This is a genomic window from Actinokineospora iranica, from assembly GCF_900101685.1.
Lineage (GTDB): Bacteria > Actinomycetota > Actinomycetes > Mycobacteriales > Pseudonocardiaceae > Actinokineospora > Actinokineospora iranica.
On record NZ_FMZZ01000014.1, the window covers coordinates 57,672 to 115,342 of the forward strand.

A 57,671-nucleotide genomic window follows, 5' to 3' on the forward strand; every position below is an offset into this window, starting at 1 on the left:
CTACGGCATCCGCTACGCCTACCTCGCTGGGGCCATGTTCCGCGGGATCGCCTCGACCGATTTGGTGATCCGGATGGGCCGCGCCGGGCTGATGGGGTTCTTCGGCGCGGGCGGGCTGAGCCTCGCCGCGGTCGAGGACGCCATCACGACGATCAAGGCCGCCCTTGGCCCAGACGGCCGGTATGGGATGAACCTGCTGCACTCGCTGGACGATCCCGGGTTCGAGGAATCCGTGGTCGAGCTGTATCTGCGGCACGGCGTCCGGTTCACCGAGGCGGCGGGGTTCACCCAGATCACGCCCGCGATCGTGCGCTTCCGCTACCACGGCTCGCGAATCGACGCCGCGGGCGCGTGCCACGCGCCGCACCGGGTGCTGGCGAAGGTGTCCCGGCCCGAGGTGGCGGCGGCGTTCATGGCTCCCGCGCCCGCCGCGATCGTGGAGCGGCTGCGGCAGCAGGGAAAGCTGACCGATGAGGAGGCCACGGTCGCCCGGACGCTGCCGGTCAGCGAGGATGTCTGCGTCGAGGCCGACTCCGGCGGGCACACCGATGGTGGCGCCGCCCTCACGCTCCTGCCGTCGATGCTCCGGCTGCGGGACCGGGTGATGGCCGAGCACCGGTATCCGCGGCGCATCCGGGTCGGGGCCGCGGGCGGGATCGGGTCGCCGGAGTCGGTGGCGGCGGTGCTGGTGCTGGGGGCGGACTTCGTGATGACGGGGTCGATCAACCAGTGCTCGCCCGAAAGCGGGACTTCCGCCGCCGTGAAGGACGTCCTGTCTACTTTGGACGTCCAAGACACCGCCTACGCGCCAGCCGGGGACATGTTCGAGATCGGCGCCCAGGTGCAGGTGGTGCGGAAGGGCACACTGTTCGCGGCTCGCGGAAACAAGCTCTACCAGCTTTACCGGCGGTATGACTCGTGGGAAGAGATCGACGAGCGCACCCGGGCGAGTATCGAGGAAACATACTTCAAGCGGCCGTTCGCCGAGGTGTGGGCCGAAACCAGGGCCTACCACCTTGGCCGGGGACGGCAGAAGGAAGTCGCGAAGGCCGAGCGGAACGGCAAACAGCGGCTGGCGTTGGCGTTCCAGTGGTACTTCGCGCGGTCGGTGCGCTGGGCCATGGAAGGCGTGCCGGAGCAGCGGGTCAACTACCAGATCCAGTGCGGTCCCGCGATCGGCGCGTTCAACCGGTTCGCGGAGGGAACGGACCTGGAGGACTGGCGGGCGCGGCACGTGGACCGGATCGCGGAACGGTTGATGCAGGGGGCGGCTGACGTGCTCGCCGGTTTCTGCCAGAACAGGAGCGTGTGATGACGGCGGCTAGGCAGACTTCCGTTGCGGCGGAAACCCTTTTGCACTCCGCGAACTGCGGCGTGGTGGTGGAGCGGACAGCCCAGTTGCGCAATCAGCACCGGAAAACGGGGCGACGGGCAGCACTGGATCTGGCCGAGCGGATCAATGTCAAGTACCAGGGAGCCGCCACGGTCCTGGTGTACGAAGAGGTGTTCGGCAGGCGGGATCGGCTGCACTGGCTGCTGCACCTGCGGTCGTTGGGGAACTATTCGGCGGTCGAGTCGGCGTTCGACGACGCGGGAACCGACCCGATGTATGTCGACGGTTCGGTTTCCGAGACCCTGCTGATCCCGCAGCACTGGGGCATGTACGGCACAGACGAGGCCCTACCGGACGACGCCGGTATCGACGCAGCCAAACCGGACCTGGTGGTGCCGCCCGCGGCCGGGCAGACCACTGTGCCCGCGGACCAGTTGACGCACTCGGCCAACGCGGGCGTGATCATCCACCGGTCGGCGGTGACGAAGTACGCGTTTCGGGCTGAGGCCCGGATGTTCGCCCGGCAGATCACCGAGGACATCAACACGCGCCTGCCCGGGGTGGTTTCGTCGTTCTTGTACGAGGAAGCGTTCGGTGGGGCGGATCACATGCACTGGTTGATTCACATGGAGTCGCTGTCCGCGTACTACGACCTGATCGACATGCACCAGCGAATGGACGACGCCACCCGCGGCATCTACCTGAACGAGATCATCTCCCCGGAGAAGGGCGGCGGAACCTGGAACCGAATCTTCGTCGAAGGCAGCATGGTGGACGTGGCGTTCTCACCTTTGTCGCTGGGCTGAGTGACAGTAAAATGAAGTCGTCACCGTGATCGCCAGTCTGGTGTAGACCAGCCGTTGTTTCTACAATGCACCCGTGACCCGTGTTCCTCCGGTTTCGGTGGGCGTAATTCGGGTTTCACGATAGTCCTGGGATTGTTTACCCCGTGTCTCTCCCCAGTCAATCTGAGAGTTTGGGTTGGCAGTGTTGGTGACCCCGTTGATGATGCCGTTGGCCATGCGCGGCCCCGTGTACTTGATTCCCTCCTTCAGAGCTTCCATGCCTGCTCGTTGTAACAGTTCGGGCCGTGTGAGCAGGTCCTTCACAGCTGGCGCGACACGCCTCCGGACAGCGATGTCAACCGCGTGGATACCGCGGTTGAGATGCTTGGTAGCCTTCGTCAACAACTCGCCGAGCTTGCCAAGGTGTTTACCCAACTTGCCGAACGCGTCCACCAAGCGTCGGACCAGCTTGGTGATCTTCATGGTGTTTTCGATAATCAGCGGCAGGCCTTCGGCGGCCATTGCCACTGGGTATGCGGGAGGCACGTAGCGACACAGCATCGAGACGACCTTGGCTAGGACGTCCGCGATCAAACCCCGGACGAATCCACGCACGGCGTTGAGGATCGTCTTGCTGATGTCGACAGCGGCCGATACCCCAGTCGCGATGTTGGACAACGCGGCGTAGGTGTCGATCTGGTCCTGCGCCCACTCTCGGTACCGCTCGGCGGCCGGACCCTCCCAGGTCGCGCAGTGCCCCTGGATGCTGTCGGTCAGGTCCTTGGCGGTCTGCTGAACTTGCTTGCCGATTTGGTCCCATGTCTTGACCGTCAGTTCCAGATTGTTCTGGTTGCCGGTGAGCCAGTCCAGTACCTGCTTAGCGGGGCCGAAATATTCCAGCAGCCATCCGAAACCCATGCTCAGTACCGAGCCGAATGGGTCCCGGATCACCCCAGCGACGTCGAACGCACCTGCCGCGAGGTCGGCAAGGCCCCCCGCCCAGTCACCGCTGATGATCGTTTCGACTCCACCGACGGCATCCTGGAGCAGACCCGCGCCTTCGAGTGCGGCCTTGACCGGTGTCTTCGCCGCGGTGGTCTCAGTTCGCGCATCAGCGACGATGCTGTTTTCGGTCACGACGTCCCCTTGAACAAGGCGGTAATCGACTCCTCGGTTACCCGATGGTCGTTGGCCCATTCGGCGACTGCCTCGGAATGCCGCCCTCCCGCCGCCTGAGCCTCGGCCAGCGACTCGGTGGCATTTTCCATGATCAGGTTGCACGCCAGACCCAACGGCGCGCCGAACAAGCCGAAGTCCTCGTACCCTAGCCGACCCTTGGCCGCGTCAACTGCGGTGCCGAGCAGATCGGCGGTGTTTTGGACCTTCTTGGCGTGCGCTTCAATCTCAGCGGGACTGACATCAAAGCCGCCGGAGTCGGGCATGGTTCCCCCTAGCAGGTCAGCGGAAGAAGTCGCCGCTCTCGTAGTAGTCGTCATCGTCAGGCGATGCGCTCGGCCGTCTCGGCTGGCGGGGTGCGACAGGTGATGGTGGGGCAGGCATGGTCTCCTTCGGGAGGAAAAGGTCCTCGAAACGCTCGGCCGTATCGTTCCGAACGAAATCGTCCGGCGGCGGCGAAGGAAACATCCGCGTCATCTCGTCCTGGATAGCGGCCATCGTCTCAGGCGTCGCCTGTGCGGAAGGGACGCCCGCGCGCATCGCGTCGCCGAGTTTGCTCTGGGCGGCCCACAGGGTGCGCATAATATCCTGGGCGAGGGACGGGTCGGAGCGGATAGCCTGCCCGATCTCCAGTGCGGTCAGATTGCCCATATGGTTGACGGTGACCGTGATCTGACCACCGCGGCCGTGCTCGGTGACTGAGACGGCTGCCATCTCGTCTCGCACGGCATTGGCCTGCTGCTGCATAGCGGCGACGCGTGCCTCGATGCCGTCGAGCAGTTCGTAAGGGTCTACCATGTGCCCCCCTTCGATTCCCTAGGCTGGCCAGTGTCCCATACGGTGTGGTTTGACAGGGGTGATTGGGGGGAACGTGCTTCTGCTGTTGGCATCGCATCTCGCGGTCTTGGCGAGTGGGCTGGCGATCTTCTGGATGTGGGTGTTCGGGCCGAGCGAGGCCTATGACAGCGCCGCCCAGTTGGCCATCGCGGCCGGGGCGATGACCGTCCTCGGTTTCGTTGGGCTGGGCCTGCGACTGGTCGCGCCGGACAACTCGCCGGTGATCGCTGGGACGAAGCCACGTTTGGCCTTCACCGTCGTCGGTCTCCTGTTCGGCGGGTACCACATCACCCCTGGTAGGACCGAATCCGGGCAGCCGATGCTGGAGACCGACCAGGCGGCGGTCTACCTGGAGGCGGTGTGCGCCCTGATCTTCGCCGGATGGGGTGTGGTCAACCTGCTGCGGACCTGGATGGCGAGCCGGAGGGCCGAACGGGCGCCTCTGTCGACCACGGTCGAGGACCGCCTCCGCCGGGGCCGTCCGGTGCTGCTGTTGCTGCGTTGGGGAATCGGCGCGACCGCGCTGCTCACGCTCGGGGCCGCCGTGCCTGCCTTCCCTGGACGCGACCTGCCCGCCGGGCTGCTGGTGGTGCCCGCGGTCTTGGCGGTGGTCTGCGCGATCTACTTCGGCAACCGCCGCGACCAACCCACAAGCTGGCCGTACGCTGCTGCGATGGCCGGGGCCGTGCTCGCCTTGCAGGTGGGCCCCATGATCGCGCTGCTGATTCCATTTCGGCCCTGGGTCCTCGCGCTGATGGTCGCGGTGATGGGAGTGGTCATCGGATCGCTGCACGCGCTGGGCGAATACGGGCGGGACAAGGTGCTCGTGCCCTACGGCCCTGACCTGATCGATTCGCCGATCGAGTTGCCTTTTCGGGCCAGAAAGGACCGCGGGCACCTTCTGCTCGTCGCCGCGGGCGAGATCAACACACACCGAAGCTCACCGTTCACGCTCAAACGCCGCACACTGCCCCGACCGATGACCGAGATCGCTTCCGTGCGTGTGGTCACCGAGAACGAAGGGGAGAGCGTGCGCATCGCGTTTGTCGACGGGGAACAGTGGGTCTTTCCCACGGACGCCGCCCAGCGGATCGCTGAATTGATCGTTTTCCGACGTGCCCGGTTGGCGGGTTCGGCCTGAACCAAGCGACGAGCGTCGCGGACCCCACCTCGGGCACCTTTTGGAAGACCACGCGGTCGACGGCGCGATGGGCGTGATCGTGGTCAGGTGCGACCGGGGACCTGCTCAAAGCTGAGCAGGCAGGGCGGGAGGCGGTCAGTAGCGTCGAGGTGCGGCAGGTGGCTTGGGAAAAGCTTGTGTGGTCAAAGCACCCGGGTGTGCCGCGTGGGCGACGGACCTTCTCTTGGGGAGTGTGCAATGGCGCCAGGCGACGGCACTGCGGGCGGTCGGGCTGTGGGTAGCCGGGCGGTGGCTCGGGACGGTGGGGTTCGGGAGCGGGTTCGGGCGGCTGTGGTGCGGGTGCTGGCCGAGCTGCTTCCGGCTGGTGTCGCGCCTGACCTGGGGGCCTCGTTGCGGGCCTATGGGTTGGACTCGATGGCGGCGGCGCGGTTGTGGCTGGCGTTGCAGACCGAGTTCTCCGTTGACATTCCCATTGACTGGGTGGGGCGGAGCGCGGACTTCGCCGAACTGGTGGAGCGGGTGGCGGGCCATCTGGGGTCCGGGGCTGTTGGCGGGGTTTCGCGGGCCACCGGGGTTGTTGTTCGGGCCGATGATGCCAGTGCTGGTGAGCCGTTCGGGTTGACGCCTATTCAGCAGGCTTATGTGTTGGGGAAGCAGGCCGAGTTGACCCCGGACGCGGTGGGGTGTCATCTCTACCGGGAGTTCGAGGTCGACGACCTGGACGTCGACCGGCTGCGGGACGCCTGGGCGCGGTTGGTGGCGCACCATGACATGTTGCGGGTGGTGCTCACCGCGGATGGGCGGCAGCGGGTCGCGGAAGGCAGTCCTGAGTGGACATTGGAAGTGCACGATCTGGCTTCTACTGGGGCGGTCGAGCAGGAGCGGCATGTCGCGGAGGTGCGGAAGCGGCTGTCGCACAAGGCTTACCCGGTAGGAGCGTGGCCGCTGTTCGATGTCGAGGTGACCGTTCGAGGGGATGGGGGCGGGCGGGTCCACCTCAGCCTGGACGCGGTGATCACCGATGGGCACGGGCTGGCGTTGCTGCTCACGCAGTGGGCGGCGCTGTATCGGGACCCGGATTATGTGCTGCCCACGTCCTCGGTCAGCGTGCGGGACTGCTTGGGGGCGTTGACGGCCCAGGAGGAGACGCCGGGGTACGCGGCCGATCTGGACTACTGGGTCGAGCTGCTGCGTGACCTGCCGGACGGCCCGGCGCTCGGTGACGCGCCGGGGCGAGACGACGTGGCGCGGCGGCCGATTCGGGACTCGCTCAGCGCTCGGGAGTGGGCGGCCATTCGGGAACTGGCGGGAGCATGGGATGTCTCGCCCACGTCGCTGGTGTTGACGCTGTTCGCGGAAGTGTTGGCGCGGCATGGTGGGCAGGCGCCGTTTTCGCTGGTGGTGACTACCAACAACCGGGTTCGGCTGCCGGGTGAGGTGGCAAACCTGGTGGGGCCGTTCACGGCCAGCGCGTTGTTCCTCGCCGACGCCACCGCCGGGGTGCGGTTGGACGAGGCGGCGGCGCGGACGCACAAGCAGCTGTGGCAGGCGGTGCAGCACTCCTCGGTCTGCGGGGTGGCGGTGCAGCGCGAGTTGCGGGCACGGCGGGCCGTGCGGCGGCAGGTGTCGTTGCCGGTGGTGTTCACCAGCATGGTCGACGCCATCCCGGACGGGGCGGACGGCGGGTTCGCCGCACAGGTCGACTACGCGGTCAGCCAGACCTCGGGAGTGGCGCTCGACCACCAGATGTGGCAGCAGAACGGGGAACTGCACCTGCAATGGGATGTCGCCGACGCGATGGTGGGTCCCGGGGTGGCCGACGCGGCGTTCGCGGACCTGGTGAACGACCTGCGCGAGTTGGCGACCACGCCGCGGTTCGAGGTCCGGCGGCTCAACGAGTTGCAGCAGGCCTACTTCGTCGCCCGCGCGGGCGAGGCCACGGCGTGGGACGGGTGCCAGGTGCATACCAGCTTCCACCTCGACGGCGACCTCGACATCGCCCGGCTGGAAGCCGCGGCGCTGCGCGTGATCGGCGCCTACGACGTGCTGCGCGGCGCGGTGTCCGGGGACGGGCGCATCCGGGTCCGGCGGGACACGGCTTCGCGGTGGCGGGTGCCGGTGACCGAGGTGTCCGATGTGGACCAGCACGGCGCGATTGACGCCGCCACCCGAGACGCGATGGTGGGGGCGGCGTTCCCGCTGGCCCGGTGGCACCATTTCGACCTGCGGGTCACCCGGTCGCGGGCGGGGGCAACGGTGCACTTCGCGGTCGACCTGCTGCTGGCCGACGCGGTGAGCATCCACCTCATCGCCCGCGAGCTGCTACGAGTCTACCTCGATCCCTCGGCCGAGCCGAGGCCGCAGGCGCCGTACGCGGAGCAGCGGGCGGCGCGTGAGCACGCGCGGCTCGCGTCGGACTTCCTGGACTGGCAGCGGCATTGGCGGGAGCGGTTGGCCGACTTGCCGCCGGGGCCGGAGATCACGACCCAGCCGCGCGCATCGGCCGGGCGGCGGCGCACTCGGCTCACCGGCGAGATCCGGGATTGGGCCGGATTCGCGCAGCGGTGCGAACGGCACGGCGTCACCGCCGACGCGGTGCTGCTCGCCGTGCTGGGCAAAGCGCTGTCGGTTCGGTTCACCGACGAGTTCAGCGTGTCGGTGGTGCGGTTCCCCGAGGCGCAGCAGCGGTTCCGGCCCGCGGAGCTGACCAGCCTGAGCTGGGTCCGCCGGGGGCCCGCCGACCGCTCCGTGGTCGCTGCGGCGCAGGCGTATCAGGCCGAGCTGGACGCCGACGCCCGCGCGGACGCGGTCAGTGGGCTGGCGGAGCTGCGCAAGATCGTCAACCGGGAGCGGCGCACCGGCACGTACGCGTTCCCGGTCGTGTACACGAGCATGTTCCGGCACGAACCGCTTCCCACGGGCGCTCGGGCGGGCGAGTGGATGACTTACACGCCGGACGTGTCGCTGGACTGCATCGGCGAACTGGACGCCGACGGGTTCCGCTTCTGTTGGGACGTGGTGGAAGCCGACTTTCCCGATGGCGCGGTGGCGGCGATGTTCGCCGAGTTCACCCGCCTGGTGCGGGCGTTGGAGGACGACGACGCGGCCTGGACCGGGGGCGGCGACGAGCGGCACAAGATCCTCGTGGAGTGGAACGCCACGGCCCGCGACTTTCCCTGCGCCGGGCCGATCCACTTGGCGTTCGAGCGGCACGCCACGCTGACCCCGGAAGCGGTCGCCCTGCGATGGCCAGGCGGCACGATGACCTACGGCGAGCTGAACCGGCAGGCGAACGCGATCGCCTGGCGGCTCAAGCGGCGTGGGGTCGGACCGGAGACCGTGGTGGGTATCGGAATGCGCCGCGGACCGGAGATGATCGCCGCCGTCCTGGGCATCCTCAAGGCGGACGGGCTGTATCTTCCCGTCGAGCCCGGCCTGCCCGCCGAGCGCGCGGCGGTGATGCTGGCCGAGGCGCGCTGCTCGATCGTCCTGACGACGACCGACACCGCGCGCTGGCCGGTCGCCGCGTCGATCGAGGTGATCGAGGTCGACGCGGACACCGCGGAGGACGCGGGATCGGCTGACACGAACCCGGTTCCCACCGCGAGCGTGGACAACCGCGCGTACATCATCTTCACCTCGGGCAGCACCGGGAAGCCCAAGGGCGTCGCGGTCACCCACCGGCCTGTGCACAACCTGCTGAACTGGTGCTACCGGACGTTCCACTTCGGACCGTCTGACGTCGGCCTGTGTGTGACCTCGCTCGGCTTCGACCTGTCGGTGTTCGACATCTTCGGCATGTTGGGCTGCGGCGCCTGCCTCTACATCGCCGACGCCGCGCAGCAGCGCGACCCCGAACTGCTGCTGGACCTGCTGCTCACCGAGCCGATCACATTCTGGAACTCCGCGCCGACCACGCTCAACCAGCTCGCGCCGCTGCTCGCGGCCAAGCAGGGGCACCCGGGCACGCGTGATCTGCGGCTGGTGTTCCTTTCCGGTGACTACACGCCGCTTTCCCTGCCGGACGAGCTGCGCCCGGTGTTCCCGAACGCCGAGATGATCAGCCTGGGCGGCGCGACCGAGGCCACGGTGTGGTCGAACTGGTTCCGTATCGGTGAAATCGAGCCGGCCTGGCGCAGCATTCCGTACGGCAAGCCGATCGACAACGCCCGCTACCACGTGCTGGACGAGAACCTGGAGCCGGTGCCGGTCGGTGTCGAGGGCGATCTCTACATCGGCGGGGTGGTCCTGTCGCTGGGGTACGTGAACCGGCCTGACCTCACCGCGGAGCGGTTCATCGACGACCCGTTCCACCCGGGCGAGAAGCTGTACATGACCGGGGACCGGGCGAGCTACTTCCCGGACGGGAACCTGTGCTTCCTCGGCCGGGCCGACAACCAGGTCAAGATTCGCGGCTTCCGCGTGGAACTGGGCGAGATCGAGCACCGGCTGCGCCAGCACGAGTCGGTGACCGAGGTCGTCGTCCTGGCCCGCGACGACGGTTCAGGGGACCGCAAGCTGGTGGCGTATGTCATCCCGGCCGGGGACACGCCGCCGTCGGTGCGGGAGCTGCGCGTGTACGCCGGGCAGACGCTGCCCGAGTACATGGTGCCCAACTTCGTCGGCTTCGTGGACACCTTCCCCGCGACGGCGAACGGAAAGCTGGACCGGGACGCGCTGCCGTGGCCGGTGACCGACAGGCCCAAGCCAGAAAAGCAGCGGACCGGGCCGTCGCACGAGCAGTTGATCAGCGAGATCGCGGCGATCTTCGCCGAACGGCTCGGACTGCCCACAGTGGACCCGACCACCGACCTGTGGGACCAGGGGGCGACCTCGTTCACCATGGTCCAGGTCTCCAACGCCCTGCACGACCGCTACGGCACCCGCGTCCCGGTCTCGGCCCTGCTCAACGATCCCACGGTCGCCTCCATCGCTCGCCAGCTCGGCCCGGTGGAGGCCGTCGCGGCCGAGCCGGAGCCCGAACCGGTCGACCTGTTCTCGCCGGAGCAGCAAAAGGCGTTCAAGAGCGCCAAGCGCAACCGTCGGCCCGTGGCTCCTGGCGAGCGCGTGGTCCGGCTCGATGACCTCGCGCCGCCGCGCGAGCACTTCGCGTGGCGGGCGAGCCGCCGCGAGTTCGACGCCGGACCGCTGCCGTACGCGGCGTTCAGCCGGTTCTTGGGCCTGCTCAGGGAAACCTCGATCGACGGCCGCACCCGCCTGCTTTACCCGTCGGCGGGCGACACGTACTCCGTGCAGGTTTATCTGCACATCCGGCCGAATGCCGTCGAAGGAGTCGGGGAAGGCGTCTACTACTACGACCCCGCCGGACACGAACTGCGGCTGATCACCGCGAAGCCGAAACTCGACCGGTCGCACCACTTCTTCTACAACCGGCCCGTCTACGACGCGTCCGGGTTCGGCGTCTACCTGATCGGCCAGACGCACGGGATCGAGCCGCTGTACCAGGAGGAAAGTCTGCGGTACCTGACCCTGGAGGCCGGGTATCTCGGGCAGGTCCTGCTCATGGGGCAGGCGGCGGCCGGGGTCGGGCTGTGCCCGATCGGCGCGGTGTCGCTGACCGAGGACTTCGCGCTGGACGACGGACACGTGTTCCTGCACGGCTTCCTCGGCGGCCCGGCCGAGCACGAGCCGAGCGGCAACGGGGTCCGGCCGCCGTTCGAGTCGCACTCGGCGAACCCGGGCGGCGAGCCGGACGAGAGCGCCGGGCGCGGCGACCGGCGCGACAGCGGGGATGTCGCCGTCATCGGCATGGCGGGCAGGTTCCCGGGCGCAGACGGCTTGGCCGAGTTCTGGCAGAACCTGCGCTCCGGCAGGCGTTCCACCGGCCCGGTGCCCGCCGGTCGCCGCGCAGCGCTCAGTCCCGGTGGCGAGACCGGCCTCACCGGCGGGTTCCTCGACGCGATCGACTCCTTCGACGCGCTGCTGTTCCACACCTCCCCGGACGAGGCGAGAACGCTTGACCCGCAGGCGCGCCTGCTGCTGCAAACCGTGTGGGAAGCGCTGGAGAACGCCGGGCACACCGCGGACTCGCTGAGCCGCCAGTCCGGCCGGGTCGGCGTGTTCATCGGCTCCATGTGGCAGGACTACCGGCAGGTCGGCGCGGAGGCGTGGCAGCGTGGGGCGGCGGCGACGGTCTCGGCGACCGCGTCGGACATCGCGAACCGCATCTCGTACTTCTTCGACTTCCGCGGCCCGAGCATCGCGGTCGACACCTCGTGCTCGTCGTCGTTGGCGGCGCTGCACCTGGCCGTGGAAAGCCTGCGGCGCGGCGAGTGCGACGCGGCCGTGGTCGGCGCGGCGAACCTGTTGGCGCACCCGTACCACCTGCGACTGCTCGACGACCTGGGGCTGGTCACCACGTCCGGCGGCCAGTCCGCCTTCGACAACACGGCCTCCGGGTGGGCGCCCGGCGAGGGCTGCGGGGTCATCGTGCTGCGGCCCGCCGCCGCCGCGGTCGCCGAGCACGACGTGGTGCGCGGGATCATCGAGGGCACCTGGATCGGGCACTCCGGCCGGTCGAGCCGGTTCGGCGCGCCGAACGCGGACGCGCTGGCCGAGTCGATGGCGCGGGCGCTGGCCGAGGCAGGCCGCGAGCCGTCCGAAGTGGACTATGTGGAGTGCGCCGCCGCGGGCGCGAGCGTCGCCGACGCGGCCGAGCTGGAAGCGCTGGGCGCGGTGTTCGCCGACGCGCCGCGACCGGTTCCGGTCGGCACGGTGAAGCCCAACATCGGGCACCTGGAGGCCGCGTCCGGGCTGTCGCAGCTCATCAAGGTGTTGCTGCAACTGGAACACGGGCAGATCGCGCCGACCCTGGCCGCCGACGAGCGCAGCGCCCTCATCGCCTGGCACGACTTGCCGGTCACCCTGGTCGACGCGCCGCAGCCGCTGCGCGCGTCCGCCGCCGACGGCAGGGTCCGCGCGATGGTCAACGCCGTCGGCGCCACCGGCACCTATGGGCACGTCCTCGTGCGCGGCCCGGAGCCGCGCGTGCCACAGCCGGGACCCGCGGGCCGGAAGTACCCGGTGCTGCTGTCCGCGGCGACCGCGCCCGCGCTGAAAGCGGCCGCCCGCAACCTCTACGAGCACCTGGCCGACCGGCACGCCTCTGGTGCGGCCCCCGCGGTCGCCGAGATCGCGTACACCTTGCAGACCGGCCGCGCGCACCTGCCGCACCGGCTCGCGCTCACGGCGGCGGACATCCCTGAGCTGCTGGCGTGCCTGCGCGGATACCTCGCCGGGCGACCGGTTGAGGGGATGTTCACCGCCGAGGTCGACGCCGCGCTGGCCGCCGCCCGGGTGGAGCCCGCCGACAAGTACGACGCGGTGGCGAGCTGGATCGAGGGTTACCACGTGGAGTGGCACCGCTACTGGCTGCCGCCTTCGTCGCGGGTTTCCCTGCCCACGTACCCGTTCGCGGCCGAGCGGCACTGGCTGGACGCTGGCTTGCCTGAGCCTGAGCCGCCCCAGGTAGAACCGCCCGTCATCGAGCCCGTGCTGCCCGAGGATGAGCTGCCCGCGGTGGCGCCGCTTCCCCGCGAGGTCAGCGAAGACACCGTGGCGTTCGTCAAGCGCGCTTATTCCGAGGCGTCCGGCATTCCCGTCGCCCGGCTGCACCCCCGGGTGCCGTTGGAGCACTACGGCCTGAACTCGCAGCTCATCGCCAAGGTGAACGCGTTGCTCCAGGCCGAGTTCTCGGACGTGCCGCGCACCCTGTTCTTCGAGCACGCCGACCTCGCCGGGGTCGCGGGCGCGCTGGAGTCGCTGATCGAGGACGGCCCGGAAGAGGACGACGACCACAAGGGCGGCTCCGAGGGCGACTGGCCGTGGCAGGACGCCCCCGGCGACATCGCGGTGATCGGGATCGCGGGCCGCTACCCGCAGGCCGACGACCTGGACACGTTCTGGCGCAATCTGCTCGACGGCCGCGACTGCGTGACCCCGCTGCCCGCCGACCGCGCCCGGCCCGGATGGCCGACCGACCTGATGTGGGGTGGGTTCCTGTCCGATGTGGACACATTCGACCCGCTGCTGTTCTCCATCACCCCGCGTGACGCCGAGCTGATGGACCCGCAGGAGCGGCTGTTCCTCCAGATCGCCTGGGAAACCCTGGAAGACGCGGGCTACACCCGCGCCCGGCTCGCCGAGCGGCACGACTCGAAGGTCGGCGTCTTCGCAGGCGTGATGTACAACGAGTACCCGTTCTTCGGTGTCGAGCGCACCCAGGCCGGGACGCCTGCCGACGCGGGCTCGGCCGTCGCGGGCATCGCCAACCGGGTGTCGTACTTCCTCGACCTCACCGGCCCCAGCCTCGCCGTCGACACGATGTGCTCGTCGTCGCTGACCGCGCTGCACCTGGCGGTGGAAAGCCTGCGGCGCGGCGAATGCGCGGTCGCGCTGGCGGGCGGGGTGAACCTGTCGCTGCACCCCAACAAGTTCATCCAGCAGGACCGGCTCAAGATGAGCTCGACCGACCACCGCTGCCGCGCGTTCGGCAAGGGCGGCGACGGGTTCGTGCCCGCGGAAGGCGTCGGCGCGGTGCTGCTCAAGCCGCTGGCCCATGCGGTCGCCGACGGCGACCGGGTGCACGCGGTGATCAAGGGCACCGCGATCAACCACGGCGGCAAGACCAACGGCTACATGGTCCCCAACCCGGTCGCCCAGGGCGCGCTGGTGCTCGACGCGCTGCGCCGCGCTGGCGTCGACCCGGCCACCATCGGCTACCTGGAGGCGCACGGCACCGGCACCGAACTCGGCGACCCGGTGGAGGTCAACGGGTTGACCCGGGCGTTCGCCGGGACCACGCTGGCGCCGGGGGCCTGCGCGATCGGGTCGGTGAAGTCCAACATCGGCCACCCCGAGGCCGCGGCGGGCATCGCGGCGCTCACCAAGGTGATCTTGCAGTTGCGCCACCGCACCCTGGTCCCGTCCCTGCACGCCGACGAGCCGAACCCCAACATCGACTGGGCTTCCTCGCCGTTCCGCGTGCAGACCCGGGCGGAGGCTTGGCAGGCGGCGCGTGGCGCGGACGGCACACCGTTGCCCAGGAGGGCGGGCGTGAGCTCGTTCGGCGCGGGCGGCGCGAACGCCCATGTCGTGGTCGAGGAGTTCGTCGCCGCGCCGAGACAGTCCACTGTGGGCGGTCCGCAGTTGATCGTGCTCTCGGCCAGGGACGCGGAGGCACTGCGGGCCGTGGCAGGACGGCTGGCCGGGTTCCTGCGTGACTCGGATGCCCCGGCCGCGCCGGTCGACTACGACGCGCTGCTGGGGCAGTTGCGGCGTATCGCCAACGGCGAAGTCCCGGCGGCATTGCCGGGCAACGGTTCCACCTCGCCGCAGGACATCGGCGCGTACCTGATCGCCACGTACGCGGGTGAGCGGACCGCGTCCGGCCTGCCCGCGCTGGCGGATATCGCGCACACGCTCCAGATCGGCCGGGAACCGCTGCGGGAGCGGCTGGCGGTGGTGGCCCGCGACCACGGCCACCTGCTCGCCGAACTCGACCGCCACCTGGCCGGGCAGCCGTCGGCCGTGGTGACCGGCCGCACTCCCGGCGCCACCGCGCCTCCCGGCGCACTCGCGGCCGCGGGGACCACTCCGCCGGATGAGCACGAGCTGCGCGGGCTCGCCGACCATTGGGTCGGCGGCGGACGCGTCGACTGGGCGACCCTGCACGCGAGCCCGGCGCGGATCACCGGCCTGCCCTCGTACCCGTTCGACCGCAAGCGCTACTGGCTGCCCGAACCCACGAGCCTGACCGTGCCGCTGCACGTTCCGGTGTGGACACCAGCTGACTTCGGCGCACGCACGTTCACCGGCCAGGCTGTCGTCCTGCACACCGCCGCGACCGCCGCGCTGGCTCGCCAAGTCGGCGACCTGCTCGGCGCGCGGCCCGTCGCGGAAGGGCAGCCGATTCCGGAAGCCGATGGCGTCCTCGACCTGACCGACCTGGATGGGGCGGAGCGCCCGTGGGAGCCGCGCCTGGCCGCACTGCGGTCGCTGGTGAGCCGCGCCCGGGGTCGGGACTTGCGGATTCTCCAGGTAACTCGGGGGCTTCTCGGGCCTGCGGGACCCGCGCCGAGTCTGGCGGGCGGTGTGGTGGCCGGGTTCGTGCGGATGCTCGGCGCGGAGTACCCCCGGGTCGCGGCGGCGGTGCTGGACGTGGACGAGCTGACCGCCGGGACGATCGCCGCCGAGTTCTCCGCTGAGAGCAAGGGCGACGTCGCGGTGCGGGGCGCGGTTCGGTTGGTTCCACGCCTCGCGCCGCTGACTCCGGCGCAGGCATCGGTGTCCATCGACCCGGCGCGGACATACCTGGTCACCGGTGGCACGCGGGGCATCGGAGCGTTGGTGGCCCGGCACCTGGTCTCGCGCGGGGCACGCAAGATCGCCCTGGCCGGACTGCGGCCCGTCGCTCCCGACATCGCGGACCTGGAGCAGGCGGGCGCCGAGGTGATTGTCCACACTGGACCGCTGACCGACCGGGCAGCGCTCGCGCGGTTCCTTGATCGCGCGCGTGCGCTGGGCCCGATCGGCGGTGTCGTGCATTGCGCCGGTCGCGGCCCGGCGGGCAGGCCGTCTTTCGTGCACAAGGAGAACGACGACCTCGCGGCGGTCTTGGCCCCCAAGGTCGACGGCCTGCGCACCTTGGCCGAATTGTGCGCAGGGGACTGGCCTGACTTCTTTGTGCTGTTCTCGTCGCTGTCGGCGGTGGTTCCCGGCTTGGCGTCTGGTGTGCTCGACTACTCGGCCGCCAACGCCTACCTTGACCTGTTCGCCGACCACCAGGTTCGCACCGGCCGCCCGTACTTCCGCTCGGTGAACTGGCCGACCTGGCGCGCCGCGGGCATGGGCGCCGCGCAACCGGACGGCTGCGCCTCGGTGGGCGTCGACTCTCTCACCGACGCGGAAGGCCTGGCACTGCTGGACGTGGCGTCGGCGTCGCCGCACTCCCGGCTGGTGCCAGCCCGTCCGCTGAACGCGGGTGTCGACATCGCGGCGCTCCCCGCCCACGCCGCGCGCACCACCCAGGCCGAGCCGGTTCCCGAGCGGGTTCCCGAACCGGTGACCGGGCCGCCAAGCTGGCTCTACGCTCTGTTCTCGGAGCTGTTGGGCATCCCCGTCGCCGAGCTTGACCCGTCGGCGCTGTTCGAGGAACTGGGCGTCGAGTCGGTCATGCTGGCCGAACTCATGCAGCGCATCGAGGCGCGCCTCGGCCGCAGGCTGGAGCCCGGCACACTGCTGAGCCACCCCACCCTGAACGCCCTGTCCGCGGCCCTCGGCGCGGACAGGGCCCCGACCAGGCAGGCCCCGGTCACCCCCCAGCCGGGGCCTGCCATCCCCACCGGGCGGGAGATCGCGGTCGTGGGCATGGCCTGCCGGTTCCCCGACGCCCCGGACACCAACGCCTTCTGGGCGAACCTCACGGCCAAACGCTGCTCGGTGTCCGAGGTTCCCGCTTCCCGCTGGGACAAGTCCGCGCTGTACCCGCACGCCTCGATCAGCAAGTGGGGCGGGTTTGTCGAGGGCATCGAGGACTTCGACGCCGACTACTTCGGCATGACCGAGGAAGAGGCGACCTGCCTCGACCCGGCGATCCGGCTGTTCCTGGAGACCACCGCGGCGGCCATGGCGGACGCGGGTTACCCGGAAAAGGAGCTGTGGGGTCGGGACGTGGGCGTGTTCGTCGGCGCCCGGATGTCGAACTACCGGGAGCGCACCGGAGCCCGTGGCGGCGCGGCGGGCATGGGCACCGACCAGAACTTCGTCGCGGCCAGGGTGGCGCACCAGTTCGACTTCCGCGGCCCGAACATGGTGGTGGACAGCGCCTGCTCGTCGTCGCTGGTCGGCATCCAGCTCGCGTGCCGCAGCCTGCTCGACGGCGAATCCGAAGTCGCCGTCGCGGGCGGGGTGGACGTGCTTCTCGACGAGCAGCCCTATCTGGAGTTCAGCGCGGCCGGGGCGCTGTCCCCGGATGGCCGCTGTTTCACCTTCGACGAGCGTGCCAACGGTTTCGTCCCCGGTGAGGGCTGCGGCGTGGTGCTGCTCAAGACCCTCGATCGTGCTCTCGCCGACGGCGACCGGGTGCACGCGGTGATCCGCGCGGTCGCGGTCAACAACGACGGCCACACCATGGGTCTGACCACGCCGAACCCGTCCGCCCAGGCCAAGGTCGTGCGACGGGCGTTGGCGCGGAGCGGCTTGTCCGCCCGGGAGATCGGCTTGGTCGAGGCGCACGGCACCGGGACCATGATCGGCGACCCGATCGAGGTGCGCGCGCTCACCGATGTCTACCGCGAGACCACAGAGGACAGTGGGTTCTGCGCGATCGGCAGCGTCAAGTCCAATGTCGGGCACCTGCTGTCTGCGGCGGGCATGGCGGGCCTGCTCAAGGTGGTGCTCGCGCTCAAGCACCGGCAGCTGCCGCCGACGCTGTTCTGCGAGACCCCCAACCCGCGCTTCGACTTCGCCGCGTCGCCGTTCACCCCGAACACGACCCTGCGACCGTGGGACACCGATGGGGTCCGCGCGGCAGGCGTGAGCGCGTTCGGACTGGGCGGCACCAATGCCCATCTGATCGTCGCCGAGCACACCGGCGCGCCGGGCCGGGAGCCGTTGCCCGCGCCCGTGTTCCACCGCAAGCGGCACTGGATCGACCGGACCGCCGGAACCGAAACCGCGGCCACGGTGGCGAAGCCGCCCGCGGCCGTGCCGTCGCCCGCCACGGTGGTTCCGCCGCCCGCTGCCCCGGTGTTCGGCGCGTCGATTCTCGATCTGAAGTTCACCCCCGCCCACTCGCGATCCGAGGGATAGCCATGTCGACAGGTCTCGCTCCGGTCGAGTGCCACCTGGTGCTCGCGCACTCCGACTTCGTGATGCAGAACCACCGGGTGCACGGGGTCTCGGTGATGCCGGGGGTCACGTTCCTCGACATCGTGTTCCGCATCCTCGCGGCGCAGGGCGTCGACACCACCCGCGCTGTCGTTCGAGACGTGCTGTTCCACGAGGCCATGGTCACCACCGACGGCCACGACCGCGACGTGCGGGTGCGGATCGACGCGGCCGGGACGGTCACCGCGGCCAGCCGGTGGCTGCGGGACGGGGAGCCGGTGTCGGAGTACCGGGACAACTTCCAGGCCGTGCTCGCCTTCTCCGACGAGCCAGAGCCTGCCCCGGTCGACCTCGCCGCCCTGCGCGCGGGAGCGCGGGTGCTGGACATGGACGAGCTGTACGCCCGCGCCCGCGCCGAGGAAATCCGGCACGGCGACGCCATGCGGTGCTTCGGCGAACTCCACATCGGACCGGATTACCTGGTGGCCGAGTTGAGCCTCGACGCCGCCACCGCGGCCACCGACGCGGCCTTCCACCTGCACCCGGCGAAGCTGGACTCCTCCACCCTGGCCGCGTTCGGGCAGGCGCCGCCGCAAGACGACGACCCGTTCATCCCGGTCTATGTCGGGGAGTTCCGCGCTCCCCGGCCCATCACCGGACGCGTTTTCGCAGTGGTGCCCCAGGTTGAGACCATCGCCGAGTCCGGCGACGTCATGCACAACGACTACACCATCGTCGACGAGCACGGCCGGTTCCTGGCCCGGTTCGGGAAGCTGACGTGCAAGCGCATCCGCTTCCCAGGGCTCATCACCCGGCTCTTGGACGATGTGACCGCCGCCGGGCCCGCGGGACTGGACGACGTCATCGCCCATCTGCGTGGAATGGTCGCCCGTGCTCTCGGCGTGGAGCCCGCCGCGGTGGACACCAAGGCCGGGTTCTACAACCTCGGCTTGGACTCGACCGCCATGCTCGGTATGAGCCGCGACCTGGAGTCCTACGTCGGCGCCTCGCTGTATCCGACGCTGCTGTTCGAGTTCTCCGATATCGCCGCGTTGGCCAGGCATCTGCACGAGACTTATCAGCCGACCGGGATACCGACGCGCGTCGAAGCCCGGGTCGAGCGGCCCGCCGACCTCGCCGCGCAGGTCGTGACCCCGGTGTGGGCGCCCCAAGCGATCTCCCGGGGCGACGCGCCGACCGAAGTCGTGCTCGTCGGCGGCACTCCGGCCCTCGCCGCGGAACTGGGCAAGCACGTCACCGTGCTCCCCGAAGGCTCTCATGCCCGCCATTACGTCTTGGTCGCTCCCGAGCCCACATCCGGCGACATCCCGGCCGCCTACTCCGCGTTCACCCGGTTAGCGAAGTCCATAATGGACTTACGACCGGAAAAACCGGTACGGCTGGTCTTCGCGCACCCGGGCGGCGCGGAAAACGCTGCCGTGGCCGCGTTGGCCCGCACAGTCACCGCGGAGACGCCGATTCTGCGGGCCCGCGCCGTCGAAACCACCTCTGCCGACGCCATCCTGGCCGAACTCGCCGACCCCGAGGACGAATCCGAGGTCCGCTACCGCGCCACCCGTGAGGTGATCCGCTTCGCCCCGGCGCGCACCGTCCCCGGGAAGCCCAAGCACCATGGGGTTTACGTCATCACCGGCGGCGCGGGCGGGCTCGGCGCGCTGGTCGCCGACCGGCTCGCCCGAGAGGTCCAAGCCCGGCTGCTGCTGATCGGCCGTAGCTCCCTCAGCGCGGAACTGGCCGCGCGGATCGCGGACTGGGAAGCCCTGGGGGCCCGAGTCCAGTACGTCCGCGCGGACGTGGCGAACGCCGCCGAGGTCACGGGCGCGGTGGCGACGGCCCGTGCCATGTTCGGCCGCGTCGACGGCGTTTTCCACTGCGCGGGCGTGGTTCGCGACGGCCTGTACTTCCGCAAAGGCGACGCCGGTGTGGCCGCTGTGCTGGCGGCCAAGGTCGCGGGCACCCGGAACCTGGTGGCGGCGACCGAGGACGCCGACTTGTTCGTCGTCTTCTCGTCGGTGTCGGCGACGCTGGCCAACATCGGCCAGAGCGACTACGCCTACGGCAACGCCTACGCCGAACACCTCGTCGGCGACCGGGGCCTTGTGGTCGGCTGGCCGTTCTGGGCCGAGGGCGGAATGCGCGTGGGCGACGAGGTCATCGCCCGCGCGGGCCGCGACACCGGGACCTGGCCCCTGCCCACGGACACGGGCCTCGACCTGCTGTGGGGCGCTCTCGGTGGCACCGGCAGGATCGTTGTGTCTTACGGCGAACCCGCCCGTGTCGCAGCCCTGTTCCCGGCCGCGCCCGAACCTGTCGAAACCACGCCGATCGGCGATATCGCGATCATCGGCATCGCGGGCCAGTACCCGCAGGCTCCTGACCTGACCACGTTCTGGCACAACCTCGCCGACGGTGTCGACAGCGTCGCCGAGATCCCCGGGGACCGCTGGGCGCACGCCGAGTTCTTCCACCCTGAGAAGGGAACCGAAGGCCGCACATACAGCCGCTGGGGCGGGTTCCTCGACGGTGTTGACCTGTTCGACCCCGCGTTCTTCGGCATCTCCCGGCGCGAGGCCGAGCGGATGGACCCGCAGGAGCGCCTGTTTCTCAAGACCGCCTGGCGGGCGGTCGAAAACGCGGGCTACCGGCCGGACGGGATCGACGGCGAGACAGTCGGTGTGTTCGTCGGCGTCATGTGGAACCACTACCAGCTGCTCGCCGACCGGGCGGACGGCGTGCACCCGACCGCGATGCACTGCACTGTGGCGAACCGCGTGTCGTACTGCCTCGACCTCGGCGGCCCGTCGATGGCGGTGGACACGGCGTGCTCGTCGTCGCTGACCGCCATCCACTTGGCGGTGGAGAGCCTGCGGCGCGGACAGTCCACTATGGCCATCGCGGGCGGGGTGAACGTGTCGGTACACCCGCAGAAGTACTTGCAGCTGGCGGCTGGGCAGTTCCTCTCCACCGACGGGCGGTGTCGCAGCTTCGGTGCGGGCGGCAGCGGCTATGTGCCCGGGGAGGGCGTGGGTGCGGTCGTGCTGAAGCCGCTGGCGAAAGCACTTGCCGACGGCGACTTCGTGTTCGGCGTCATCAAGGGCACCGAGCTCAACCACACCGGCAAGGGCAGCGGGTACACCGTGCCCAACCCGGCCGCGCAGGCCGCGGTGATCCGCGCGGCGGTGGAGCGTTCGGGTGTTCCCCCGCGCACAATCGGCTACCTGGAGGCGCACGGCACCGGCACCTCGCTGGGCGACCCGATCGAGATCGAGGGCATTCGCCAGGCGTTCGGCGACCTGCCGCCGGGCGGCCGAGCCATCGGGTCGGTGAAGTCCAACATCGGCCATCTGGAGAGCGCGGCCGGGATCGCGGGCCTCACCAAGGTCGTCATGCAGATGCTGCACCGCGAACTCGTGCCGTCGCTGCACGCGGACACCCTCAACCCGCACATCGACTTCGCGTCGTCGCCGTTCGCGGTGCAGCGGACGCGGGCGCCGTGGCATCCGGTCGCGGGCGAGTCGGCGCTGCGCGCGGGCGTCAGCGCGTTCGGCGCGGGCGGCGCGAACGCCCATGTGGTGCTGGAAAGCGCGCCGCCGCCCGCGCCGCCCCAGCACACGCCGGGTCCGCACCTGTTCGTCCTCTCCGCGCGGGACAGCGTCGTGCTGCGCGCCTACACTGAGTCCTTTGTGGACCTGTTCGCCGCGATCGAGAAGCGCGATGCCGTGGGCGACCCGGCGCTGGTCGCCGCGCTGGTCACGCTGGTCGCCGACGTGCTCGGCGTGCCGGAGGACGCGGTCGCGGTCGCCGAGACCCTGGCCGACCTCGGTGTGGACGCGGTCGGCTTGGACCGGGTGCGTGCCCTGCTCGCCGAGCGCGCGCCCGACACCGCCGCCGAACTGGCTCCCAGCAGCACTATCGCCGAGCTGACCGCGCACGCGGGCGCGGCCACTCCCTCGGTGAGCCTCGTGGACATCGTCTACACCGTGCAGACCGGCCGCCCGATGCTCGCCGAGCGGGTCGCCGTGCTGGCCCGCGACAGCCGCGAGTTGCGGATCAAGCTGGAGACCTACCTGGCGGGCGAGCGGGCGCCTGGTCTGTGGACCGGCCGAGCGGCGGGCGACGGGCCGTCACGGGAGCGGCTGGCCGAGCTGTTCCGGGCGGGCGAGCTGGCCGAGTTGGCTGACCTGTGGGTAGCCGGAGCCGATGTGCCGTGGACTGCCTGCTACCAGGGCGTTTCCCGGCGCAGGCTGCCGCTGCCGACGTACCCGTTCCGCGAGGAGCGCTACTGGATCGGCGAGTGGAAGCAGGCCGCCGCGACGCCGACCGTCGGGACGGATCGCGCCGGGATCACCGACGCCATTGAGGAAGCCGTCTGCGCGCGCCTCTACCTGCGCCGCGACGAACTGGACCGCAGGCAGAGCTTCAACGAGATGGGCCTGGAGTCGGTCGGCGCGGTCGAGATCGCGCGCGGGCTCGGCGAGCGGTTCGGCGTCGAGATCGACTCGGTCGCCGTGTACGACCACCCGACGATAGATGCGTTGGCCACCCATATCCTCGCCCTTGGCCCCACGGCCCAGGCCGTGGCCAGGACCGAAGTGCGGGAGACGGCCGCGCGGGACGCGCCGATCGCGGTGATCGGCATGTCCGGGCGCTTTCCCGACGCGGAAAACCTGGACCAGTTCTGGGCGAACCTCGCCGCGGGCCGACACAGTTTCCGGGACGTCCCCAAGGACCGGTGGGACGTCGAGGCCGTGTTCGACCCCAACCGGCTTGCCGAAGGCCGCACCTACAGCAGGACCGCCGCGATGCTGTCCGATGTGGACAAGTTCGACGCCGCGTTCTTCAACCTGTCGCCGCTGGAGGCCGAGGCGATGGACCCGCAGCAGCGGCTGTTCCTGCAGCAGGCCTGGGCGGGCCTGGAAGACGCGGGATACGCCGTCGGCCGCGCGGAGAAGACCAGCTGCGGGGTGTTCGTCGGCTGCGCGCCCGGCGACTACAGCCTGCTTCTCGCCGAAGCGGGCCGCGCGGACAGCGGGCACGCCTTCCTGGGCACCACGAGTTCGATTCTGCCCGCCCGGATCGGCTATCTCCTCAACCTCGACGGCCCGACCATGGCCATCGACACCGCGTGCTCGTCGTCGCTGGTCGCGGTGCACTTGGCAGCCGACGCGATCCGGCGCGGCGAGTGCGCGATGGCCGTGGCGGGCGGGGTCGCGCTGATGGTCACGCCGCAGCTGCACGTGCGCGGCAGCAAGGTCGGGATGCTCTCACCGAACGGCCGGTGCGTGCCGTTCGACGCCTCGGCCGACGGCACTGTCCTCGGCGAAGGCGTCGGTGTCGTTGTCCTCAAACGCCTTGACGCCGCGCTCGCCGACGGCGACCGGGTGCACGGCGTGCTGCTGGCCAGCGGGGTCAACGGCGATGGCAAGACCAACGGCATCACGGCCCCGAGCGCCGCGTCGCAGGCCGCGCTGGTCGCCGACGTCTACCGCCGCGCGGGTGTGAACCCGCGCGAGATCAGCTATGTCGAGGCGCACGGCACCGGAACAGCCCTGGGCGATCCGATCGAGGTCAAGGCGCTCACCGAGGTCCACCGCCGCCACACCGACGACGTGGGCTACTGCGCCATCGGCTCGGTGAAGGCCAACATCGGCCACACCACCATGGCCGCCGGGATCGCGGGCCTGCTCAAGGTGTTGCTCGCCCTGCGGCACGGCGAACTGCCGCCCGCGCCCGCGTTCGACGCGCCCAACCCCAAGACCGACCTGGACACCAGCCCGTTCGCCGTGGTGCGTGTGCGTCGCGAGTGGACACCCGGGCCATCTGGCACCCGGCTGGCGACAGTTTCCAGCTTCGGATTCAGCGGCACGAACGCGCACCTGCTGGTCGCCGAGCCACCCCGGCCGCACCGGTCGCCGGAGCAGGGCGAATACCTGATCCCGGTGTCCGCCCGCACCGAGTCCGCCCTGGCCGAGCTGCTGGCGCGGCTTCGGGACACGCTGACCGACGACCTGTCCATCGCCGATGTGGCCTTCACTCTCGGCGCGGGCCGCACCCATTTCCGGGTTCGCACGGCGTTCGTCGCGACGAGTGTGGCCGATCTGCGTGAACAATTGGCGGGCAGTACACGAGAACTGCCCACGTGGGCGAAGTCCTATGTGGATGGCGAAGACCCGGTGTGGCCGGAGCAGGGGCACCGGGTTCCGCTGCCCACCTATCCGTTCGCCCGGGACCGCCACTGGGTGGAGCAGCCGCGACGGGACCACCCGTTCCTGGGTGAGCCGGTCGACGGCGTCTTCACCGCCACCCTCAGTCCGGCTGACTGGATCGTCGGCGAGCACCGCATCGGCGGCCACAACGTGCTTCCCGGCGCGGCCGGCCTCGACCTGGCGACGGAAGCCGCGCTGCGCGGTGGAATCGACCGCGTGCGGCTTTCGGATGTGCGCTGGCTGCGCCTGTTCGAGGCCGACACAGCCCGCACCCTGCGGCTGCGCCTCGACGGCCAGTCCTTCACCCTCTACGGCGACGACCCCGCCGCCCCCAGCGCGCAGGGCACGATCAGCCGACTCGACGCCGACGAAGAGACCGTTGACGTCGCCGCGATCCGGACCCGGTGCGCGGGAAGCATCCCGGCGCACCGGCACTACGAGGACTTCGCCGCGTCCGGCATCGACTACGGCCCGGCTTTCCGGGTGCTCACCGAGATCGCGTTCGGCCCTGATGAGGCGCTGGGGACGCTGACCCTGCCGCCCGGCACCGACCTCGGCTTCGCGCTGCACCCGAACCTGCTCGACGGCGCGCAGCAGACGGTCGCCGCGTTGGAGGCGCAAAGCGACGCGCCGCTGATCCCGTTCTCGATCGATTCCGTGGATGTGTTGCACCCGCGTGTGATCCCCGCGTACTCGCACGTGGTTCGGGCGGATGGGGACCACACGTACATGGTGCGGCTGATTTCCGCTGACGGTCAGGTGTGTGTTCGGTACCACGGGTTCTCGCTGCGGGAGCAGCGGAACCCCATGGAGGACGCCATCTACGTGCCAGTCTTCCGCGACGCGGACCCGGTCGTCGCCGCCACGCCCGCGGGCCGGGTCGCCGTGGTGCACACCGCCGAGGCGGGCGCGTTCGCGGCCCAACTGGGCGGCGCGGTCACCGTGGTCGTCCCGGACACCGGCGACCCCGACTTCACCCCGCTCGACGGGCCACTGGACACGGTCTACTTCGTCGCCCGCGTCGGGGACCCGGGCGTCGCCCCCGAGCGTGACCGCAGCACGCTCGCGCTGTTCCGGCTGGTCAAGCGGTTCCTGGACAACGGCCGGGCCAAGGACAGGCTCACCATCAAGATCGTCCTCGGCGGCGCGCTCTGCGCCACCCCGGACGAGCCGATCCGCCCGCACGCCGCCGGACTGCTTGGCCTGGCCCGCGCCATCGCCGCCGAATGCCCCAAGTGGACAGTCGGCTGCGTGGACGTGGGCTTGGTCCCGGTCGCGGCGAGCCGGGTGCTGGCCGAGCCGGGGACGCCGGACGTCGTGCTGCTGCGCGGCGACCGCAGGCTGACCCGGGTGTTCGAGCCCACCCGGCTCGCGCCGCCGGTGGGCGCCATGCCGTTTGTCGACGACGGGGTGTACCTGCTGATCGGCGGCGCGGGCGGCATCGGGTTCGCGCTGAGCAGGCTGCTCGCCCGGATCGCCCGCGCGAAGCTGGTGTGGGTCGGCAGAAGCCCGCTCGGCCCTGACCACCAGCGCAAGATCGACGAGATCGCGGCGCTCGGTGGCGAGGCGATGTACGTCTCCGCCGACGTCGCAGACGAATCGGCCCTGCGCGGCGCGGTCGCCCTGGCCCGCGCGCGGTTCGGCTCGATCAAGGGCGCGGTGCACGCGGCGCTCGACTTGCGCGACCGCACGATCGCGAACATGGACGTCGAGACGTTCGAGGCCGGGCTGGCGCCCAAGGTCGCGGGCTGCACGACCTTGGCGTCGGTGCTGGAGGCCGAGCCGCTGGACTTCCTGCTGATCTTCTCGTCCGCTGTGTCCTTTGTGGAGGCCGGTGGGCAGGCGAACTACGCGGCCGCCAGCGCGTTCGAGGACTCGTACGCGCGCTGGCTCGGGCAGCGCAGGCCGTACCCGGTGTCGGTGGTGAACTGGGGTTTCTGGGGCAGTGTCGGCGCGGTCGCGACCGACAAGATGCGCGCGGTGTTCGCCGGGCTCGGCGTCGAGTCGATCGAACCGGCCGACGGCATGGCGGCGCTGCGGCGGGTGATCAACGCCCGGCTGCCGCAAGCCCTGGTGATGAAGGGCGACCGGGACCGGCTGCCGCTGATGGGCATCGAGGTCGTGGGCGGGACCGCGCGGAAGGCCGCGCCGGTCGTCGTTTCCGCGCCGGTGAGCACGGCACCCGCTGACACCGCGGGGGTTCGCGCCTATCTGCGGAAGGTCTTCGGCGAGGTCCTGAAGTCCGACCCGGCCGGGCTGGACGAGTACGCGACCTTCGAGAACTTCGGCGTCGACTCCCTGGTGAGCCTGAACATCATCAACCGGTTCGAGCAGGACCTCGGCGACCTGCCGTCCACCCTCCTGTTCGAGCACCTGACCATCGAACAGTTAGCCGACCACCTGGTGGAGACGCACACGGACGCTTTGTCGGCCGTGGTGGGGAAACCGGCCGTTCCCGCTGAGGTTTCCTCGCCGCCCGTGACTGTCTCGCTACCAGCCGGTGATCTGGGGCACTCCCGGACCGGTTACACCCGGCTGGAAGGGCTGTCCCGCGCGCTGTTCCGGCAGGCGTTCGCCCAGTGGACCGGGCGGCCCGAGGTCGGCAGGCCGGTCGCGGTGACCGAGCTGATCCGCACGCTCGGCGTCCGCGCCGACTACCACCGGCTGTTCCGCGCCGTGCTGGCCATGCTCGTCCAAGACGGTCACGCCACCGCGGATGGCGACACGTTCACCCTGCTCGACGGCACGCCCGGGTCGGTCGACGTGGACGGCTTCCTCGCCGAGTTCCCTGAGCTGGCCGGGCACATCCGGCTGCTGCGCACCTGCGTCGACGCGCTCGCCGAAGTGCTCGACGGCAGGCGCAACGCCATGGACGTGCTGTTCCCCAAGGGTTCCGCGGAGCTGGTCGAGGCGATCTACCGCGGCCAGGCCGTGTCCGACTACTACAACGGCCTGCTCGCCGCCGGGGTCGTCGCGCACGCGACCCGGACGCCCGGCATGACGCGGGTGGTCGAGATCGGCGCGGGAACCGGGGCCAGTTCGGTGTTCGTGCTGCCCGCCCTGCGGGAAAGCGGCGCGGACGTCGAGTACCATTACACCGATATCTCGCCGTCGTTCCTGCGGCTCGGCGAGCGCGCCTACGGCCCGGACAACCCGTTCATGCGGTTCCGGTTGCTCGACGTCGAAGACGACCCGGTCGTCCACGGTTTCGAGGCAGGCGGCTACGACGTGGCGTTCGGCACCCATGTCCTGCACGCCACCAAGGACATTCGGGCGACGCTGGCCAACATCGCGAAAATGCTGCGGCCCGGCGGAACCGTGCTGATCAACGAGGTCACTAGGCGCTCGGACTTCCTCACCCTCACCTTCGGGCAGACCGGCGGCTGGTGGCGCTACACCGACGACACCCGCGTCGAGCACGCCCCGCTGCTGAGCCCCGCGCGGTGGCGCGAAGTGCTGGCCGACGCCGGGTTCCGGGTCGTGCGCACCGACGGCTACCCCGGCACCGCACCGGACGAGCTGGAGCAGTGCCTGCTGGTGGCCGAGAAGCTGCCGGAGGCCGACACCCCCAAGAAGGAAGCAAAGTCCACTGAGGACATAGCGATCATCGGCGTGACCGGCCGCTATCCCGGCTCGCCGGACCTGGACACGTTCTGGCGCAACCTGTCCGAGGGGCGCAGCGGCATCACCGAGATTCCCGTCTTGCGCTGGGACTGGCGCGAGCACTTCGACCCCGACCGAACCCATGCCAACACCGCCTACAGCCGCTGGGGCGGCTTCCTCGACGGCATCGAGGACTTCGACGCCGGGCTGTTCGGCATCCTCCCGCGGGACGCCGCGCACATCGACCCACAGGAGCGGCTGTTCCTGGAGACCTGCTGGGAACTGCTGGAGGGAACCGGCTATCTCGGTGACGCCTCGCGGGAGCCTGCAACGGGTGTGTTCGCGGGCCTGATGTACGGCGGATACGGCCTGCTCGCCGCGGCCGAGGACTGGCCGCGCGGCGAGTTCGCCACCGGCCACTCCGCCTACTGGTCCGTGGCCAACCGCGTGTCCTACGTCTTCGACTTCACCGGCCCCAGTTTCGCCGTCGACTCGGCGTGCTCGTCGTCGCTGACCGCGCTGCACCTCGCCGCGGAAAGCCTGCGGCGCGGGGAATGCCGGATGGCCATCGCGGGCGGGGTCAACCTGATCACCCACCCCGCGCACTTCGCGGCGCTGTGCGCGCGGAACATGCTGGCCTCCGGCGACGGCTGCCGGGTGTTCGACGCGGGCGCCGACGGTTTCGTGCCCGGCGAAGGTGTCGGCGCGGTCCTGCTCAAGCCACTGGCTGACGCCATCGCTGACGGGGACACCGTGTGGGCCGTGCTCAAGGGCAGTTCGCTCAACGCAGGCGGGAAGACCAGCGGGTACACCGTGCCCAACCCCAACGCCCAGGCAGCGCTCATCACCGACGCGCTCGACCGGTCAGGTGTCGACCCCGCGACGATCACCTACGTCGAGGCGCACGGAACCGGCACGGCCCTGGGCGACCCGATCGAACTGACCGCGCTGTCCAAGGCCTATGGGACCGGCGGGCCGATCGCGGTCGGCTCGGTGAAGTCGAACATCGGGCATCTGGAAGGCGCCGCCGGGATCGCCGGACTCACCAAGCTGCTGCTCCAGCTCCGGCACCGCGCCCTGGCGCCGACCATCAACCTGGACTCCCTCAACCCGAAGATCGACCTCGGCGAGTCGCGGTTCCGACCGCAGACCACCGCGGCGGCCTGGGTGTCCAACGGTCCACGGCGGGCGGGCATGAGCTCGTTCGGCGCGGGCGGAGCGAACGCGCACGTCATCCTCGAAGAGCACGCGGGCGCGCCGTTCGAGCCCGACCAGCTGGGGGTGGCGCGGACGTTCGTGTTGTCGGCGCGCACCGAGGCCGCGCTCCGGGAGCACGCCGCTCGCGTGGCCGAGTTCCTGCCGACGACTTCGGCTACCCTGCGGGACCTGGCTTTCACCAGCCAGGTGGGCAGGCGCGCGCAGCCGCGCCGGGTGGCCTTCGTCGTGGTGTCCAAAGAGGAGCTTGGGAACCGGCTTGCCGAGTTCGCCCGGTCCGGGATCGCGGCGCCCGCCGAGGAAGCCTGGGTGGGTGGGGCCCGGATCGACTGGCGGGAGCGCTGGACCGGCCAGTCGCCGCGCCGGGTGTACTTCCCGACGTCGGTGTTCGAGCGGCGCAGGCACTGGATCACCGACGACCCGCGCCACCTCGCCCCCGCCTCACCGACCGTGGCCACGGCCGTGCCGGAGTTCGACGGGACGCACCCGCTGCTGGCGGTCGCGGCCGACCATGTGCTCGCGGGTGAGCGGTGGGTGCCGGGGGTCGCGCTGCTGGAGATCGCCCGGCTCGCCAGTGGCGTGCCTGCGCCGCTGCGGGTCGCGGACGTGCGGTGGGTCGCGCCGGTCAACCTGGACTCCGGTTCGTCGCGGGTCGAGGTGTCGGTTGCGGGCACGGCGTTCACGGTGCACGACGGCGGGACAACGTTCGCCCGGGGCGTGATCAGCTCGGGTGGTGCCGCACAGTCTGATGTGGACATAGCGGCGGCAATCGCGCGCTGTGACCGTGAGGTTTCGGTCAGCTCGTTCTATGAAGCGTTCAGCCGGACCGGGCTCGACTACGGCCCGGCGCTGCGGGTGGTGCGGTCGCTGCGGGTCGGGCGCGGCGAGGCGCTGGCCGAGTTGGAGACCACGCTGTCCGGGCATGTGCTTGACCCGTCCCTGCTCGACGGCGCGCTGCAAACCCTGTCGTCGCTGTGTTCGGGGTCGACCGGTTACCTGCCGGTCGGGCTGAGCGCGGTGACCGTGACGGCCGCGCTGCCGTGCCGGTGCTGGGCGCGCGTGCGGGAAACGACCCCGCCTGGGCGGATCAACGGGCATCGGCGCTTCGACGTGGCGCTGACGGACGAGACCGGCCGGGTCGCGCAGGCGTTGGCGGGGGTGGAGATCGCTCCGCGCCGGACCGAGCAGACCGAGGTTCGCTATTCGCGTCCGATGTGGACTGTTTCGCCGTTGGTCGAGGAAGCCGTCGCCGAGCCGCGGACACTGCTCGTCGCGGGCGATCCGGGGCTGCGGGCCGAGTTGGCGGACCGATACCCGGAGACCGAGGTCGTGGTGGTGGAATCCGGGGACCGGGCGCGCTACCGCGAGCAGGTCGCCGCGCTGGTGGCCAGGGGGCGGGTGCCGGACGCCATTGTCGCCGTGGGCGACTGCCTGGAGCCGGTGCTGTGGCTGAGCGCGGCGGTGCTGGAACGTGACCGGGGTGCTGCCCTGCGCGTGGTGGCGGTGTCCGCCGCGGATGAGCCGGAGCAGGTCGCGGTGGCCGGGACACTGCGCACGCTGGCCTTGGAGCACAGCCGGTTCGCCGGGGTCCAGGTGCGCGTGTCCGATCGACTGGCGGACCGGGTGATGGACGAGTTGCGCGCGCTGCGGGCGGGCGCGGCCGAGGCCCGGTATGTCGACGGGGTGCGCGAAACCAAGTCTCTGGCCCGGTTCGAGCCGCCGGAGGTGGCCGCGCCGACCGTGCGCGCGGACGGCACGTACCTGATCACCGGCGGCGCGGGGGCGCTCGGTCTGCATTTCGCGGCGTTCCTCGCCGAACGCGGGGCGGGCGCCGTGGTGCTGGTCGGCAGGTCCGAACTGGACTCCGGCACAGCCGCTCGCGTTGCCGGGCTGGGAGAGCGAGTGTCCTACCGCCGAGTCGACCTGGCTGACCCAGGCCAGGTCACCGAAGTGGTGCGCGCGGTGGGGCCGCTGCACGGCGTGATCCACGCGGCCGGGGTGACCCGGGACGCGCGGGCGGTCGTGAAGACAGAAGAGCAGGTGGCGGCCGTGCTGGCGCCCAAGGTCGCGGGTACCCGCGCCCTCGACGAGGCCACTCGCGGCGAGCCGCTGGACTTCTTCGTGGTGTTTTCCTCGGTATCGGGGGAAGCGGGCAATCCTGGACAGGCTGATTACGCGTACGCCAACGCTTTCCTCAACGCCTTCGCCGCGCGCCGCACCGGCCCCGGCCGCACGCTGTCGATCGGCTGGCCGCTGTGGGCCGAGGGCGGCATGACCGTGGACGAGGCGACGGTGACGCTGTTCGCCCGGGTGTGGGACATGGTGCCGCTGAGCACCCGCGCGGGCTTCGAGGCGTTCGTGCGCGGCCTGGCCTCGGACGAGCCGTCCCTGGTCGTGGTGGAGGGGCCGGTGCGCGCGCCCGCACCGGCTCCGATGGCCCCGGTCACACCGGTTCGGGCGGACCGGGCGGCGCTGGAGCGGGAGCTGCGAGGATTCGCGTCGGCTTTCTTGCTGGTGGACGAGTCCGATGTGGACGTTCGCGCGGAGCTGCTGGAACTGGGGTTCGACTCGATCACCCTGACCGAACTGGTGAACCGGGTCAACGAGCGGTTCGGGCTGGACCTGTTGCCCACGGTGCTGTTCGAGTGCCCGGACCTGGTGTCGTTCGCGGATTACCTGTGGGAGCACCACGCGGCCGAGCTGGCGCCTACCGGAGCGGTGGATGTGGTGCCGCAGGCAGCCCCGGCTGGGCTGGCCGAGCAGGCAGGTCCGGCAGAGGCGGCTGACCGGCCTGAACCGGTGGAGGTGGCTGAGCGGGCCAGACCGGTTGTGCTGGCTGAGCGAGCCGGGCCGGGCGAGTCGGCGGAGCAGGCCTGCCAAGCGGAGTCGGGTGAATCGGTCGCGGTTGCTGAGCAGGCCAACCCGGTTGGGCTAGCGCCGGAGCCGCGGCGGGTGGCCATTGTGGGGATCGCCGGGGTAATGCCGGGTTCGGCGGACGTGCATGAGTTCTGGGAGCGCGTCGCGGCGGGAGAGGACCTGGTTCGGGGAGTCCCCGAGGATCGCGCGGATCTGCTGGCCGATCCGGAAAGCCGGGACGCGCGGGGCGGCTTCCTGGACGGCATCGACCGGTTCGACGCGAAGCTGTTCGGGATCTCGCCGAAGGAAGCGGCGGTGATGGACCCGCAGCAGCGGCTGTTTTTGCAGACCGCGTGGCGGGCCGTCGAGGACGCGGGGTACCGGCCGTCCGATCTCGCGGGCAGCGAGACCGGTGTGTTCGCGGGGGTCGCCACCACCGACTACGACGAACTGCTCAAGGAGCACGGCGTCGAGGTGCAGGCGCACACCGCCACCGGGATCGCGCACTCGGTGCTGGCGAACCGGGTGTCGTATCTGCTCGACCTGCGCGGCCCCAGTGAGACCGCGGACACCGCGTGCTCGTCGTCGCTGGTGGCGATTCACCGGGCCGTGCGGTCGATCCAGGCGGGGGAGTGCGCGCAGGCCATCGCGGGCGGGGTGAACGTGATCCTCAGCCCGGGGCTGCTGGTCGCGTTCACCAAGTCCGGAATGCTTTCGCCGGACGGCAAATGCAAGACGTTCGACGCGGGCGCGGACGGTTACGTGCGCGGCGAGGGCGCGGGTGCGGTGCTGCTCAAGCCGCTGGACGCCGCCGTGGCCGACGGGGACCACGTGTACGCGGTCGTGCGCGGCAGCGCCGTCAACCACGGCGGTCGCGGCACCTCGCTGACCGCGCCCAACCCCGAGGCGCAGGCCCGAGTCCTGGTCCGCGCCCACCGGGACGCGGGCGTCGACCCGGACACCGTGACCTACATCGAGGCCCACGGCACCGGCACCCGGCTTGGCGACCCGATCGAGGCCGAGGGCCTGAAAAAGGCGTTCACAACCCTGTACGCGGACCGGGGACGGCCCCTGCCGGACCGCCCGCACATCGCGCTCGGCACGGTGAAGACCAACATCGGGCACCTGGAGGCGGCGGCGGGCATCGCGGGCGTGCTCAAGGTCGTCTTGGCCATGCGGCACCGCGAACTCCCCGCCACGCTGCACTACCGCGAGCCGAATCCGTTCCTGCGGCTGGATTCCACCCCGATCGCGGTCAACGACCGCCGCCGTCCGTGGACTCCCGTGCTGGACGAGGGTGCGCCGGTGCTGCGGGCCGGGGTGAGCTCGTTCGGCTTCGGCGGGACGAATGCCCATCTGGTACTGGAAAATGCCGTCGCCCGGCAGGCGTCCGCCGACACCCGGCGCCACCTGTTCCCGTTGTCCGCCCCCGACGCGGAATCCCTGGCCGCTTACGCCGCGGCCGTGGCCCGGCACCTGGAGGACAACCCGGACGACTCCCTCGCCGCCGTCGCCCACACCCTGCAAACCGGCCGTTCCCCGCGCCCGGAACGCCTCGTCATCCTGACCGATGACCGAGCCGTGCTGATCACGCGCCTGCGCGCCCTGGACGGCGTCCGCGGCACGGCAATGCGTGGCGCGACACCGGCGACCGGCCAGGAGAGCGAGGAAGACCTGGCGCGCCAGTGGGTCGCGGGCGCGGAAATCCCCTGGCGCCAGCGGTGGTCCGACCACAACCCCGGCCGGGTTCCGTTGCCCCCGGTGCCCTTCGCCCCGACCCGGCACTGGTTCGAGACCCCGACCCCACCAGCGGAAAGCACACCACAGCAGCCCACCGGAGGACGCGCGATGCCCAGCCCCCGCCCCCGAGGACCCAAGATCGTGCTGAGCACCCCGGCAGGCAAGAGCACCCAGCCGCCTGCCGCGCGGGCACCGCGGCCGGTCGCGCAAACACCGGCCCCGACAGCGGGTGTCTCGCCGTCGCCGATCCCGGAGCCACCGGCTGTGTCCGGGGGGAGTCCGGCGGTTCGGGAACTCCTGCGGGACAAGCTCGCCGAGATCCTGGCACTGCCCGCCGAGGAGATCGCCGACGACTCGTCGTTCATCGAGCTTGGCCTGGACTCCATCTTCCGGATGGACTTCGCCCGCCTGCTCAACACCGCGCTGGGCACCGACCTCAAGGCGTCGGAGCTGTACGAGTACGACACCATCGACCAACTCGCCGCCTTCGTCGCCACAGTCGACGCCGATAACTCGGTCGACGCGGTGGACACCCGGGTTGTGGCGCTGAGCGGGAATCCGGTGGAGCTGGTCCACCGGTTCATCGCCGACGAGCTGGGGCGCGAGTTCGACCCGGCCATCTCGTTCACCGACAACGGTTTCAGCTCGTTCGACATGCTGCGCGTCGTGGACGCGCTGGAAAAGCGGTTCGGGGCACTGCGGAAGACGCTGCTGTTCGACCACCCGACAGTCGCCGAACTGACCACGCAGCTTGACGGTGACATCGCCGCGAAACTGGCCGCTCCCGCCACGCCAAACCCCGGCATCGTCCTTCCCGCCCGCGAGGGCGGCTGGACCGTTCTGGAGAAGGACCGGCTTCCCGAGCAGCCGGAGTTCGCGCGGATCATCGCGGACCTGGAACGCGATCACGGCCGGGAGGGCGGCCTACCGGGCCGGGACATCGCGCCCCTGGTCTTCCTTGGCAGCGAACGGAAGGGCTACTTCAACTTCTCGCGTCGCGACGAGGTCATCTTCTCGTGGAGCTACGTCGGGCCGGAGGAGCACTTCCCCCGCCTCGCCCGCGAATACGTCGACTACGCCCAAGCCAACGGCTTGCAGCCCAACCTGCTCGGCCTTGACCGCCTCGAAGACGCCGAAGGCATCCCGTTCACCGCGACCCCGTTCGGCGCCTTGCAGCGGCTGGACGACCTGAGCACGTTCACCACCCAGGGCAGCAAGATGCAGCGCCTGCGGTATGTGCTCAACAAGTTCGAGCGGTCCGGCCGCTGCTCGCTCACCGAATACCAGGTGGGCTCCGACCCGGCCACCGACCACCGCATCACCGAGATCATCGACGCGTGGGCGACCAACAAGCCGATGGTCAACCCGTATGTCCACACCGTCCACGACGAGATCGCCCGCGGTGTTCTCGCGCCCCGGCACCGGATGTTCCTCACCCGCGTCGGCGAGCGGATCGTCAGCGCGGTGATCGTCACCAAGATTCCCTCCCAGCCGGGCTACCTGCTGGACCTGGAGTTCTACGTCGAGGACATGCCCCTCGGCGGTCTGGAGTGGACAGTCGTCCGCATCATCGAGCAGACCCGCGCGGAAGGCTGCACGGTCTTCAGCTTCGGCGGCAGCTTCGGCGCCAAGGTCGCCAACTCCCCGAACGCCGACCCGGACCTGGAAGCAGGCCTGGCCGAACTGCGCTCCCAGGGCATCTTCACCGGCGACGGCAACTTCCGCTTCAAGAACAAGTTCCGCACCACCAACCAGCCGGTCTACCTCTGTCGCCCGGCGAACCTCCCGAACGCCGATGTGGCCACGATCATCCTGATGATCGCCAACCCGGCCAACCGCGCCGCCCGCCAGTCCGCTCCATCAGGGGCGAAAAACCATGGCTCCGATATTTCGCCTCTCGCTGGGGAAGGTTCGCCAGTTCTGCTGAAGCCCGAGGCCAAGCCGGTTGTCTCGTTGCCGAGCAGCATGAGCGCAGCGCAACCGCCGGCCAGGGTGGTCGCCGACCTTCCCCTCGGCGACCGGGAGCGGCTGCTCGCCGAGCACGGCCACAACCCGCTGCGCATTCCCGCCGAACACATCGAATTCGACCTGCTCACCGACTCCTGGGCCGAACTCGCCCACCCCGCCTGCACCGATCGCCGCGCCGATCTGCACGCGCGGCAGGCGCCGCCCATCGAGACCACGCTGCCGTTCGACTGCGTTGTCCCCACCACGTCCGGCAAGAGCGCCGAGGCCGCCCTGTGCCGGGCCTGGCCGCGCCGCGGGGTCGTGCTGCACAACAACCTGTTCCCGTCCTGGTACTTCAGCCAACTCGACCACGGCCTGCGCCCGCGGTTGCTCGGCCTCGCCGACCAGGACGGCCCATTCACCGGCGACCTCGACGTCGAAGGCCTCGACGCGGCGCTCGACGCGGACACCGCGTTCGTCTGCGTGGAGACCGCCAACAACGCCCAGGGCGGCGCCCCCATCTCGCTCGGCAACCTCACTCGGGTCGCCCATGTGGCGCGGCGGCACGGGGTGCCGCTGGTCCTCGACGCGACGCGGGTGGTGGAGAACGCCATCGCCATCGCCGCGCACGAGCCAGGCCAGCAGGGGCGCGACCTCTGGGACGTGGTGACTGACGTGCTCATGACCGCCGACGCGGTGACCTTGAGCCTGTCCAAGGACTTCGGCGTCGACTTCGGCGGTGTCGTGGCCACCAGCCACCCCGAGGTCGCCCACCACCTGCGCGAGCGGATCGCCTTGCGGGGGCACGAAGTCGGTCTGCACGGCCGGGCACTGCTCGCCGCCGCGCTGGCTGACCGGGCGTGGGTGGCCGAGCAGGCGACCCGCCGCGTCACCCAGGTGCGAGCATTGCGCACTGCCCTGGAAGCCGCGGGTGCTCCGGTCCACGGGACCGCCGACGGGCACTGTGTCCTGCTCGACGTCGGCGACCTGGACTCCGTCGCCGGGCACGCCCACCCCGTGCAGGCGTTCCTCACCGCCCTCTACCGGGCCACCGGCATCCGCGCCGCGGCACATCTCTCCACAGAGGACAGTCTGGTTCGCCTAGCGGTTCCCGTGGGCACGCCGGAGATCGACACCGTCACCGCCCGACTCCTGAAGTTCCTCGCCGACCCGGCCCCCATCGCCGACCTGCTCCCCGCTTCCGCCGACACGGGCCCGCTCGCCGCGTACCACCCGGCCGAGCAGGTGCCCGCCGATATCCGGGAAGCCATGGCCGAAGGACACCAGGCACGCGGCGAGAACCTGGAAGTGCTGCGCGAGTACAACCCCGACGTGCGGCGGCAGGTGCTCACCCTGCCCGATGGCGACGTCGAGGTGTTCACCGCGGGCACGGGCCGCACGCTGCTGTTCATGCTGCCGTTCAACATCGGCGCGGGCGTGTTCGGGCCGCAGTTCGCCTCGCTCGCCCAGCGGTACCGGGTCACCGTCGTGCACCACCCGGGCGTCGGCGCGACCACGGCCGCCCGCGACCTGACCTACGACGGCATCGCCGAGTTGACCCGCCAGGCGCTCGACGCGCTCGGTGTGACCGGTCCGATCCACGTCGCCGGGGCGTCGTTCGGCGGGCTCACCGCGCAGGTGTTCGCGTTGCGCTACCCCGAGTACACCGCGTCGCTGACCCTGCTGTGCAGCTCCTACAAGCTGGGCAACCGCGCGGGTGAAGTGAACCGGCTCGCCGTGGTGGCCAAGGAAGATCTCGACCACGTCGTGCGCCAGACCGGGTCGGCCCGCCTGCGCGCCGACCGCGCCCGGCTGGAAGAGCTGCTGCTGCGCAGCGAGAGCATGGACCCGAGGACCGGCCTGCGCTACCTCGACGTGTTCGCCGCGCAGCCGAACCTGCTCGCCAGGCTGCCCGAGATCGCGGCGCCGACCCTCATCGTGCAGGGCCGCCACGACACCGTGATCCCGCTCAAGACCGCGCACCTGCTGCACGGGTCCATCGAGGACAGCCGGTACCACGAGGTCGCCGACGCCGGGCACTGGCCGAACCTGACCAGCCCGGACGAGACCAACCGGGTGATCGGGGACTTCCTCGCCGAACGCGACGCCCTGTCCCCCAACGGCTCGTCCCCCCACGGCCCTGTGACGATCGGAGCATCATGACCACCGCGGCGACCCGGGCGCAGCACCCGGAGTTCGAGATCGTCGACGACCACACCGTGTGGCGGCGGCTGACCATCCGGCCCGGCATGTGCGGGCACAACTCGCTGTTCGTCGGCCAGGTCGGCGACTGGACGTGGGAGACGGTCAGCACCTTGTGCGGCACCAACGTCTTCGCCGCCCGCGACGCCTCCGGGGCGCCGACCTACCTGGCGTTCTACTACTTCCACATCCGCGGCAACCCGGCCTTCCACCACGGCGCCCTCACCTTCGGCGACCGGATCGAGGTGACGTCGAGTTCGTTCGACTACGGCAGCGAGTCCGTGCTGACCCTGCACCGGATCAGCCGCACCCCCGGCCACCGGGCCGCGATCGACCCGGTGGAGTTCTTCGAGGACCAGCGCCCGGATTGCCTGTATGTGCAGAACTTCAACCGCTGGGTCACCCGCAGCGACGCCAAGAGCAACCTGGGGCTGGTCAAAAGCTCGCCCCCCGACTTCCGGCACGGCCACTTGCCGACTCTGCCCGCGAAGCACTCCCCGCGCCTGACCTACAAGCAGGCCCGCACCGCGCACACCTTCCACGACGTGACCTCGCCGGACTACCGCCAGGCAGGCACGGCCAGCTTCGACTACGGCATCGACATCACCCGGGATATCAACGGTGTCGGGCTCATCTACTTCGCGTCGTACTTCTCCATCGTGGACAAGGCCGTGCTGACACTGTGGCGCGAACTCGGCCGCAGCGACGAGTCTTTCCTCAACCGCGCCGTGCTCGACCACAAACTCTGCTACCTCGGCAACGCCAACCTCGACTCGATCCTGCGCGTGTCGGTGCAGGCGTTCCGCTCGGTCGCCGACCCCGGGCACGAGGTGTTCAACGTCGTCGCCACCGACCGGGGAACCGGGAAAGCCATTGCCGTCAGCACGATCCACCTGACCTCGGAGGTGCCCCAGTGACCGCGTCAACCAGCCCGCGCCAGGAGGTCGAGGCCGCGTTCCACGAGATCGTGACCGACATCCTGCCCGAGTTGTCGCCGGGGGCGATCACCGGCGACAAGCACCTCAAGGCGCTCGGCGCCGACTCGGTCGACCGCGTGGAGATCATCCTCGCGCTCATGGACCGGTTCGGCGTGACCGAGCCGATGGCGAGCTTCAGCGAGATCCCGGACATCGACCGCCTGCTGGCGTTCCTGACCGAGAAGAGGACCCGATGACCGGCATCGAGGCGCTGAACGTCCACTGTGGATTCGCCTACCTGACCGTGCCGGAGCTGTTCCGCGGCCGCGGCCTGGACGCGTCGCGCATCGACAACCTGATGATGACCCGGCGCTCCATCGGTTTGCCGTGCGAAGACCCCGTCACCAACGCCGTCAACGCGGCCATGCCCATCGTCGCCGCGCTCAGCGACGAGGAGCGTGCCAGCATCGAGATCCTGGTGACCTCTACCGAGTCCGGTGTGGACTACAGCAAGTCGATCGCCTCCTATGTCCACGAGTATCTGGGGCTGTCGCGCAACTGCCGGTTCTTCGAGGTCAAACAGGCCTGCTACGGCGCCACCGGGGCGATCCAGCTCGCCGCGGGCTATCTGGCCTCGGGTGTCTCGCCCGGCGCGAAGGCACTGGTGATCGCCACGGACGTGGCGCTGGTCGACGAGCGCGCCGAGTACTCCGAGCCCGCCGCGGGCCACGGCGCCGCCGCGGTCCTGCTGGGCGATGACGGCACGATCCTGGAGCTGGACCTCGGCGCGTTCGGCAACTACAGCTACGAGACGCTGGACTCCGCCCGGCCGGAGCCGACCTTCGATATCGCTGACGTGGACCGGTCGCTGTTCGCGTACCTGGACTGCTTCAGCAACAGTGTGGCCGACTACCAGTCCCGGGTCGACGGCGCGGACTTCCTGAGCACGTTCGACTACCTGGCGATGCACACCCCGTTCGCCGGGCTGGTCAAGGCGGGGCACCGGAAGCTGATGCGGGAGCAGGGAGTCCGAAAGGCTGCCGAAGTCGAGGCCGACTTCGCCCGGCGTCTCGCGCCGTCGCTGGCGTATCCGAGCATCGTCGGGAATCTGTGCTCTGGTTCGATTTACCTAGCGCTGGCTAGTTTGATCGACTCGGCACCGCTCACTGGCCCGGCTCGGGTCGGCTTGTTCTCCTATGGCTCGGGCTGTTCCAGTGAGTTCTTCAGCGGTGTCACCGGTCCGGAGGCGAAGCAAGCCTTGGGGCGGCTGCGGATCGCCGATCACCTCGCCGCCCGTGTCGAGATCGACTTTTCCGAGTACCTGGCTTTGTTGGCGGTCAACAGGCAGTGTCTGGTGCCGGTCGCGGATCGCGACATCGACCCGTCCACGTACGCGGATGTGCTGGCGTGCGTGCCCGATCGCAAGGAGCAGTTGCTGTTCACCGGGGTTCGCGGCTACCACCGCCAGTACACGTGGGGGTGAGGCCGGTGGCGGGATGGATCGCGGGGACGGTGTCGGACGCGCCGGTGCGGTTGTTCTGCTTCGCGCACGCAGGCGGTGGGGGGACGTTCTTCCGGCCGTGGCGGGCGGCGATGGAGCCGGAGATCGGGGTGTGTCCGGTTGTGCTGCCCGGGCGGGAGAGCCGGATCAAGGAGCCTGCGCATACCCGGATGGGGCCGTTGGTGGACGCGCTGGTCGAGGGGCTGCTGCCGTATCTGGATCGGCCGTACGCGTTTTTCGGGCACAGTCTTGGTGCGCTGGTGTCGTATGAGGTGGCGAAGGTGTTGCGGGGGCCGCTCTGCCTTTTTGTTTCGGGACGGCGGGCGCCGCATCTGCCCAATCAGCGGCGCGATGTCTACGACTTGCCGCAGGCGGAGTTCGCGCGGGAGATGCTGGATCTTGGTGGTACGCCGCCTGAGTTGGTTCGGCAGCCTGAGCTGCTGGAGTTCTTCATGCCGGTGCTGCGGGCGGACTTCGAGCTGAACGAGACTTATCGTGCGGTTCCGGCTGAGCCTTTGTCGTGTCCGGTGTTCGGGTTCGTGGGGGATGGGGACCCGTTGGCTGGGGTTGATGAGGTGGCGGCTTGGCGGTCTGTGACCGCTGGCTCGTTTGGGTTGCGGGTGTTTCGGGGGGATCACTTTTATCTGAAGGACTCTGCCGCGGGGGTTCAGGCTGCTGTTCGGGCCGATCTCCGGCGGGTGTTGCCGGCTGATCGGGTTGCTGGGTGAGCCGGTGCCGGCTCGATGGGCTTCCGTGGGGTTGGCTGTGGGGGTTGGCTCGATGGGGTGGAGTGGTTTCTTCGGGGCCGCTACGAAGGAAGATCCCGTCGTGGGGAAAGACGGGTGGGGAGCCTTCGGCCCCACGACCACGGCGAGTTCAGGGATCTTCCTTCACCCCCGAAGAAACCACTCCACCCCATCGAGCACCTGGCAGCGTTAGGTGCGGTTGGCAGGAGGGCGGGCTCGCTGCTCCGGCCCATCGAGCTCCTGGCAGCCTTGGGTGCGGTCTGGCACCAGCAGACAGACGGGTGCGGCAGGCCGACCATGCCGGAAAGCCGCCTTCGTTCGCGCCCCCACAGCCCCCACAACAAACCCCGCCCACCCTGGGGGCCGAGCCCTGTTCCAGCCTATCGCCGCAGGTCAGGAAAGGGAAGGGGGTGCGCTTGGCCTGTGGATAACTCGCGATCATGAGGGTTGAAACGGGCGGGCCCGGCCACTGTCTCCAGTGGCCGGGCCCGCGGGGGGTTCCGAGCGTTACCAGCGGTGGGCGGTGGCTACGCCGGTGGTGAAGCTGTAGAGGATGTAGCCGCCCTGGAAGTCGCTGCGGCGGCCGCCGTTGATGGCGTATTCGTTGCTGGTGGGGTAGCCGAGCCAGGAGCGTTCCCAGCCCATGGAGGACCACAGGTTGCGGATCTTTCCGCGGACGTCGTGGGCTCCGGTGGTTGGTGTCCAGTAGATGGAGCCGTTCTGCTGGAAGTGGTTGTAGCGGCCGATGCGGTCCGGGGTGATCTCCTCGTTGGTGATGGGGTAGCCCAGGACCGAGCGCTCCCAGCCCATGGCGGCCCAGAGGGTGTGGATGGAGCCGTGGATCTCGTGGGCTCCGGTGGCTCCGGTCCAGTAGATGGAGCCGTTCTGGAAGTGGCTGTAGCGGCCGATGCCGTCCGGCGCCATTTCCTCGTTGCTCTTGGGGTAGCCCAGAAGTGAGCGCTCCCAGCCCATCGCCGACCAGAGGCCGCGGATTTGGCCGCGGACGTCGTGGGCTCCGGTGCCCCGGGTCCAGTAGATGGAGCCGCCCTGGAAGTGGTTGTACCGGCCGATTCCGTCTGGGGTGCCGGTCTCATCGGTTGTGGGGTAAGCCAAGGGTGACGCGACGTCGCCCATGGCGCGCCAGCGGGCGTAGATGTCGCCCCAGACCAGGTGGGCGCCGGTTGCCGAGGTCCAGTAGATGGACCGGCCGCCGGTGAACAGGTTGTACCGCCCGCCGCCCGCGGGGGCGGCTGACTCGTCGGTGGTGGGGAGGCCGTAGCCGAGGGCGCCGCCCGCGGCCAGGTACGCCTTGAGGATGTTCCCTCGGACGTCGTGGACGCCGGTGGCCGCGCTCCAGTAGAGCCTGCCGCCGGTGTACTCGCGCCAGCGCATGGCGGGGTCGCCCTGTTCGACCGAGGTGGGGGTGCCGATGACGCCGCGGATGGTGGCGTCGGTGGCGTAGCGGCGGTCGATGGGGGTCAGGTAGGTCGCCGTGTAGGTCACGTCCGCGTTGGGCATGACCAGGCCGCGGACCCGGGGCGCGCCGTCGGACCAGCGGTCGAAGGTGGCCACGCCGTCGAGGGCGGCTTCGGGGGCGATGACGGTGAGCTGCTGCCCCACGGTGAACAGCTCGGTCGTGGTCTGCTGGTCGCCCAGGGTGAAGTCCGCCGGAACGGCGCTGACCACGGTGAGCCTGCGCTGGAGGGGAAGCGCGATGAACGTCTTGGTCGTCGTGGCGCCCCGGCTGTCGGTGACGATCGCGGTGATCTCCAGGCGGGTGTCGCCGGGGTGCCCGTCGAAGGCCATCGTGAACGTCCCCCCGTCCTGCCGCGCGCCCGGGTGGGAGTGGCAGTCGAGGCCGTGGCAGTGCACCGTGTCGGTGGCCCAGGTGACACTGAGCGGGCCGTCCTCGACGTCGGTGGCGCTTGCGGTGGCGGTGATCACGTCGCCGACGCCGAACTTCCGGCTGGGGTCCGGGGGCGTCAGCGTCAGAACGGGCGCGTTGTTGCGCGGGTAGACCGTGGTGGTGGCGGTGCCGCTCGCGCCGAACGAGTCGGTGACGGTGAGCCTCACCTGGTAGGAGTCGGGGGACGCCGCGTAGGTGTGCGTGGCGGTCGCGCCGGTCGCGGTGGCGCCGTCGCCGAAGGCCCAGGTGTAGGTGAGGGCGTCGCCGTTCGGGTCGAACGACTTGGCGGCGTCGAAGGTGACCGTGCCGGTGGCGGCGTCGTTGGTCGAGGCGAACGACGCGGTCGGCGCGTTGTTGCCGGGCTGGTAGACGATCCGGCGCAGGCTGGCCGAGCCGATGTCGGCGAACACGACGTCGCCGCCGACCGGCATGGCGCGCAGCGAGACGGGCGCGCCGACGCCGGTCGCCCAGGACGTGGCCTCGGCGGGCGTGGTCACCCGGCCGGTGGTGTCGAAGCCCATCGTCCACAGTCGACCGGAGGTGTAGTCGCCGAAGAAGTACTTGCCCGAGTACGCGGCGGGGTAGGTCGATCCGGTGTAGACGATGCCGCCGGTGATGCTGCTGCCCAGTCCTGCCGAGTGGTGGTAAGCGTGGATCGGCGGCACGCTGGAGCGGCCGACGCAGCCGGGCAGGTCGCGGTAGCCGGGCGTGGTGCCCGCGCCTTCCCAGCAGGGCCAGCCGTAGTCGCTGCCGGGGTTGACGAAGTTGACCTCTTCCCACAGGTTCCAGCCGACGTCGCCGACGATCGGGGTGCCGGTGCCCGGGGCCAGGCTGAACCGGAACGGGCTGCGGAACCCGCTGGCGTAGACCAGGCTGCGCACCGCGCGCGGCGCGGCGGGGTCGTAGTACGGGTTGCCGGGCACGCCGCTGCCGTCCGGGCGGATGTGCAGCAGCTTGCCGTGCGGGTCGTCGCGGTTGCCCGAGCGCAGCGCGCGCTCGTCGACGATGCGCCAGTCGGCGTTGTCGCCGATGGTCACCCAGATGGTGCCGTCGGCGGCGACTTCGAGGCCGGTCATGGCGTGCACGTCTGCGTCGGCCGAGGTCTGCAGCACGATCTGCTCCGCGCCGAGGCCGGTCGGCTCACCGGCGGCGTTGGTGCTGACCGTCCAGCGGCTGAGCCGCAGAAAGCCCATCGGGCCGGAGCCCGTGCCGGTGCCGGGCACGGCGCGCGCGGTGTAGATGTGGCGGCTGGTCTCGTAGTCGCCTGCGACGCCGATGCCGGTCAGGCCGAGGTCCTGTTCGGCGCGGACGGGCAGGGTGGCCAGCAGGCGCGGCGCGCCGGTCTGCGGCGCCCAGGTGACCTTGCCGTACTTGCCGACGGCCAGCACGCTTGAGTCCGGGAGGAACGCGAAGTCGGTGAGCAGGTCGCCCGGGTCGGACGCGCTGCTCGGCGGGCGCAGCCCGGTGGGGATGTCGCGCAGCACGAACCCGCTGGGCAGGGCGGGCGCGGCGGCGGCGACGCCGGGCAGCGCGACCAGGAGGCCGCCCAGCACCGCGCCTACCAGTGCGCCTGCCAGCAGGGCCCGCGACCGTCGTCGGCGGGGTGGTCCCCCAGGTGAGTCCCCTTCGTCGCGGGCTGGATCAGATGATCCGTCGGGCAGTCGTCCGGCGGCTCGCAGCATTGCGGCAGTCCCCTCGCGTGTCGCTTTGTGTACACGCGCTATCGACTTTTCACTCGGAAGTGTTGCCGATGTCCGGTAACTATTTAGCTCTGCGTGGTTCTTCGGGCTGATCTGGGTGCGCAACGTGCTCAGAAGTAGGCAGAGCGCGACGGGCGCGGTCAGAACACTGGGGTACGGCCGGTCAAGGCAGCAGTCGACACCCCCGGAGGAGCGTGCCGTCATGCGCGTTCTGTTCGCGTCCAACCCGCACCCATCGCACATGTTCCCGATGGTGCCGCTGGCCTGGGGGCTGCGCGCGGCGGGCCACGAGATCCTGCTCGCCACCACCGCCGACATCCTCACCAAGCCGACCGGCCTGCACGTCGCCGACATCGCTCCCGGGTTCGACATGGCCCAGGCCCGGCTCGACCTGGAACGCGACCACCCGGACGTGGTCTCCGAGATGCAGTCCAAGCCGTTCATGGACATGGACGGCTCGGCGTTCCTGTGGGCGCGGATGGCAGCGGGGCCCATCGGCGACGGCCTGGTCGACATCGCCGAGGCGTGGCGGCCCGACCTGGTCGTCTACTCGCAGCTGTGGCCCGCGGGCCTGCTCGCCGCCGCGAAGCTCAAGGTGCCCGCGGTGAGCCACGGCGTCGGGTTCATGCGCACCCGCGACCTGGAGGACCGGCAGTTCGAGGACATGGCGGACATCCGCGCCCGGCACGGCGTCACCGAGCCGCCCAGGTGCAGGCTGACCGTGGACGTCTCGCCGGAGAGCATGGCCGAGTCCGACGGCTGGAACGTGCGCTACATGCCGCACAACGGCGGCGGCGAGATCCCCCGCTGGCTGCTGGAGCGGCCGGTGCGACCCCGGATCGCGGTCACCCTCGGCACCGTGCTGCTCAAGCGGGTCGGGCTCAAGCCGGTCCGCAGGCTCGTCGACGAGGCCGCCAAGGTCGACGCGGAGTTCGTGCTGGCGTTGGGAAAGGTCGACTACGACGAGCTGGGACCGTTGCCGGGGAACGTGAAGTCCGGCGGCTGGGTCCCGCTTACCGCGCTGTTGCAGACTTCCCACGCGGTCGTGCACCACGCCGGTTCCGGGACCACGTTCACCGCGCTGCACGCGGGCATCCCGCAGCTCATGCTCCCGGTGTTCGGCGACCAGTTCGTCAACACCGAGGTCGCCGTCGAGCGCGGCGGCGCGCTGGCCGGAACACTCGCGGAGATCACCGCAGGCCAGCTCGAACGCCTGCTGCACGACGAGACCCTGGTCAAGAGCGCGCGCGACATCCGCCTGGAGATGGCCGCCATGCCGACCCCGGCGCGGCTGGCCCAGAAACTGTCCACTTTGGTCCACTAGGAAATCCCGCTAGGAAACAAGGAGAGAGACGATGACCTGGGACACGGAGTTCGAGTGCGTGATCCGCTGCTACCTGCCCAGCCTCGACATGGACGCGGCCCTGGAGCCGGACCTCGCGCTGCCCGCGTTCGGCCTGGACTCCATCGGCATGGTCGGCCTGGTCGCCTCCCTGGAGCAGATGTACGGCATCGTCTTCCCCGACGAGGAGCTCGTCCCGGCGAACTTCGCCACCCCGCGGGCGGCCTGGGCGACGGTGACCTCGCTCATCGCCCGCGACCGCATCGCGGGCTGAGCCATGCCGCCCCGGCCGCTGCACCACTGGTTCCTCGACGGGGCGCGCGCCAACCCCGACGGCGTCGCGCTGCGGATCAACAGCACGCTGTGGACCTACACCGAGCTCGACGCGCTCGCCCGCACCTGGGCGGGCGCGCTGGTCCGGCACGGCGGCTGCAAGCGGGTGGGGGTCCTCGCGGCGAAGTCGCTGGAGTCCTATGTGGGCTTCCTCGCGACGCTGTACGCGGGGGCGGCGTTCGTGCCGCTCAACCCGGAGTTCCCGGCCGAGCGCAACCGGGCCGTGCTCGCCGCGGCCGACGTCGACGCGCTGATCGTCGACCCGGCGGGCGCCGCGCAGCTCGACCAGCTCGGCGACCTGCCGCTGGTGCTGGCGGGCGAGCAGGTTCCGGGCGGCGTGGTGCCCGACAGCCGGGACGCGGTGGTCAGCCTGCCCGACGGCTCGCCGGACGAGCTGGCCTACATCCTGTTCACCTCGGGGTCGACGGGTGTGCCCAAGGGGGTGCCGATCCGGCACCGCAACATCGGCGCGTTCGTCGAGGTCTGCCTGGGCCGCTACGACGTGGGCCCGGCGGACGTGTTCAGCCAGGTCTACGAGCTGACCTTCGACCTGTCGATGTTCGAGGTCTGGGTGGCGTGGGCGAGCGGGGCGTGCCTGACCGTGCTCAACCGGTTGCAGGCGCTCAATCCGCTGCGGTACGTGCGCTCGCACGGGATCACGGTGTGGACGTCCACGCCGAGCCTGGTGGGGGCGCTGCGGACCCGGGGCGCGCTGCCCGCCGGGAGTATGCCCGGGTTGCGGCACACCGTGTTCTGCGGCGAGCCGCTGCCGGTGGAAAGCGCCGCCTACTGGCAGGCGGCCGCGCCGAACGCGGTCGTGGACAACCTTTACGGGCCAACGGAACTGGCGGTCGCCTGCACCGGGCACCGGTACGCAGGCGCGACAACCGAAGGCACCGTGCCGATCGGCGAGGTGTTCCCCGGAATGCGCTGCGCGCTGCTGGACGAGGACGGCGCGGTCGACCCGAGGGTGGGGGAGCTGTGCTTCACCGGCCCGCAGATGTTCGGCGGCTACCTCGACCCGGCCAACGACGTCGGCAAGTTCGTGGAACTCGACGGCGAGACCTGGTACCGCACCGGGGATCGCGCCCGGCTGACCGACGACGTCGGGCTGGTCCACTTGGGACGCAACGACAACCAGGTGAAAGTCCAGGGCTACCGCATAGAACTCGGCGACATCGAGAGCGCGGTGCGGGCGGCCGGGCCTGGCCTGGACGGGGTGGCGTTCGCCGTGGACGGCACGCTGGTCGCGTTCGTGACCGGTCCCGCCTCGACCGACCTCGCCGCGGTGGCCAAGCGGCTGGCCACCGTCCTGCCCGGCTACATGCTTCCCAAACACCTGTGGCGCACCGAGCCCGTGCTCACCGGCAACGGCAAGGCCGACCGGCTGGCGCTGCGCGCGGAAGCCGCCCGCAGGCTCGGCTTATCACTGTCCTGAACCACACACGAGGGGTACCAGAAGCCATGCGCGTCCTGTTCGCACCGAATCCACATCCGTCGCACATGGCGCCGCTGGTGCCGCTCGCCTGGGGGCTGCGCGCCGCGGGGCACGAGGTGCTCCTGGCCACCACCCGGGACATCCTGGTGCAGCCCACCGGGTTGCACGTCGCCGACATCCAGCCCGGGTTCGACATGAACCAGGCGCGCCAAGACCTCGAACGCGACCACCCGGACCTGATCAGGGAATTGGCGAGCAAGCCGTTCACCGAGATGGAAGGGCCGTCGTTCTTGTGGGCCCGCATGGGCGCGGGCCCCATCGGCGACGGCCTGATCGACGTGGCGCAGGCGTGGCGGCCGGATTTGATCGTGTACTCCCAGTTATGGCCCGCGGGCCTGGTCGCCGCGGCGAAACTCGGTGTGCCCGCGGTCAGCCACGGCATCGGTTTCATGCGCACCCGCGACCTGGAGGACCAGCAGTTCGCCGACATGGCCGACATCCGCGAGCGGCACGGCGTCGGCGGCATCCCCGAGATCCGCCTGACCGTGGACGTCTCCCCGGAGAGCATGGCCGAGTCCGACGGCTGGAACGTGCGCTACATGCCGCACAACGGCGGCGGCGAGATCCCCCGGTGGCTGCTCGACAAGCCAGAGCGCAAGCGGATCACCGTGACCTTCGGCACGATGCTGCTCAAGCGCGTCGGCGTGGAACCCGTGCGCCGCCTGGTCTCCGAGGCGGCCAAGGTCGACGCGGAGTTCATCCTGGCACTGGGCAAAGTGGACTACGACGCCCTGGGACCGTTGCCACGCAACGTGAAGCTCGGCGGCTGGCTGCCGTTGACGGCGGTGTTGCAGACCTCCGACGCGGTAGTGCACCACGCCGGTTCCGGGACCACGTTCACCGCGCTGCACGCAGGCATCCCCCAGATGCTCATGCCCGCCTTCGCCGACCAGTTCGCCAACACCAAAGCCGCCGTCGACCGCGGCGGCGCCATCGAAGGTGCCCTGCACGAGGTCACCGCGGACCAGTTGGACCAACTGCTCACCGACGAGACCCTGGTCAAAAGCGCCCGCGACATCCGCCTGGAAATGGCGGGAATGCCCACCCCCGCCCACCTGGCCCGCAAACTCGAAACCCTCGTAGCGGCCTGACTCGTGAACCCCCACTAATTGAGGAGAACCCCACTATGACCGCGCAGATCCACCCCATCTTCGCGCAGATGGCCGAGTGCACGGCCCGCAACGACCTCGACGGCCTGATGGACCTCTACCACCCCGAGGCCGAGTGGAGCCGCTTCCAGGGCATCCTCAAAGGCCGCGACGAAATCCGCGCCGTCAACGAGAAGTACTGGGCATTAGGCGTCGAATTCGTCTCGATGGACGAGTACATCGACAGCGGCGACACCATCATGACCCGCAGCACCATGCGCATCGACGGCCGAGAGGAAGTGGCCTTCGGCGCCTACGTCCTCAAGGACGGCAAACTCTGGCGCATCTTCGGCGCCGTCGAAGGCGGAGCCGTCGCCTTCTGGTAAGCCCGCACATCAAGGCCGCTGCCGGATGGCAAAGAGGAAGCCCCTGAGTGGTAACCCCACTCAGGGGCTTCCTTCTTGCGGCGGCCGAGGGCGCGTCGAGCGCGCCCGAACCCCTGGGCGACGTCGTCACCTCGCGGGCAGATCCGTGTGTTGCTTCGGCCGGGTCAGTGGCCGTTCCACGGTCACGTGCAGGGCCCACGAGAGCAGCACCGTGACCGCCAGCGCCAACGCCAGCACCGCCGCCCCGCCGAGCAAGCCCCAGGTCGTGCCGAGCAGGCGGTGGCCGTGGACCAGCACCAGCCAGTGGAGCAGGTAAAAGGCGAACGAGATCTCGCCCAGCCACACCATGCCCCGGCTCCGGAACGGCGAGAACGCGCCCCGGGCGTCCGCGGCCGCGGCGGAGGCGATGACCAGGGCCAGCGGCACGAGGGCGATGGCGACCTTGCAGTACAGGTACGGCACCGTGAACGCCGCCAGGTACGCCAGCCCCGCCACCAGCCCCGCCACCCCCAGTGACGGCGGCGTCCACCGACCGTCCCGCACGATCCGGGCGACGAACATGCCCAGAACGAACTCCAGCACGCGCGTCGGCGGGAACAGGTAGACGAACCAGATGGCGTAGAACGACATCGGCCCACCCGGCGTGGGCACCTGCGGGTCCGCGGGCAGCGACTGCGCGATCAGCGGCATGGTGAACACCAGGGCCACCACGCCACCCGCCCACCACCACAACCGGTCCACCCTGATCCGGCGGATTCCGGCGTGTAGCACAGGGAACAACGCGTAGAACAGCACCTCACACGCCAGCGACCAGGCCACGATGTTCGCGCTGTTCAACACTTCCGGCACCGGCGCCCAGGCGTGGACGAGCAGCAGGTTCGGCAGCACCTGCCACCCCACGGCCTGCCCCGCCCAGAGCGCGAGCAGGATCGCCACGGCCCACGTCACCACATGATTCGGGTAGATCTTCCGGGCCCGCCGCCCCCAGAACCCCCGCCGCGTGTCATCGCGGCGCGCGGTCCAGGTGAGAATGAACCCACTGAGCACGAAGAAGAACTCGACACCGAAGAACCCCGCCCGGCTGAACGCCTGCCCCACCGCGGCCGAGGTCCCCGGATCGGCGAACACTCCCTCGATGCTCGCGTGGAATCCGAACACCATCCCCGCCGCCACAAACCGCAGCCCAGTCAGCGACGGCAACCGCGTCCCCGTTGAGTCGGTCATCGCTCCCCCTCCAGCCAACCTTCGTGTCCACACGACGCTCCCACCGTTCCCGAAGCGCCCCGGGCCAAGCGCGCCCCACCGATCCCGCGCGCATCGGGTGATGCGTGCCCCGCCAACCCCGAACACTTTGGGCCAGGTTTGCCCCACTGATCTCGCACCCACCTGGCCAAGCGCGCCCACTCCGCCCCCGGAACGCACCTGTCCTCAGCCGGGCCCACACCGCGCAGGCCGCCCGTTACTGGCGAGTTATCCACAGCCCCCGCCCGCCCTCTTCCCTGCCCTGACCTGCGCCGATAGACTGGAGCAGGGCAGGCCCCCCAGGGTGGGTGGGGTTTGTTGTGCGGGGGTGGGGGCTAGGCGGCGCCTGCTTTTCGGGGGGTTCGGTTGGCCAGTTCGGTGCGGAGGGACGGGACGGCGGCGACCAGTTCTGCGGTCCACTCGTGTCGGGGGGCGCCGAGGACTTCGTGGACGGTGCCCTGTTCGGCGACCACGCCGGCGCGCAGGGACAGCACGCGGTCGGCCATGCGGGCGATGACGCCGAGGTCGTGGGTGATCAGGACGACGGCGAGGTCTTCCGTGCGGCTCAGCTCGGCCACCAGGTCCAGGACCCCGGCCTGCACGCGCACGTCCAGGCTTGAGGTGATCTCGTCGCACACCAGCAACTCCGGTTTCGCCGCCAGGGCGCGGGCGATGGTCACCCGTTGCCGCTGTCCGCCGGACAGCTGCCGGGGGTAGCGGGCCGCCATCTCGGCGGGCAGGCCGACCAGCGACAGCAGGCGGGTCGTCTCCGTCTCGGCGGCTGCCTTGTCCATGCCTTGCAGCACGCGCAGGGGGCGGGCGATGGCGGCGCCGACGGTGCGGCGCGGGTTCAGCGACCCGGCCGAGTCCTGCGGCACGAGTTGCACTTTGCGCCGCTGGTCCAGGGTTCGGTCGCGGACGTTGACGGGCATGACTTCGCCGTCCACCAGCACTTGCCCGGAGTCGGGGCGGTGGTGGCCGCTGACGCAGCGGGCGATGGTCGTCTTCCCGCTGCCTGACGCGCCGAGCAGCGCGACGCATTCGCCGCGGGCCACCTGGAACGACACACCGTCCGAAGTGGTCAGTTTGCGTCTGCCGCGGCCGTGGCCCGCGACGAGATCACGCACCTCCAACAGCGGAGCCGAAGCGCGCGCCGGGGTGTCCTTGTCGAACGCCTCCGCGATGTCCGGCACGGCGGCGACAAGCTCTGCGGTGTAAGGGTGTTTCGGCGCGGTCAGCGTCGCCGCGAGCGGGCCATCTTCCACGACCCGGCCAGAGCGCAGCACCACCAACCGGTCCGACAACCGGGCGGCGGCGATCAGATCATGGGTGATGAACAGCAGCGTGATTCCCCGCGCGGCGGCCAGTTCCTCGATCTGGGTCAGCACCAGGGCTTGCGTGATGACGTCCAAACCGGTGGTCGGCTCGTCGAGGATGAGCACAGCGGGCTCTCCGGCCATCGCCCTGGCCAGCGCGAGCCGCTGCTGCTGCCCGCCGGAAAGCTGGTGCGGGAACCGCCGTTGGAACACGCGGTCACCAGGAAGCCCAACGCCTTCGAGGTGCCGGGCGACCGACTTGGGCGACGGATCTGTCGCCAGCTCGGCGATCTGCCTGCCGACCCGCATCGTCGGCGTCAGCGCTGTCGCCGGGTCCTGCCCGAGGTAGGCGAACGAGTCACGGCGCAGCGCCCGCAGTTCCCGCTCGCCCAGGGAAAGCACGTCGCGGCCGTCGAACGTGATCGTCCCGCCCGCGGCCCGCAGGCCGGGACGGATGGCGCCCAGCAGCGCGGTGGCCAGGGTCGTCTTGCCGGAACCGGACTCGCCGACGATGCCGACCCGGTCGCCCGGCTCGACGCGCAGCGTGACCTGGTCGAGCACGGCCCGACCGGCTGTGTCGGCGACGGTGAGGTCGGAAATGGAGATCATGAGCCGATCTTTCCTGCGAGGCGGTCAAGAGCCAGGTTGGTGGAGACGGCGAGGACCGCGAGGCCGATGGCGGGCGCGACGACACCCCAGGGGGTGAGCGTGATGCCCTCCATGTTCTCGCTGATCATCGCGCCCCAGTTCGGGGCATCCGGGCCGAAGCCGAGGAAGCCCGCCGAGGCGGTGAGGGTGATCGCGATCGCCAGCCGGGTGCCCGCGTCGGCCAGGATGGGCCGCACGATGTTCGGCAGGATCTCGCGCAGCAGAATGGAAAACGAGCTGTCGCCCAACGCGACGGCCGCGTCCACAAATCCACTGTGGACAATCTGGACGGTTGCCGCGCGGGCGACCCGGGACACGAACGGCACACCGGTGATCACCACGGCCGCGATCAGCGTCGCGGTCGAGTAGCCCCAGCCGTTGAGCAGGATCAGCATCGCCAGGATCGGCGGGAACGCCAGGAACAGCGCGTCGAACCGGGACACGACCGCGTCGAACCAGCCGCCGAGATACCCCGCCGCCGCGCCGAGGGCGGTGCCGAGCACGGCGGTCAGCACGGTCGCCACGACCGGGATGACGATCAGCGGCCGCCCGCCGGTCAGCATCCGCACCCAGACGTCGCGGCCGGTCGCGTCGGCGCCGAGCGGCAGGCCGCCGCCCGCCTCGGTGTAGGGCGGCGCGACGATCAGGCTGGGATCGGCGCTGGTCAGCCAGGGCCCGGCGATCGCGAGCGCGGCGACCGCCAAACCGGGCAACAGGAACAGGATGCCGACCAGCCTGTGCCGCCGGACGGCGGGCGCGGGCGGCACCGCGCGGGTCAGGATGCTCTCGTTCATGCGGCCGTCCTCAGCTTCGGGTTGACGAGCAGGCCGATCAGGTCGGCGATCACGAGCGAGCCGATGATGATGCCCGCCAGCAGCAGCCCGACCCCTTCCAGGACCGGGGTGTCGTGGTGGCGGACCGCGTTGACCAGCGTCTCCGACAGTCCGGGGTAGTTGAAGATCTGCTCGATCACCGCCGTGCCGCCGAACAGCGCGCTCGCCAGCCACGCGTACGCCTGCGCGGCCGGGCCGATCGTGGCCGGGATCAGGTGCCTGCGGATCACCTGCCGCTCGGGCAGCCCGGCGAGCCGCGCCGCCTCCACATTGGGCGCGGTGTTGGCGTCGATCACGATCGCCCGGATCAGCCTGCTCGCCCACGCCGCCGCGAAGATCGTCAGCGACGCCACCGGCAGGATCAGGATTTCCGGCCGGTCGATCGGCGCGCCGCCCGCGGGCACCAGCGACACTGCGGGCAGCCAGCCCAGCACCGACGAGAACAGCAGGACCAGCAGACCGGCGATGACGAACTGCGGAATCGACACCGCCACCAGCGCCCCGCCGGAGAGCAGCCGGTCGATCCGGCTGCCCGGCCGCAGCCCGGCCGCGAGGCCGAGCGCGGTGGCGATGACGATCGTGGCCAGCGCCGCGAGCAGGGTCAGCAAAGCCGTGTCCGCCAACGGGATCGCGACGATCTCGGCGACCGGCGCGCGTTCCAGCACACTCACGCCGAGGTCGCCCTGGACCGCGTTGCCGATCCATTCCAGATACCGCACGGCAAGCGGCCGGTCCAGGCCGAGTTCCGCGCGGACCAGCGCGGTCTGCTCGGCGGTCGCGTTGATCCCCAGCGACGCCGACGCCGCGTCGCCGGGCAGCACCTCCGAGCCCGCGAACAGCACGACCGACACCGCCAGCAGCGTGCCCGCCGCCGCGAGCAGCCTGCGCAGGACGAAAACCAGTGCTCTCATGGGCTTTCCCCGCTCACGCCGACGCGCGCATGAACAGCGGCAGCGAGTCGCGCATCGCGACGTCGCGCACGCCGGGCCGGGACGCGTCGATCTGCTCCTGGAAGCCCCACACCACATCGCCGCCCTCGGCGTGGAACTGGCGCTGGATGGCGGCGAACTGCTCGGCGCGCTTGTCGTCGTCCACGGTCTGCTGCGCGGCGGTGAGCCTGCGGTGGTGGTCCTCGCCCGCGCCGGTCACGTTGAACGGCGCCTTCGAGTTCGTGACCGCGGCCAGGTGCACGGCGGCGGGCCGGTTCAGGTAGTAGAAGCCCTGGAACGGAACCGTGGCAAGGGATTTGAGGTCGGCGTAGTAGGTGTCGGCCGGGACCTGCTGGAGGTTCAGCTTCACCCCGGCCTGCCCGAGCTGCTGGGCGAACAGCTGCGCGGCGCCCACCATTCCCGGGACCAGCTCGGCGATCCGCAGTGTCAGCTCGCTGATTCCGGCCTCGCCGAGCAGCTTCCGCGCCTGGTCGAGGTCCTGGGTGCGCTCGGGCAGGTCTGCGTAGCCGGGCAGGCCGAGGCCGATCACGTCGTTGGCAGGCGTTCCCAGGCCCAGCAGGGAGTTGTTCACCAGCGCCGCGCGGTCCACGGCCAGCCGCACGGCCTTGCGCACCCTCGGGTCGTCGAACGGCTTGAGCCGCTGGTTCATGCTGAACGACAGCCCGTTGGAGTTGGCCGCGCCGCCGCGGCGCAGCTCCAGGGTCGAGTTCGCCCGCTCCGCCTGCGCCCCGGTCGCGCTGATGCCGACCGCGTAGTCGATCTCGCCCGCCTTGAGCGCGTTGAGCCGCGCGGGCGCGTCGGCCATCCGCACGATGTCCAAACGCGACAGTGGCGGCCGCTGGCCCCAGTAGTCCTTGTTGCCCAGCAGCACCACGTTCTTGCCGTCGTTGGTCTCCAGCCGGTAGGGGCCGGAGCCGTCCGCCTTGGTGAAGTCGGTGGTGCCCTCGGGGAAGACGACCGAGAAGATGACCAGGATCGCCTCGCGGAAGTCGCCGCGCGGGCGCTTGAGCGGCACTTCGACGGTATTCGTGTCGACGACCTTGATGTTGGCGCCGTCCACGTCGGCGTAGACGGAACTGCGGGTGCTCTTGGGCGCGCCGATGGTTCGCAGGCTGTAGGCGACGTCGGCGGCGGTCACCGGCCTGCCGCTGTGGAACTTCACGCCCGGCCGGATCCGGATCGTCCAGCGCGTCGCGTCGGCGTTGGGCGTGACGGACTCGGCCAGGCCTAAGGCGTACTTGCCGTTGTCGATGAACATCAGCGAGTCGTAGACGTGGTGCAGGACCATCAGACTCGCGCCGTAGCCGATGGCCCTCGGGTCGAGCGCGGTGCTCTTGGTCGCGTCGGCGATCCCGATGCGCAGGGTCGACGTGCCCCCTGCGCCGCTGCCCGAGGCCCGCGACGCGCAGCCGGTGAGCGCCCCACCGCCGGTGACGGCGGCGGCGAGCGCGGACAACTGCAGGAATCGGCGGCGGTCGATGGTGGTGGGAGACATGTCGGGAGGCTCCTCGCTCGGATCGCTCAGACGGCGGTGAGCCACCGAGGGTGCCGAACCCGTTCGTCACCGTCTGCACAAATCTGTGCAGCGCCAATCACACGTCCGTGTGCTCAGTTCTGAGCATTCCCCGGCGCGGCCCCGCCCATACCGTCAGTCCCACCCGTGTCACCGCGCGTACCCACCAGGGAGAGGCTCTTATGTCGGACACATTCGAGCGGGTAGAGGAGACCGCCAAGGCGCCGCCCACCGCGGCCGCCGCGGGCAAGGTCGTCCTGCTGACCCTGCTGCTGGCCGAGTTCATGGTCCAGATCGACGCCACGATCGTGAACGTCTCGCTGCCCAGCATCCAGACCGAACTCGGGTTCACCGGCAACAGCCTGGCCTGGGTCGTCAACGGCTACATGCTGCTCTACGGCGGCCTCCTGCTGCTCGGCGGCAGGCTCGCCGACGTCTACGGGCGCAGGCTCGTGCTGATGACCGGCGTGTCGGTGTTCACCGTCGCGTCGGTGGTCTGCGGCCTCGCGCAGGACCCGGTCACCATGGTCCTGGCCAGGGCGGTGCAGGGCATGGGCGGCGCGGCGGCGGCCCCCGCGGTGCTGTCGCTGATCATCACCATGTTCGCCGAGGGGACCGCCCGCAACAAGGCGCTGGCGGCCTGGGGCGGCGCCAGCGCGGGCGGATCGCTGTTCGGCCTGCTCATCGGCGGCGTGCTGACCTCGACCACCGACTGGCGGTGGATCTTCCTGATCAACCTGCCGATCGGCGTCGCGATCGTCGTCCTGGCCCCGATCGTGCTGAAGGAGAGCAAGGCGGACAAGCGCCCGTCTCTCGACGCGGCCGGGGCGGTGACCATCACCGCGGCGCTGCTGATCATCACCTACGCCCTGCTCGACGCGCACAGCGGCGGCAGCGCGTTCTCCCTGTCGTCTCTGGTCCTGCTGGCCGTCGGCTTGGCCCTGGTCGGCGTGTTCATCGGCCTGGAGAAGCGCCACCACGACCCGGTGATCCCGCTGACGCTGTTCCGCAACCGCAACACCGCGGGCTCACTGGGAGCCACCGCGTTGTTCGGCACCACCCAGATGGGCTACTTCTTCTTCGTCACCCTGTACCTGCAGAACGTCTTGGGCCTCAGCGCCATCCAGACGGGTCTGTCGTACCTGCCACTGCTCGCGGGCTACGCGGTCACCGCGGGCATGGCCACGAAGATCATCGCCGCCAAGGGCGTCCGCACCGCGCTGGTGCCCGGCCTCGTCAGCGTCACGGTCGGTATGGCCTGGCTGTCCCAGGTCCCCGCGGACGGCTCCTACTGGGTGAACGTCCTGGGCCCGACCGTGCTCGCGGGCATCGGCCTCGGCCTGACGTTCGTGCCACTGTCGATCTCGTCCACCGCGGGCATCGATCCCCGCAACGCGGGCGCCGTCTCCGGCCTGTTCAACGTCGCCATGCTCGTCGGCGGCGCGGTCGGCATCGCGGTCCTGACCACCGCGGCCGCGTTCACCGGCCCCATCCCGATGGCTCCACTCACCGCGCCGACGTCCGAGGCCATCGGCGGCTTCGAGGGCGTCTTCCTCGCCGGGGCAGGCCTCGCCGCGCTCGCGCTGCTGGTCTGCCTCACGGTCCTGCGCGTTCCCAAGCAGACATCTGAAGCAACGTAAGGAATCTGATGACCAACGCCACTGGAAAGTTCACCACCACGAGCTGGGAGGAAGCCCCGTACGACCAGGCTGACGATGCTCCGGTTATCGCCAAGGCCGACGTCCGCAACACCTTCGAGGGCGACATCGTCGGTGCTGGAACGCTGACCTACTTGCTGGCTTACCCGAAGGACTACGCCAGCTTCGTCGGCATCCAGCGCG

25 protein-coding genes (2 of these 25 cut by a window edge) are annotated in these 57,671 nt (G+C 70.3%); 16 read left to right on the plus strand and 9 right to left on the minus strand.

Annotation, left to right across the window (positions count from 1 at the left end; genetic code table 11):
- A protein-coding gene (fabD, locus tag BLS56_RS24270) for an ACP S-malonyltransferase (RefSeq protein WP_091455293.1) crosses the window boundary here: on the plus strand, positions 1-1,312 show its 3' portion. Its footprint begins 938 nt before the window's first position; only the last 1,312 of its 2,250 coding nucleotides appear in the window; the start codon falls outside the window, past its left edge; the stop codon is at positions 1,310-1,312.
- Entirely contained in the window at positions 1,312-2,139 is an 828-nt protein-coding gene (locus BLS56_RS24275) for a DUF6039 family protein (protein ID WP_139190960.1), read from the plus strand. The genes fabD and BLS56_RS24275 overlap by 1 nt, the downstream gene beginning before the upstream one ends.
- A gap of 60 nt (positions 2,140-2,199) precedes the next feature.
- Here BLS56_RS24275 and BLS56_RS24280 read toward each other — a convergent pair whose 3' ends face one another.
- Genes BLS56_RS24280 through BLS56_RS24290 form a run of 3 tightly spaced genes read right to left on the minus strand, consistent with a single transcriptional unit; the run spans position 2,200 to position 4,092 of the window.
- Positions 2,200-3,255 carry a WXG100 family type VII secretion target gene (locus BLS56_RS24280; protein ID WP_091455297.1) on the minus strand — a complete coding sequence of 352 codons (1,056 nt, stop codon included), beginning with the start codon at positions 3,253-3,255 and terminating at the stop codon, positions 2,200-2,202.
- The gene (locus BLS56_RS24285) at positions 3,252-3,560 is read right to left on the minus strand and encodes a hypothetical protein (protein ID WP_091455299.1); all 309 of its coding nucleotides are present in this window, start codon (positions 3,558-3,560) and stop codon (positions 3,252-3,254) included. Before BLS56_RS24285 ends, BLS56_RS24280 begins: the two co-directional genes overlap by 4 nt.
- Positions 3,561-3,576: 16 nt before the next feature.
- On the minus strand, positions 3,577-4,092 hold the full coding sequence (locus BLS56_RS24290) for a YbaB/EbfC family nucleoid-associated protein (RefSeq protein WP_091455300.1): 516 nt from the start codon (positions 4,090-4,092) through the stop codon (positions 3,577-3,579).
- A 73-nt stretch (positions 4,093-4,165) separates the two neighbouring features.
- Between BLS56_RS24290 and BLS56_RS24295 the strand changes: the two genes are divergently transcribed.
- From BLS56_RS24295 to BLS56_RS24325, 7 genes are all read left to right on the plus strand, one after another.
- Entirely contained in the window at positions 4,166-5,272 is a 1,107-nt protein-coding gene (locus BLS56_RS24295) for a hypothetical protein (protein WP_091455302.1), read from the plus strand.
- 288 nt (positions 5,273-5,560) lie between these two features.
- Entirely contained in the window at positions 5,561-18,103 is a 12,543-nt protein-coding gene (locus BLS56_RS31905) for a non-ribosomal peptide synthetase (RefSeq protein WP_267463943.1), read from the plus strand.
- 2 nt (positions 18,104-18,105) lie between these two features.
- Positions 18,106-37,872, plus strand: a complete 19,767-nt coding sequence (locus BLS56_RS24305; RefSeq protein ID WP_091455305.1) for an SDR family NAD(P)-dependent oxidoreductase — start codon at positions 18,106-18,108, stop codon at positions 37,870-37,872.
- Positions 37,869-38,828: an LnmK family bifunctional acyltransferase/decarboxylase gene (locus BLS56_RS24310; RefSeq protein ID WP_091455307.1), complete on the plus strand. Its 960-nt coding sequence runs from the start codon at positions 37,869-37,871 to the stop codon at positions 38,826-38,828. Before BLS56_RS24305 ends, BLS56_RS24310 begins: the two co-directional genes overlap by 4 nt.
- Entirely contained in the window at positions 38,825-39,085 is a 261-nt protein-coding gene (locus tag BLS56_RS24315; RefSeq protein ID WP_091455309.1) for an acyl carrier protein, read from the plus strand. The genes BLS56_RS24310 and BLS56_RS24315 overlap by 4 nt, the downstream gene beginning before the upstream one ends.
- Positions 39,082-40,311, plus strand: a complete 1,230-nt coding sequence (locus BLS56_RS24320) for a hydroxymethylglutaryl-CoA synthase family protein (protein WP_091455311.1) — start codon at positions 39,082-39,084, stop codon at positions 40,309-40,311. Before BLS56_RS24315 ends, BLS56_RS24320 begins: the two co-directional genes overlap by 4 nt.
- A gap of 5 nt (positions 40,312-40,316) precedes the next feature.
- The gene (locus BLS56_RS24325; protein WP_091455426.1) at positions 40,317-41,057 is read left to right on the plus strand and encodes a thioesterase II family protein; all 741 of its coding nucleotides are present in this window, start codon (positions 40,317-40,319) and stop codon (positions 41,055-41,057) included.
- 525 nt (positions 41,058-41,582) lie between these two features.
- Here the strand turns inward: BLS56_RS24325 and BLS56_RS24330 are convergent.
- The gene (locus BLS56_RS24330) at positions 41,583-44,534 is read right to left on the minus strand and encodes a PQQ-dependent sugar dehydrogenase (RefSeq protein WP_228771887.1); all 2,952 of its coding nucleotides are present in this window, start codon (positions 44,532-44,534) and stop codon (positions 41,583-41,585) included.
- A gap of 349 nt (positions 44,535-44,883) precedes the next feature.
- On the opposite strand from BLS56_RS24330, the gene BLS56_RS24335 reads away from it, so the two are divergent.
- From BLS56_RS24335 to BLS56_RS24355, 5 genes are read left to right on the plus strand one after another with little or no spacing between them, the layout of a single operon-like run.
- Entirely contained in the window at positions 44,884-46,005 is a 1,122-nt protein-coding gene (locus BLS56_RS24335) for a nucleotide disphospho-sugar-binding domain-containing protein (RefSeq protein ID WP_091455314.1), read from the plus strand.
- 31 nt (positions 46,006-46,036) lie between these two features.
- Complete coding sequence (locus BLS56_RS24340; RefSeq protein ID WP_091455316.1) at positions 46,037-46,297, plus strand: acyl carrier protein; 261 nt, start codon at positions 46,037-46,039, stop codon at positions 46,295-46,297.
- 3 nt (positions 46,298-46,300) lie between these two features.
- Complete coding sequence (locus tag BLS56_RS24345) at positions 46,301-47,794, plus strand: amino acid adenylation domain-containing protein (protein ID WP_091455317.1); 1,494 nt, start codon at positions 46,301-46,303, stop codon at positions 47,792-47,794.
- Between the two features lie 26 nt (positions 47,795-47,820).
- Positions 47,821-48,945 (plus strand): nucleotide disphospho-sugar-binding domain-containing protein, encoded by a 1,125-nt coding sequence (locus tag BLS56_RS24350; protein ID WP_091455319.1) that lies wholly within the window; start codon positions 47,821-47,823, stop codon positions 48,943-48,945.
- A gap of 35 nt (positions 48,946-48,980) precedes the next feature.
- Complete coding sequence (locus tag BLS56_RS24355; protein WP_091455320.1) at positions 48,981-49,328, plus strand: nuclear transport factor 2 family protein; 348 nt, start codon at positions 48,981-48,983, stop codon at positions 49,326-49,328.
- Between the two features lie 126 nt (positions 49,329-49,454).
- Here BLS56_RS24355 and BLS56_RS24360 read toward each other — a convergent pair whose 3' ends face one another.
- The 5 genes from BLS56_RS24360 to BLS56_RS24380 all read right to left on the minus strand — a co-directional run bounded on the left by BLS56_RS24360 (position 49,455) and on the right by BLS56_RS24380 (position 55,812).
- The gene (locus BLS56_RS24360; protein WP_091455322.1) at positions 49,455-50,552 is read right to left on the minus strand and encodes an acyltransferase family protein; all 1,098 of its coding nucleotides are present in this window, start codon (positions 50,550-50,552) and stop codon (positions 49,455-49,457) included.
- 353 nt (positions 50,553-50,905) lie between these two features.
- Entirely contained in the window at positions 50,906-52,495 is a 1,590-nt protein-coding gene (locus tag BLS56_RS24365) for an ABC transporter ATP-binding protein (protein ID WP_091455324.1), read from the minus strand.
- Complete coding sequence (locus BLS56_RS24370; protein ID WP_091455325.1) at positions 52,492-53,328, minus strand: ABC transporter permease; 837 nt, start codon at positions 53,326-53,328, stop codon at positions 52,492-52,494. The genes BLS56_RS24365 and BLS56_RS24370 overlap by 4 nt, the downstream gene beginning before the upstream one ends.
- Positions 53,325-54,278 (minus strand): ABC transporter permease, encoded by a 954-nt coding sequence (locus BLS56_RS24375; protein ID WP_091455327.1) that lies wholly within the window; start codon positions 54,276-54,278, stop codon positions 53,325-53,327. The genes BLS56_RS24370 and BLS56_RS24375 overlap by 4 nt, the downstream gene beginning before the upstream one ends.
- Positions 54,279-54,291: 13 nt before the next feature.
- A complete protein-coding gene (locus tag BLS56_RS24380; RefSeq protein WP_091455328.1) occupies positions 54,292-55,812 on the minus strand; it encodes an ABC transporter substrate-binding protein in 1,521 nt (506 codons plus the stop codon).
- Between the two features lie 200 nt (positions 55,813-56,012).
- On the opposite strand from BLS56_RS24380, the gene BLS56_RS24385 reads away from it, so the two are divergent.
- Positions 56,013-57,470: an MFS transporter gene (locus BLS56_RS24385; protein ID WP_091455330.1), complete on the plus strand. Its 1,458-nt coding sequence runs from the start codon at positions 56,013-56,015 to the stop codon at positions 57,468-57,470.
- An 8-nt stretch (positions 57,471-57,478) separates the two neighbouring features.
- Positions 57,479-57,671, plus strand: partial view of a DUF3224 domain-containing protein gene (locus tag BLS56_RS24390; protein ID WP_091455331.1) — the start only. It continues 200 nt past the right edge of the window; the window shows 193 of its 393 coding nt (coding positions 1-193); it begins with the start codon at positions 57,479-57,481; its stop codon lies off the right edge, out of view.

Coding starts and splice junctions, on each gene's coding strand:
- BLS56_RS24275 (WP_139190960.1), top strand. CDS start 1,312: ATGACGGCGGCTAGGCAGACTTCCGTTGCGGCGGAAACCCTTTTGCAC.
- BLS56_RS24285 (WP_091455299.1), bottom strand. CDS start 3,560: ATGCCCGACTCCGGCGGCTTTGATGTCAGTCCCGCTGAGATTGAAGCG.
- BLS56_RS24290 (WP_091455300.1), bottom strand. CDS start 4,092: ATGGTAGACCCTTACGAACTGCTCGACGGCATCGAGGCACGCGTCGCC.
- BLS56_RS24305 (WP_091455305.1), top strand. CDS start 18,106: ATGTCGACAGGTCTCGCTCCGGTCGAGTGCCACCTGGTGCTCGCGCAC.
- BLS56_RS24310 (WP_091455307.1), top strand. CDS start 37,869: ATGACCACCGCGGCGACCCGGGCGCAGCACCCGGAGTTCGAGATCGTC.
- BLS56_RS24320 (WP_091455311.1), top strand. CDS start 39,082: ATGACCGGCATCGAGGCGCTGAACGTCCACTGTGGATTCGCCTACCTG.
- BLS56_RS24335 (WP_091455314.1), top strand. CDS start 44,884: ATGCGCGTTCTGTTCGCGTCCAACCCGCACCCATCGCACATGTTCCCG.
- BLS56_RS24340 (WP_091455316.1), top strand. CDS start 46,037: ATGACCTGGGACACGGAGTTCGAGTGCGTGATCCGCTGCTACCTGCCC.
- BLS56_RS24345 (WP_091455317.1), top strand. CDS start 46,301: ATGCCGCCCCGGCCGCTGCACCACTGGTTCCTCGACGGGGCGCGCGCC.
- BLS56_RS24350 (WP_091455319.1), top strand. CDS start 47,821: ATGCGCGTCCTGTTCGCACCGAATCCACATCCGTCGCACATGGCGCCG.
- BLS56_RS24355 (WP_091455320.1), top strand. CDS start 48,981: ATGACCGCGCAGATCCACCCCATCTTCGCGCAGATGGCCGAGTGCACG.
- BLS56_RS24360 (WP_091455322.1), bottom strand. CDS start 50,552: ATGACCGACTCAACGGGGACGCGGTTGCCGTCGCTGACTGGGCTGCGG.
- BLS56_RS24365 (WP_091455324.1), bottom strand. CDS start 52,495: ATGATCTCCATTTCCGACCTCACCGTCGCCGACACAGCCGGTCGGGCC.
- BLS56_RS24370 (WP_091455325.1), bottom strand. CDS start 53,328: ATGAACGAGAGCATCCTGACCCGCGCGGTGCCGCCCGCGCCCGCCGTC.
- BLS56_RS24375 (WP_091455327.1), bottom strand. CDS start 54,278: ATGAGAGCACTGGTTTTCGTCCTGCGCAGGCTGCTCGCGGCGGCGGGC.
- BLS56_RS24380 (WP_091455328.1), bottom strand. CDS start 55,812: ATGTCTCCCACCACCATCGACCGCCGCCGATTCCTGCAGTTGTCCGCG.
- BLS56_RS24385 (WP_091455330.1), top strand. CDS start 56,013: ATGTCGGACACATTCGAGCGGGTAGAGGAGACCGCCAAGGCGCCGCCC.